The sequence below is a fragment of the Amycolatopsis sp. 505 genome (genome assembly GCF_031625235.1).
Taxonomy (GTDB): Bacteria; Actinomycetota; Actinomycetes; order Mycobacteriales; family Pseudonocardiaceae; genus Amycolatopsis.
Map to the genome: position 1 here is coordinate 55364 of NZ_JACKQP010000018.1, position 57317 is coordinate 112680.

A 57317-nucleotide genomic window follows, 5' to 3' on the forward strand; every position below is an offset into this window, starting at 1 on the left:
GCCCGCCGGTTTTGTCGTACCCCGGTGCGAGGATGAGGTCATGACTTCTTCAGTGGGGAAGACGGCCGGTGCCGGGTGGAACATCGGCGTTTCGCGCACCCTGCCGTACCCGGCCGGGGCGGTGTGGGACTTCCTGGTCAGCCGGGACGGGGTCGCGATCTGGCTCGGCCCGGGGGTCGAGCTGCCCACGGAAGCGGGCGCGGAGTACGAAACGGCGAACGGCACGGTGGGCGAGATCCGCAGCTTCGTCGACGGCGACCGGGTGCGGCTGACGTGGCGGCCGAGCGACTGGGACCACGACTCGACCGTGCAGGTGCGGCTGAGCGGCTCGGGGGCGAAGACGACGCTGCGGTTCCACCAGGAATGGCTTGCGGGCGCGGAAGAGCGCGACGAACAGCGGGCATACTGGCAGGACGTGACCGAGCGCGTCGTGACGGCACTCGCCGAACGCTGACGCCGTGGAGCATGGGGGCTGACATGACGAGCGACGAGATCCTCGAGGTGCCGCAGGACTTCGCCCAGGACGCGCACGTGTTCTCGGAGCTGCTGCGCGGAGGCGGCCCGGTGCGCCACGTGCGGCTGCCACCGCGGGGGCTGCCGTGCTACCTGGTCACCGGGTTCGCGGAGGCGCGGGCGCTGCTGGCCGATCCGCGGCTGCAGAAGAACAGCCAGGGCATCCGCCGGGTGTCCGAAGCGAAGCTGCCGCCGGAGGCCCTGCTGAACGGGCTGGGGCAGGACCTGAACTGGCACATGCTGAACTCGGACCCGCCGGACCACACCCGGCTGCGGAAGCTGGTGAACAAGGCGTTCACCGCGCGCACGGTGGCCCGGCTGCGGCCGCGGGTGGAGGAGATCACCGCGGAGCTGCTCGACGCGCTGGCCGGGCAGGAGCGGGCGGACCTGGTGGCGTCGTTCGCCGCGCCGCTGCCGATCACGGTGATCTGCGAGCTGCTCGGCGTGCGCGAGGAGGACCGCTCGGAGTTTTCGGGCTGGTCCAAGACCCTGCTGGGCGCGGCGGTGCACCCGCAACAGGTCCAGGCCGCGGCGGCGAGCATGTTCGGGTACTTGACGGACCTGATCGCGCAGAAGCGCGCCGAGCCGGCCGAGGACCTGCTGTCGGACCTGGTCCACGCCAGCGACGACGGCGATTCGCTGTCGGAGCCCGAGCTGGTGTCGATGGCCTTCCTGCTGCTGGTGGCGGGCCACGAGACAACGGTCAACCTGATCGCGAACGGCGTGCTGGCGTTGCTGCGCGAGCCGGAGCAGCTGGCCCGCCTGCGCGCGGAGCCGGAGCTGCTGCCGGGAGCGGTGGAGGAGTTCCTGCGCTTCGACGGCCCGATCCACCTGGCCACGCTGAGGTTCACGGCGGAGCCGGTGGAGGTGGCCGGGGTGACGATCCCGGAGGGCGAGTTCGTGCTGGTGTCCTTGCTGGGCGCGAACCGCGACGCGGAGCGGTACCCGGAGCCGGACAAGCTGGACATCACCCGAGCGGCGGGCGGCCACTTGGCGTTCGGCCACGGAATTCACTACTGCGTCGGGGCACCGCTGGCCCGCTTGGAGGCCGAGATCGCGCTGGGTGGCTTGCTGGACAGGTTCCCGAACATCGCCCTGGACGCCAAGCCGGACGAGCTGCTGTACCGCACCAGCTCACTGGTCCACGGACTGGAGACCCTGCCGGTCCGCCTCTGAGGACCGCTCCCGCAACGGCGCCCCGAACACCTCGGCGACGCAGACGGCCTGACCGGCACCCCACCCAGCCCTCCCCCCGCAACCCCGATCCGAAGCCAGAACACGGCCGGGATCACCGGGTCAAGGCACGCTTTCCCGCCTTGACGCGGTGGTTCCGGCCGTAGTCACGATCGAGCTTCGGGGTGGTGGGCACAACAAGCGCCACCGAAACTCGAAGCGATGTCGCCAGGACTGGAAACCGAGCCGAACCAGTGTCGTAGGGTCGCCGAATGGACTCCGCCGACCTGCTCGCCCTGGACGCCCAGCACGTCTGGCACCCGTACGCGCCGATGCCGGCCAAGGTGCCGTCCCTGCTGGTCACCGAAGCGAGCGGCGTCCGGCTCACCCTCGCCGACGGCCGCGAGCTGGTCGACGGCATGTCCTCGTGGTGGTCGGCCGTCCACGGCTACCGGCACCCCGTGCTGGACGCCGCCCTCGCCGCCCAGGCCGGGCGGATGAGCCACGTCATGTTCGGCGGCCTCACCCACGAACCCGCCATCACCCTCGCCAAGACCCTCGCCGACCTCAGCCCCGACGGGCTCGAGCACGTCTTCCTCTGCGACTCCGGTTCCGTCTCCGTCGAAGTCGCCGTCAAGATGTGCCTGCAGTACCAGCGCTCCCGCGGCCGCACCGGCAAGCACAAGCTGCTCACCTGGCGCGGCGGCTACCACGGCGACACCTTCACGCCGATGAGCGTCTGCGACCCCGAAGGCGGCATGCACTCGCTCTGGCGCGGCGTCCTGCCCGAACAGATCTTCGTGCCCACGCCACCGTCCGGTTTCGACACCCCGCCCGATCCGTCCTATGTGGACGTCCTGGCCGTCGCGATCGAGCGGTACCAAGGCGAACTCGCCGCGGTGATCGTCGAACCCGTCGTGCAGGGCGCCGGCGGGATGCGGTTCCACCACCCCGCCTACCTGCGCGCCCTCCGGGAAATCACCGAAGCGCACGACGTCCTTCTCATCTTCGACGAGATCGCGACCGGCTTCGGCCGCACCGGTGCGCTGTTCGCCGCCGAGCACGCCGGTGTCACGCCCGACGTCATGTGCGTCGGCAAGGCGCTCACCGGTGGCTACCTGAGCATGGCCGCCGCCCTGTGCACCCCGGAAGTCGCCGCCGGGATCGCGCAAGGCGAACTGCCCGTCCTCGCGCACGGGCCCACCTTCATGGGCAACCCGCTCGGGTCCGCCGTCGCCAACGCCTCCCTCGGCCTGCTCGCCGACGGCCGCTGGCGCAGCGACGTCACCCGGATCGAAAAGGCCCTGCTCGACGGCCTCGCCCCGGCGCGCGACCTGCCCGCCGTCACCGACGTGCGGGTGCTGGGCGGGATCGGGGTGCTGCAGCTCAACCACGCCGTCGACATGGCCGTCGCCACCGACGTCGTCACCGCGAACGGGGCTTGGCTGCGGCCGTTCCGGGACCTCGTCTACGCCATGCCGCCCTACGTTTCGACTGACGACGACCTCGCCGTGATCACCCGGGCGATGCTCGCGGTCGCCGAAAAGGCCTGAATTCAGCACATCGGGTGTGACCACCGGCACACCGAGACCCGAAGGTCCCTCATCGTCGCGCTGCGTGGCAGACCAAGATCGAAACCACGCGAACGGTCGAGGCGGTAAGTGTGAAACAGCCGCCGAACCCGGTCCGTCCTGTGCCCGGACGAACGCGAGAAATGCTTGCGTAGCGGACTTTTCGCGCGGTTTCGGCGATCCTGCCCCCATGATCGAGATCGTTCGTGGCGAACACGACACCGGACCCCCGAAGCCTTTCGCCCACCTGGAGAACCTCAAGCACGACGTCCTCGCGTCGATCGTCGTCTTCCTCGTCGCCGTCCCCCTGTCCCTCGGCGTGGCCTTCGCCGCCGGGGCGCCGCTGCTCTCCGGCCTGATCTCCGCCGTCGTCGGCGGGCTGGTCGCGAGCCTCTTCGGCGGATCGCCGCTGCAGGTCAGCGGCCCCTCCGCCGCCCTCACCGTGGTGCTGGCCGACACGATCGCCACCCACGGCTGGCCCGTCACCTGCGCGATCACCGTCGCCGCGGGCCTGCTCCAGATCCTCTTCGGCCTCACCCGGGCCGCCCGCGCCGCGCTCGCCGTCTCGCCGGCGATCGTGCACGGCCTGCTCGCCGGCATCGGCGTCACGCTGGTCCTCGGCCAGCTGCACGTCGTCCTCGGCGGCTCGGCACAGGGTTCCGCGCTCGCCAACGTCCTGGCGCTGCCGGGACAGGTCGCCGCGCACCACGACCAGGCCGTGCTGATCGGCGTCGTCACCCTCGGCGTCCTGCTGGCCTGGCCGCGACTGCCGAAGGCCGTCCGCCGCGTGCCCGCGCCGCTGGCCGCCGTCACGCTGGCCACCGGCCTGTCCGTCTTGACCGGGATGACCCTGCCGCGCGTCGACCTCCCGGCCGGGCTGCCCACGCTGCACGTCGTGCCGCGGCTGCCGGACGGCGGCTGGGGCGGCTTCGCCGTCGCCGCGGTCACCATCGCGCTCATCGCCGGCCTGGAGAGCCTGCTGTCCGCCGTCTCGGTGGACAAGCTCCGCGGCGGCCCGCGCACCGACCTCGACCGCGAACTCGTCGGGCAGGGCGCGGCGAACGTCGCCGCCGGCGCGCTCGGCGGGTTCCCCGTCACCGGCGTCATCGTGCGCAGCATGACCAACTACGAGGCCGGCGCGCGCACCCGGGCGTCGTCGATCCTGCACTGCGTCTGGATCCTCGCCGCCTGCCTCCTGCTCACCGGCGTGCTGCGGCTGATCCCCCTCGCCGCGCTGGCCGCGCTGTTGGTCTACGTCGGCTTGAAACTCGTGAACCTCAACGGGCTCAAGGAGGTCCGCCGCCACGGCGACCTGCCGGTGTACGTCGTGACGCTGGCCGGTGCGGTGGCCGTCAACCTGCTCACCGGGGTCGCGGCGGGGATCCTGCTCGCGCTCGCGATGATGCTGCGGCGGATGATCTTCTCCGGCATCCACGTCGAAACCGACGGCGAGCGCCACCGCGTCGTCATCGAAGGGGCGCTGACCTTCCTGTCCGTGCCCCGGCTGACCCGCGTGCTCGCCGAGCTGCCCCCGCACGCCGACGTCACCCTCGAACTGCTCGTCGACTACCTCGACCACGCCGCGTTCGACTGCCTGCGCGGCTGGCAGCAGGCCCACCCGGGGCGGGTCACCGTCGACGAGATCGGGCACCCGTGGTTCGAGCGCGGCCGCGCGGGGGAGCCGACCGTGCGCCGCAGCGTCGCCGCGCGGGTCGTGCCGCGGTGGCTGGCGCCGTGGTCGCAGTGGCAGGCCGAGCACGTCGTGCTGCCCGCCCAGCGCACGGCCAGCTCCCTGCTGTGCCGCGGCGCCTCGGAGTTCCAGCGCCGCACCGCGCCCCTGCTGCGCGAGACGTGGGACGGCCTGGCGCACGGCCAGCAGCCGCACACGCTGTTCATCACCTGCGGCGACGCGCGGATCGTGCCCAACCTGATCACCACCAGCGGGCCGGGCGACCTGTTCACCGTGCGGAACATCGGCAACCTGGTGCCGCCGGCCGACGGCACCGACTCGTCGGTCGGCGCGGCGATCGAGTACGCCGTCGGCGTCCTGGAGGTCGCCGAGATCGTGGTCTGCGGGCATTCCTCCTGCGGCGCGATGAAGGCGCTGCTCGGCCGGGCCCCGGACGGCCTCGACCAGCTCGGCAGCTGGCTGCGCCACGGTCAGGCGACGCTCCGGCGCCGCAGCCGCGAGGCACCGCTCCTGCTCGGCGGCGAACGGCCGGCGGCCGAGGCCGACCAGCTGGCGCTGCAGAACGTCGTGCAGCAGCTGGAAACCCTGCGTGGCTACCCGGTGGTCGCGGCCGCCCTGGAGCGGGGCGCGCTGCGGCTGACCGGGATGTACTTCGACGTCGGCGCCGCGCAAGTGTCCCTTTTGGACGATGCCGCCCGCGGGTTCGTCCCGGCGGGGGCACTGGAGCACTGACCGCGAAGGCCGCTTCCGGGCACCCAGTGCTCCGGAGGCGGCCTTCGCCGTGCCCGCTCTCGGATCGGCGTGAAACCGTTGTGTGGTACGGGATTCAACTGTCGCCCGACAGGTTGATCTTGTTACGACCGCGTTAACGAAATGTCCGATTTGTGACAAAAGGGTGAAATATCGCCAATCCTTCACTCGATCGGGTGGTGCATAGCGGACATTTCACTCGATTTCCGGTTGCATGGCGATCATGAGACCCCTCGCCGTGCTCCGACACGACCTGCCGGCCTCACTGGTCGTCTTCCTCGTAGCTGTTCCCCTGTCCCTCGGCATCGCCCTCGCTTCCGGCGCCCCCGTCGCGGCCGGGCTGGTCGCCGCCGTCGTCGGTGGCATCGTCGCCGGCGCGCTCGGCGGCTCGGCCCTGCAGGTGAGCGGGCCCGCTGCCGGCCTGACCGTGGTCATGGCCGAAACCATCCAGACCTTCGGGTGGGTCGTCACCTGCGCGATCACCGTCGCCGCCGGCGCGTGCCAGATCCTGCTGGGGCTGAGCCGGATCGCGCGTGCCGCGCTGGCCATCTCGCCGGCGATCGTGCACGGCATGCTGGCCGGCATCGGCGTCACGATCGTGCTCGGCCAGCTGCACGTCATCCTCGGCGGCAAGGCCCAGAGCTCCGCGATCGAGAACATCGCCGAGCTGCCCGCCCAGATCGTCGCCCACCACGACTCGGCCACCATCGTCGGCCTGATCACCATCGGGCTGCTGCTGATCTGGCCGAAGCTGCCGGAAGCCGTCCGCAAGGTGCCGGGCCCGCTCGCCGCGATCGCGGTGGCCACCGTGGTGTCCGTCGGGTTCGGGATGACGCTCCCGCGCGTCGAACTGCCCGGTGACCTGCTGAACATCCACCTCGTCCCGCAGCTGCCGGACGGCGGCTGGGGCGGGTTCGCCCTCGCCGTCGTCACGATCGCGCTGATCGCCAGCGTGGAGAGCCTGCTCTCGGCGGTCGCGGTCGACAAGATGCACACCGGGCCGCGCGCCAACCTCGACCGCGAGCTGGTCGGGCAGGGCACGGCCAACATGATCTCCGGAGCGCTGGGCGGCCTGCCCGTCACCGGCGTCATCGTCCGCAGCTCCACCAACGTCACCGCCGGGGCGAAGTCGCGGGCGTCGGCGGTGCTGCACGGCGCCTGGGTGCTGCTGTTCGTCGTCCTGCTCGCCGGGCTGATCCAGAGCATCCCGCTGGCCGCCTTGGCCGGCCTGCTGGTGCACGTCGGCGCCAAGCTGGTCAACCCCGGGCACATGAAAACCGTGCTGGCCCACGGTGATCTGCCCGTCTACCTGCTCACCCTCGGCGGGGTCGTGGTGTTCGACCTGCTGACCGGCGTGCTGGCGGGCATCGGGCTGGCGCTGGTGCTGACGCTGCGTCGCACGGTGTGGTCGGGCATTCACGTCGAGCGCGAAGGCGACGACTGGCGCGTCGTCGTCGAAGGCGTCCTGACGTTCCTGTCGGTGCCTCGGCTGTCGAAGGTGCTCGGGACCGTCCCGGCCGGGGTCACCGTCCGGCTGGAGCTGGTCGTCGACTACCTGGACCACGCGGCGTTCGAAAGCCTGCACACCTGGCAGACGGCGCACGAGCGCGCCGGCGGCACGGTGGAGGTCGACGAGGTCGGCCACCCGTGGTTCGGCGAAGGCAAGGCGGGCCGCCCGACGCGGTCCCGGATCGCCGCGAGCCGGGCGGTGCCGCGCTGGCTGGCACCGTGGTCGGAGTGGCAGGCGGCGGAAGGGGTCGAGATCCCGGCCCAGCAGACCCGCCGCGGCGCCACGGAGTTCCACCGCCGCGCGGCCCCGCTGCTGCGCGACACGCTGTCGGGCCTGGCCGACGGCCAGCGGCCGCGCACGCTGTTCATCACCTGCGGCGACTCGCGGATCGTGCCGAACCTGATCACGACGAGCGGGCCGGGCGACCTGTTCACCATCCGCAACATCGGCAACCTGGTCCCGCCCGGGCAGGCCGACGCGTCGATGAACGCGTCGATCGAGTACGCGGTGGGCGTCCTCGGGGTGGCGGAGATCGTCGTCTGCGGCCATTCCTCCTGCGGTGCGATGGCGGCGCTGGCCGACGGTCCACCGCCGGGGCCGCTGTCGGCCTGGCTGCGCCACGCGGAGCCGAGCGCGCACCGGCTGGGCTCGGCCACGCTGGACGGCGGGGTCCCGGACCGCGAGGGTGACCGCCTGGCGCTGCACAACGTGCTCCAGCAGCTGGAACACCTGCGCGAGTACCCGTCCGTGGCGGCGGCGGAGTCGGCCGGGAAGCTGCAGCTGACCGGCATGTACTTCCACGTCGGCGACGCCCAGGTGTACCTGTTCGACGCGGCCGGGCGGACGTTCCGCCCGGCCGGGGCCCCGGTGGCGGTGCCGGGCGCCTGACCCGCCGTTGCCCGAGTCCGAGCCGGGTCCGCAGCCCGCGGGCCCGGCTCGCGGCGACCCGCTGACCACGGCCCGCGTGCGCGACCGGGCACGGAGTCACTATGTTGATGGTCCGTGACCATGCTGGTGATGACGGGGACCGGGACCGGGGTCGGCAAGACGATCACCACGGCGGCGATCGCGGCCCTGGCGGCGGCCGGGGGACAGCGGGTGGCCGTGCTGAAGCCGGCCCAGACCGGGGTGCGGCCCGACGAGCCCGGAGACCTCCAGGACGTCCGGCGCCTCGCCGGGCCGGACGTCACCACGCGCGAGCTGCGCCGCTACCCGGATCCGCTCTCACCCGAGGCCGCCGCCCGGCGCAGCGGCCTGCCCACGCTCGACCCCGGTGAGATCGCCCAGGCCGCGTCCGACCTCGACACCGCGCACGACCTCACCCTCATCGAGGGCGCCGGCGGGCTGCTGGTGCGCTTCGACGGCACGGGCGCGAGCCTCGCCGACGTCGCCTGGTCGCTCGGGTCGCTGGTGATCATCGTGGCCGAAGCCGGCCTCGGGACCCTGAACGCCACCGCGCTCACCGCCGAGGTGGCCACCAAGCGCGGGCTGACCGTCGCCGGCGTCATCATCGGCGCCTGGCCGGCCGAACCGGATCTGGCGGCGCTGTCCAACCTCGAAGACCTGCCGGTCGCGGCGGGGGCGCCGCTGCTCGGCGTGCTGCCCGCCGGCATCGGCCAGGCGTCCCGCGAGGACTTCCTGGCCGCGGCCCGGGCCGGCCTGTCGCCGTGGTTCGGCGGCGAATTCGACCCGGAGCTCTTCGCGGGCTGCGCTTCCGCCGGGAAGTGACCTGCATCGCTGTCCCCTCGCGGCCCCTTCGTGCACGATGAGGGACGCTTTCCCGCACCACCTCGATCAAGGAGCCGCCGTGACCGCAGTCCCGGACACCGATGTCCTCGCCCTCGCGCGGGAGCAGGTCCTCGAAAACGGCGTCGGCCTCGGCGAACAGCAGGTCCTGGACGTGCTCCGGCTGCCTGACGAGCGGCTGCCCGACCTCCTCGCCCTCGCACACGAGGTGCGGATGCGCTGGTGCGGGCCGGAGGTCGAGGTCGAGGGCATCATCAGCCTCAAGACCGGCGGCTGCCCCGAGGACTGCCACTTCTGCTCCCAGTCCGGCCGCTTCCCGACGCCGGTGCGTTCGGCGTGGCTCGACATCCCCAACCTGGTCAAGGCCGCCCGGCAGACCGCCGAGACCGGCGCGACGGAGTTCTGCATCGTCGCCGCCGTCCGCGGCCCGGACAAGCGGCTGCTCTCGCAAGTCCGCGAAGGCGTCCGCGCCATCCGCGAGGACGGCAACGACATCCAGATCGCCTGCTCGCTGGGCATGCTGACGCAGGAGCAGGTCGACGAGCTCGTCGACATGGGCGTCCACCGCTACAACCACAACCTCGAGACGGCGCGCTCGCACTTCCCCTCGGTGGTCACGACGCACACCTGGGAAGAGCGCTGGGACACCCTGCGGATGGTCGCCGAGGCGGGCATGGAGGTCTGCTGCGGCGGCATCATCGGCATGGGGGAGACGGTCGAGCAGCGCGCGGAGTTCGCCGTGCAGCTGGCCGAGCTGAACCCGCACGAAGTGCCGATGAACTTCCTCATCCCGCAGCCGGGAACCCCGTACGAGCACTACGAAATCGTCGAGGGCCGCGACGCGCTCCGGACGGTGGCGGCGTTCCGCCTCGCGATGCCGCGCACGATGCTCCGCTTCGCGGGCGGCCGCGAGCTGACGCTCGGTGACCTGGGCGCGGAGCAGGGCATGCTGGGCGGGATCAACGCGATCATCGTCGGCAACTACCTGACCAACCTGGGCCGGCCGGCTTCGGCGGACCTGGAGATGCTGGACGAGCTCAAGATGCCGATCAAGGCCCTCAGTGACAGCCTCTGACGCGCTGTTTTGTGTCCACTGTGGACAGGAGTCGCCGGGTGGGGCGGACCACCCGGCGTGCCACAACCCGCGGACGGCGCTGGAGCCACCGCGGTACTGCACGTTCTGCGCGCGCCGGCTGGTGGTCCAGGTGAGCCCGCTCGGCTGGACGGCCCGCTGCAGCCGCCACGGCGAGACAGCGAGCGGCTGACGCGGCCCGGGTGACGAACCGGTTCGTTCATCGGCTCGCGGGTGGGCTGCAGGTAACTAACCAGATCGTTCATTGTCCCCGCAGCGGGCGACATGCGTAACTAACCGGTTCGTTCATTGCCTTCGGGGGTGCGGCCTGCGTAACTAACCAGATCGTTCATTGTGCCCGCGGGCGGGGCCTTCGTAACTAACCAGGTCGTTCATTGTGCCCGGGCGGCGCACGGTGACGAACCAGGTCGTTCACGGCTCCGCGGCCGTCGGGGGTAACTAACCAGATCGTTCACAACACCCCGCCCCGACACGGGCGAGCGGCTCACGGCGCTCACGCATCGACCGGTTACGCTCGGTGGCACTGTCGCAGGAAGGAGTCCGGGTGAGTGAGTCGTCGGGGCCCGCGCACCGGCCGTCGGCCGTGCCCGGCCCGTGGTCGGTGCCCGTGCTCTTCCGGGAGCGGCGGCCCCGGGTCGTGGTCAAGGCGGACCTGCTGCCCGCACTGAGCGTCCTGCTCGCGCTGACCGTGTTCAGCTTCCCGATCGGCTTCCTGTGGTCCCGGCTCGCGCCGCCCGAGCGCGTCCGGATCATCTCGGCCGACGGCGCCCAGGGCGCGCTCGAACTCGAGAGCTGGCACCGCTTCGACGACCTGGCGATTTTCGGGTTCCTCACGCTCGGCTTCGGGATCGTCGCCGGCGTCGTCGTCTGGCTGCTGCGCGAGCGGCGCGGGCCGGTGGTGTTCCTCGCCGCGGTGCTCGGCGTCGCGGTCACGAGCGCGCTGGCGATGTGGATCGGCCTCCGGATGGCCAACGGCCACTACACGATCACCACCCCGCCCGCGCTGGGCGCGGTGATCGAGCTGGCGCCGCGCCTGGAGTCGTGGTGGGTGTTGCTGACCGGCCCGCTCGGGGTGTCGATCGCCTACACCCTGCTCGCCACCTGGAACGGGCGCGACGACCTGGGTCGCCGCCTCGGCTGACCGGGTTCCCCTAAGGTGGTGTCCGTCACCTACAGGGGGGAACCAACAGTGACCGAGGACATCGAGGTTTCGCGGCACAACGCCGTCCGTTTTCCCGGCATCAGCCCGCGCGCGTACGAGCACCCGGTGGACCGCGGCGCGCTCGCCACGTTGCGCGCGGTGCCGGGCTTCGCCCAGGTCGTCAAGGCGGTTTCGGGCTTCTACAACGAGCGCGGCGAGCGGCTGATGGCGCTGGCGTCGTCGATCCGCGTCGGGCCGAAGCAATACCCGGAGCTCGACCGGCTGCGCCACGAATGCGCCGAGACGCTGGACCTGCCCGCGGTGCCGAACCTGTTCGTCTTCCAGGATCCGCGGATCCGCGCGGAGACGGTCGGCATGGACGAGCCGTTCCTCCGCGTCAGCACCGGGCTCGTCGAGCTGATGAACCAGGAGTCGCTGCGGTTCGTGATCGGCCACGAGATGGGGCACGTGCTGTCCGGGCACGCGGTCTACCGCACGATCATGGTGCGCCTGATCGGGCTGCAGCTGGCGATGTCGTGGACGCCGGTCAGTGCGATCGGCATCCGCGCGATCATCGCGGCGCTGCGCGAGTGGTTCCGCAAGGCGGAGCTGTCGTGCGACCGGGCGGGGTTGCTGTGCAGCCAGAACCCGACGGCGGCGCTGCGCGCCCAGATCCAGGTGGCGGGCGGCATCGACCCGGCCCGCATCGACGTCCCGTCGTTCCTGCAGCAGGCGGCGGAGTACGAGTCGGTCGAGGACATCCGCGACAGTTTCCTCAAGCTCAAGTCGGTCGAGACGGAGTCGCACCCGTTCGCGGTGGTCCGCGCGGCGCAGCTGCAGAAGTGGGCGGCCTCGGAGGACTACCGGGCAATCCTGGCGGGCGACTACGCACGGCGGGACGCCGACGCCCCGTCATCGGACTGGAAGGACGACTTGAAGTCGGCGGCCCAGTCGTACAAGGAATCGTGGAACTCGTCGACGGACCCCCTGACGAAGGTGTTCAGCGACGTCGGCGAAGCGGTTTCGGGCGCGGCGGGCAAGGTGTGGAACAAGTTCGGCAACGGCTCCGGCTCCTGACCACCGCTTCCGGCACGGTTGTCCTCAATTCCGCTCGCGTGTGGACAACTGCGCCGGTCTACCGCAATTCCGCCGGTTTCGTGGGTGGGGGCCGATAGACTGGACCGGGGTCAGCCCCCAGGGACGGGTGGGGCGTGTCAGGCGGGCGCTCTGTCAGATGCCTCATCGGCCTGGAAGGCATGGTGACGTACGGACTTGCACCCCGCCCAGACTTCCCCCGCCACCCCGATCCGAAGCCAGCACGCGGACGGTGGTGCCGGGTCAAGGCACGCTTTCCCGCCTTGACGCGGTACCACCGTCCGTAGTGACAATCCCGGCTTCGGGGTGGCGGGCACCGCGCAGACAGCTACAGCTCCGGGCAGAGACCAGCAAACCGCTTCGACCGCAGCAGCACCGACCGAACTTGCCGGAACCCTGCGCAAGAACGAGAGCCGGCTCAGTTCAAACTGGCCGGTCGGCTCAAATCCGTCAGCTCCCCGGGCGGCAGCGGCACCGCGCCCAGTGTGTTCAAGAACCCGGCCTCCCGCGTCAGAAGCCGGCACGCGATCCGCAGCCGGCGCAGCGGGTGGCGTTCCTCCAGCAGCCTCTGGCGGTCCTCCAGCGGCAGCAGGCAGTCCGCCGCCAGCACGTACGCCAGCTCGGCGATCGTCGTTTCCGGTTCCGGGGCGTGCCAGTCGTCGCTGCGCCAGGCCGTTTCGCAATACCTCTGGTGGGCCGCGCGGGCGACCGTCGCCAAACGGTCCGCCATGTCTCCGGACGGGGCGACCGGGTCGTCGTCGAGCCACTCCACCGAGGCGATCAGGTACGGGGCCGACACGCAGTCCAGCTCGCGCAGGCGGAAGCGGCGCTGGGCCTGCGTCACCACGTCGAACCGGCCGTCCGGGAGGCGCTTGGCCTCGCGCAGGATCGTGCTGCAGCCGACCTCGTGCAACTGGTCCAGACCACGGACTTCGCGGGTCAACGACGAGCGCAGGGCGACCACGCCGAACTCGCGGCCCGGCACCGTTCCGCTCATCAGGTCCGCCGTGAGCTGCCGGTACCGCGGTTCGAAGATGTGCAGCGGAAGCTTGGTGCCGGGCAGCAGCACGGTCTGTAGCGGGAACAACGGCAGGATCGTCGTCGTCGCGTCACTTTCCGATTCCGGCTCGGTCACGCGTCCACCGTAAGGGCAGAACGCTTCCGGCGCAGGATGGTCACCGGTTCGGCGGCTTGAACACCGCGAACGGATCCGTGATCTGCATGCCCTTGCCGGCGAAGGAGAACAGCGCCGCCGGACGTCCGCCCGAGCGGCCCGGTGGCGCCGTGTGGCCCGTCGGGACCAGCAGGCCGCGGCGGGACAGCACCCGCTGCAGGTTGGTCGCCGAGACGCGGTAACCCAGCGCCGCCGAATACAGGCCGCGCAACGCCGAAATCGTGAACTCGTCGGGCGCCAGCGCGAAGCCGAGGTTGGTGTACGACAGCTTCGAACGCAGCCGGTCGCGGGCGCGCAGCACGATCGCCTCGTGGTCGAACGCCGTCCGCGGCAGCGAAGCGACGTCGTGCCATTCCGTGTCCTCCGGCACCTCCGGGTCGACGTCGGACGGGACCAGGCCGAGGAACGCCGTCGCCACCACGCGCGGCCCCGGGACGCGGTCCGGTGCGCTGAACACCGCGAGCTGCTCGACGTGCTTGAGCTGGCGGACGTCCACCTTCTCGGCGAGCTGGCGCCGGATCGACGTCTCGACGTCCTCGTCCGGCCGCAGCCGGCCGCCCGGCAGCGACCAGCGGCCGAGGTGCGGGTCCAGCGCCCGGCGCCACAGCAGCACCCGCAGTGTGTCCGAGCGCACTTGAAGGACCGCGCCCAAAACCTCGTGGGCCAGGGGGGCCTGGGTGTTAAGATGACTTCGCACGGTTTTCGATTGTAAGGCGAAAACCGGAGACAGGTCCAGGAGGGCCAACCATGACTTCGACGCTCGAACAGGACCTCACCCCCTACGGCGGGGTCGAGGCGAACGCGGCCTGGGCGGAGGAGGTGCGGCGCCTGGCGAAGCAGCGTGACGCGGTCCTGCTCGCGCACAACTACCAGGTCCCGGAGATCCAGGACATCGCCGACCACACCGGCGACTCCCTCGCCCTCAGCCGCATCGCGGCGAGCAGCGACGCCTCCACCATCGTCTTCTGCGGCGTGCACTTCATGGCCGAGACCGCGAAGATCCTCTCGCCGGAAAAGACCGTCCTGATCCCGGACGCGCGGGCCGGCTGCTCGCTGGCCGATTCCATCACCGGCGCCGAGCTGCGGGCCTGGAAGGCCGAGCACCCGGGCGCGGTGGTCGTCTCCTACGTCAACACCACGGCCGAGGTCAAGGCCGAGACCGACATCTGCTGCACGTCCTCGAACGCGGTCGACGTCGTCGCCTCCATCCCCGCTGACCAGGAAGTTCTCTTCCTGCCGGACCAGTTCCTCGGCGCGCACGTCAAGCGCGTCACCGGCCGGGAGAACATGCACGTCTGGGCCGGGGAGTGCCACGTCCACGCCGGCATCAACGGCGCCGAGCTGGCCGAGCGCGCGGCCGAGGAGCCGGACGCCGACCTGTTCATCCACCCCGAGTGCGGCTGCGCGACCTCGGCGCTCTACCTGGCCGGCGAGGGCGCCGTGGCGCCGGACCGGGTCAAGATCCTCTCCACCGGCGACATGGTCCACGAGGCCCGCGACACCAAGGCCAAGACCGTCCTGGTGGCCACCGAGATCGGCATGATCCACCAGCTCCGCAAGGCCGCGCCGGACATCGACTTCCGCGCGGTGAACGACCGCGCGTCCTGCCGGTACATGAAGATGATCACGCCCGCCGCGCTGCTGCGGTGCCTGCGTGACGGCCTCGACGAGGTGCACGTCGACGTCGAAACCGCCGCCAAGGCCCGCGCTTCGGTGCAGCGGATGATCGAGATCGGGCAGCCCGGCGGCGGCGAATGACCACGCCGGTTAATGACCCACGGGCGAAAACCCCGGTTTGGGAAGCTCGTGCCGACCTGGTCGTGATCGGCAGCGGTGTCGCGGGGCTGACCGCGGCGCTGCGCGCGCAGGCCCTCGGGCTGCACGTCCTGGTGATCACCAAGGCCGCCGTCGCGGACGGCAACACGCGCTGGGCCCAGGGAGGCGTCGCCGTCGTCCTGGAAGACCAGCACGACCTCGACGACTCGGCCGCCAAGCACGCCGAGGACACGCTGACCGCGGGCGCCGGCCTGTGCGACGAGCCGGCGGTGCGCTCGATCATCGACGGCGGCCCGGCCGCGGTCGCCCGGCTGCGGGCGGACGGCGCGCGGTTCGACGTCGCGGCCTCCGGGCTGCTCGCGCGGGGCCGCGAAGGCGGGCACAGCGCGTTCCGCGTGATCCACGCGGGCGGCGACGCGACCGGCGCCGAGGTCGAACGCGCGCTGGTCGCGCAGGCCGGGCAGGTCGGGGTGCCGGTGCTGGAGCACCACATCGCCGTCGACGCGCTGCGCACGCCCGGCGGCCGGGTCGCCGGGGTGACGGTGCTCGACCGCCACGGCGTGCCCGGCGTCGTCCGCGCCGCGGCCGTGCTCGTGGCCAGCGGCGGGCTCGGGCAGCTCTACCAGGCGACGTCGAACCCGGAGATCGCCACCGGCGACGGGCTCGCCCTCGCGCTGCGGGCCGGCGCGACCGTGGCGGACATCGAGTTCGTGCAGTTCCACCCGACGGTGCTCTACACCCCGGGCGCGCGCGGCCGCTGCCCGCTGGTCACCGAGGCCGTGCGCGGCGAGGGTGCGACGCTGGTCGACGGCGCCGGGCTGCCGGTCATGCGGGGCGTGCACCCGCTCGGCGACCTCGCGCCGCGGGACGTCGTCTCGGCGGCGATCACCCGGCGGATGGGGACCGCGCCCGGCGGCGTCGACGACCACGTCTTCCTCGACGCGACCGGCATCGCGGGCTTCGCGCAGCGGTTCCCGACCGTCTTCGCGGCGTGCGCGGCGCTGGGTCTCGACCCGGCCGTGGACCCGATCCCGGTCACCCCGGCGGCGCACTTCTCCTGTGGCGGCATCGTGACCACTGTGGACGGACGCTCTTCGGTGGCCGGGCTCTACGCGGCCGGCGAGGTCGCGCGAACGGGTCTGCACGGCGCGAACCGGTTGGCGTCCAACAGCTTGCTCGAAGGCCTGGTCGTCGGGCAGCGGGTCGCCGAGGCCGTCGCGGCGGACCTCGCGGCCGGGCTGCTGGCCGATCCTTCGCGGGGGCGGCTGCCTTCGTGGACTACCGCGCCGGCCGCGGACCGCGACTCCCTGCAGCGCGTGATGAGCCGGTACGCGGCGATCGGCCGGGACGCCGACGGCTTGGCGGCCGCCGGCTCGGTGCTCGATCTGTCGATTTCGGACACTCCGTTGTGGACGCACGCGGCGGTCGAGGACGCGGCGCTGACCGTGGTGGCGCAGGCGCTGCTCGCCGCGGCCGTCCGGCGCACCGAGTCGCGGGGCTGTCACGTGCGCACCGACTTCCCGGCGCGCGACGACGGCCGTCGACGCAGCCAGCTCATCCGGCTCAGCCCGTCCGGCCAGCCCGTGCTGGCCGACCCGATCCCCCTGGAAGGCGTGGCATGACGTTCCCGATCTCCGAACCCGTCCGCCGCCTGATCGCGGCCGCGGGGCTCGACGTCGACGACGTCGAGCGCGTGGTTTCCACGGCGCTGGGCGAAGACCTGCGGTACGGGCCGGACGCGACGACGGCGTCGACGGTGCCGGCCGACGCGACCGCGGTCGCCGAGCTGACCCCGCGCGTCGACGGCGTCGTGGCCGGGCTGCCGGTCGCGCTCGCCGTGTTCGACATGGTCCTGGGCGACGGGTACGAGGTGCTCGCTCGGCGCGAAGACGGCGACCGGCTGGTCGCGGGGGAGCCGGCGCTCGTGCTGGCCGGGCCGGTGCGCGGGCTGCTCACCGCCGAGCGCACGGCGCTGAACCTGCTGTGCCACCTCTCCGGCGTCGCCACCGCGACCGCCGCCTGGGTGTCCGAAGTGGACGGTACGGCGTGCGCGATCCGGGACTCCCGCAAGACGTTGCCGGGACTGCGGCTGCTGCAGAAGTACGCCGTCCGCTGCGGCGGCGGGGTCAACCACCGGCTGGGCCTCGGCGACGCGGTGCTGATCAAGGACAACCACGTCGTCGCCGCGGGTTCGGTGACGGCGGCGCTGGCCGCGGCCCGGGCGCACGCCCCGGAACTGGCCTGCGAGGTCGAGGTCGACACCCTCGCGCAGCTGGAGGAAGCGCTGGCCGCCGGGGCGGACGAGGTGCTGCTGGACAACTTCACACCCGAGCAGTGCCGCCGGGCGGTCGCGCGCCGCGACGAAGTCTCGCCGAAGACGCGGCTGGAATCCTCTGGTGGACTGACCCTCGACCGTGGTAAGGCCTACGCACTGTCCGGTGTGGACTATCTGTCGGTGGGCGGGCTGACCCATTCCTCGCCGGCACTGGATCTCGGCATGGACCTTCGCTGAGGCGGTCGTCCGGGCTAGACTGGCGGTGGCGGAATCCCTTTTCCGCCACCGTCTTTCGGTTCGGGGGTGCGGGTGCGGTTACCGGCGGTGCTTGCGGTGGCGGGCCTTGTGGCGGCGTCGGGCGTCTTCGGTGCGCCGGCCGCCTCGGCGCAGGGGTGTGCGAACCCGTCCGGCACCTACGCCGGTGACGTCCCGTGGGGCCAGCGCCTGGTCGACCCGGCGCGGCTGTGGCCGCTGACGCGCGGCGACGGCCAGCTGGTGGCCGTGATCGGCACCGGCGTCGACGGGCAGAACACGCAGTTCGCGCCCGGCCAGCTCGAAGGCGGCCCCGGCACCGAGCGCACGGACTGCGACGGCCGCGGCACGATCGCGGCCGGGATCGTCGGCGCCCAGCCCGATCCGGCGACGACGTTCGCGGGGGTCGCCCCCGGCGTGCGGCTGCTGCCGATCCGCTACACCACCGGCGACGGCGGTGACCCGGCCGAGCTGGCCGACGGGATCGACCGGGCCGTGGACCGGCGCGCGAGCGTGATCCTGGTCGCGGTGCCCGCGGCGGTCGACAGCCCGGCGTTGTCGGGGGCGGTCGCGCGGGCGCGTGCGGAAGGCGCGGTGGTCGTCTCGGCGGCGTCGGCGACCCAGCAGGGCGCGCGGACGTACCCGACGGCGACGTCCGGAGTCCTGGCGGTCGGCTCGGTGAACCCCGCGGGGGAGCCGGTGCAGACGGAAGCGGGGGACTACGTCGGCGTCGCGGCGCCGGGAGCGGAGCTGGTGAGCACGTCGGCGGGGGCGGGCGGCGCGGTGGCGCACCGCTGGCCGGTGACCGACCCGGGCCTCGCGGCGGCGTACGTCGCCGGGGTCGCGGCCCTGGTGCGGGCGTACCACCCGGCGCTGTCGGGCGACCAGGTCGTGACCCGGCTGACGCTGACGGCCCACCGGCCGCCGTCCGGTGGCCACGACCCGCGGCTGGGCTGGGGAGTCATGGACGCCTACGCGGCGGTGTCCTCGACCCTGCCGGCCGACGTCCCGCCGCCGGGCTCGGTTCTTCCGTCCGCTTCCTCGCCGATGGTGGTCCCGGCCGCGGCCCCCGCGCCCCGCCGCTCCGACGTCCCGGCGGGCACGATCGCCCTGGCCGGGGTCGCCTTCGCCGCGGCCGCCGGCGTGACGGTGGCGGCGGTCCGCCGAGCCCGCCGCCGAGGCTGGCGCCCCACCCGCTTCACCCCGTAGGCCGTGTCGACCCCCCAATCACACGTGTCGACTGTTCAATCACGCGTGTCGACCCTCGGATCACGGGCTTGGCCGGTCGGCTGGCGTGATCCGCGGCCGGGATTCGCGTGATTGGAGGGTCAACTCGCGTGATTGGGGGGTCGACACGCGTGATTGAAGGGACGACACGGCGTCAGGCGGGGACTGGGCGGGTGGAGCCGATGATCGTCACCGGGCCGGCGATGTGGATGGTGAAGTCGGCGCCGTCGCGGGTGAAGCGGGTGATCTGCTCGCGGGGGGTGCTGCGGTCGTGGGATTCCCAGCCGTCGCGGCGCAACGCCGGGAGGAGCGTCGTCAGGGTGGTTTCCGGGGCGGCCGGGTGGTCGACGCGGACGCCGTACTGCCAGCACAGCAGGTGGCCCGGGGTGGTGGGGTCGCAGTCGAGCTCGCCCGAGAGCGTCGGGTCCGCGGGGCCGCCGAAGGCCGCCGCGACGTCGTCGATCACCGTGGTCAGCTCGGCCGCCAGGCGGGTCAGTTCCGGCGTCATCGGACGTCACCGCCCGAGGTGAGCACGCGGTACATGTTCGTCCACGAATCGGAACCCGGCTTCAGCACGTCGTTGTGGGATGACACGCCCCAGAGTGCCGCACCGGACGCGTCGTTGCCGGTCGGCAGCTCCGTCACGCCGGGGAAGACGTCGGGGTCCGCGCCGTGGCCGATGCCGGTCCACTCCAGGCCCCACGCGTTGCCCTGCGCCACCACGATCGGGTCGAGCGGGGCCGTCATCGAGAACCGCTGGACGCCCGCCTGGCTCGCCGGCAGGTCGGCCGGCGACCACACGCCGTGGCCCATGCCCGCCGACTCGACGTGCAGGACGCGGTCGACGTCGAGGCCGTGCGTCTCCGCCAGCCCGACCGTCGCGCCGCCGTAGCTGTGCCCGATCGCGGTCAGCGTGACGCCGGAACCCGCGTGGCTCGCGATCTCGCCGCGCAGGTCGTCGGCGAAACCCTTCAGGTCCGGCGCCATCGCCTGGGCGTACGCCGCGTCCGGTCCCTGCGCCACCGGGCCCTGCGGAAACACCCCGTCGGCCCAGACGACGACCGCCGTGCGCCCGGACGGGTCCGCGGCCACCAGGCTCCGGCCGAGACCGGCGTAGGCGTCGAAGTTCGCCATCTGCGTGTTGACGCCGGGGACGAACAGCCCGACGTTCCGCGTCCCCGGCTCGATGTGCCCGACGAGCTCGGCGATCCGGCCGTTGCCCGAGGGGTCGAACCGGAGGATCTGCCGGTTGTTCGCCAGGATGTCCTCGTACAGCTTGATCCGCGCCTGCGACCGCGCGATGTCCCCGGCGTCGGTCGACGCGGCCAGCCGCAACCGCTCGGCCGTCAGCGCGTCGGTGACCTTGACGCGGTTGTCCGCGATCGCGTGCGCCCACGTCCCGGTGTCCGCCGAGCCGCCGATGCCGGCGGGATTTCCCGCGCGGGGCAACGGATCCTCCGGCATGAGCGCCCGGTACATCGCGGCGACCTGCGCGTCGGTGCGCCGGTAGCCGGCGGCACACGCGGTGAGTCCACTTTGGATCGTCCGCAGCCGGGACACGCTCGACTCGAGCTTCGCGCCCAGCTCGGTCATGGTCTTCTCGAACGTCTTGGCCGCGGCGGCCGACTCGCTGACCTGGCCGAACGCGGCGGCGGGCAGCTTCTCGCCCGCCACCGCCGCCTGCGCCGCACCCAACGCGTCCGCACGCGAGCCGGACTCGCCCGCCTCGGTGTCGAGGCGCGCCGGGGCGACGCGGTAGCCCGCCGCCGCCATCAGACGCTGTCTTCGCCGATGACCGGCGGCGCGACCGGGGCCGACTGGCCCCAGACGTTCTCCGTCTCCACCAGCCATGCCGGGATCCGGCGCCCGGAGCCCATGTCCCCGCCGCCGCCCATGCCCATCGGCATCATGGGCATCATCGGCATCGCGCCCTTGGCCGCCGACGCCGCCGCGGCCCCGGCCGCGCCACCCGCGAGGCCGCTCAGCGCGTTGCCCGCGCCGCCGTCGCCGGCCAGGCCGGAGTGCGCCGCCGGGACTTCGCCGGGACCGGTGAGCCCGCCGCCGACCGGGACCCCGCCGCCGCCGAGCGAAGGCGCGTCCCCGCCGCCGATCGGGATGCCGCCCCCGGCACCGCCTTCGACGCCGGCCCCGCCCCCGCCGAGCTTCGTGCCCGGTGGTTCCTCCTTGCCGTCCTTGGGGTCCTTGCCGCTCGCCCACGACGGCACCTTCGGCATGATCGACCCGAACCGGCCGAACGCGGCCGCCGAAGCGGCGGCGAGCCCGGCGGTGAACATGTCGCCGAACAGCGGGTTCGACGTCGGCACGGTCGTCCCCGGCTGGGTCGTCGTCCCGCCACCGGGCAGCGGGTGCCCGTCGGTGGGGGTCACGACGACGCCGCCCCCGGTCATGCCGTTGCCGACGAGCCCCGGCGAACCGGCACTGCCCGCACTCCCGCCGGCCGGCGGCACCGGCGGCGTCTGGACGGCGTTCGGCGACGCCGGGATCGACTCCTCCGCGGCGGTGTACTCGCCGGCGAGCTGGGTCATCACGACGATCGCCCGGCCGTGGGCCGAGCCCGCGGCGTTCGCGGCGGCCTGCTGCGCTTCGACGTTGGCGATGGCCTGCTGACGCTGCTGCGCCGCGGCCTGCACGACCGCGGGGGAGGCGTCCGGCGGCAGCAGCGGCGGGTTCACCGCGAGCGCGACGTCGGCCGGGGCGACGTCCGGCACCGAAACCGGCGGCGGCATCTCCTTCTTGGCCTTGACCAGCGCGTCGGCGGCGTCCCCGAGCGTCACGTTCATCGCCTCCGCGGTCTGCGCCACCTTCGAGATGCCGTTCGCGAGGTCGATGATCATCCGCTGGTACTGGTCGGCCGCGCCACCGGTCCACTGGTCCTTGAACTCGGTGAGCTCCGCGTTGAGGTTGTGGGCCTGCTCGTGCAGGTGCAGCGCGGCGGACTTCCACTTGTCGGCGGCGTGCCGCGCGCTGTTGGGGTCGCCGGCCTGCAGCATCGCGTACAGCTGCTGGTGGCTGTACGCGGCGAAGTTCGTGTGCGCGGTGTTCGTCATCCCTTGCGGCTCCCGTCCGTGTCTCCGCCGCCCAGCAGGCCCAGGACCGGGTCGAGCAGGCCGGTGACGGCACCCGAAGCGTGCAGGTCCCCGGCGACCGACTGGTCGGCGTGCTGGTACCCGTCGGCGACCGTGGTGGTGACGTCCTGGGCGAACCCGATCGCGCTGCGGACCTGGTCGAGCAGGCCCTGCATCTCCGAGACGGCGGCGCGGTGGGCGTCGGCCAGCGACCCCGCCTCGCCGAACTCGCCGAACAGCAGCGGTTCCTCGCCGAGGGTCAGCAGGAAGTCGTTCGGTTTCGACATCGCGTGGATCTGGGTCTCCAGCTCCCGCACGAAGTCCTTCAGCGATTCCAGGTGGACGTAGTACGACTGGTCTGGCATCGGTCCCGGCTCTCTGGCGCGATGGGGCTGACATGGGGAAAGCCGGTCGGCCGGTGCGAGCGGGGGGTTTCCCGCACCGGCCGACCGACGTCTGGGGCGCGGGTCAGCCCGCGAACAGTCCCTGGTTGCGGTTTTCCAGCGACTGCTGGAGGTCGTGCGCCTCGCCGACCTTCCCGCCGAACTGCGCGATGATCGCGACGATGTCCGCGGTGGCCTGGCGCAGGCGGGTCTCCGCCTGGCGGGCGGCGTCACCGGCGGAGCTGCCGGAGGCGTACCAGGTCGCGGTGATCGGCTGCAGGTTCTGGTGCAGCTGCTCCAGCTGCGAGGTGAGCGCCTTGGCCTTGGCGGCCAGGGATGCCGAGCTGTGCTGCAGCGCGGCGAAGTTGATTTCGACGACGTCGGCCATGGTGGGCGTCCTCTCGGTCAGGGGTTGAGGCGGGGGAGCACGCCCGAGCCCTCGAGGGTGTTGCCGACCCCCTGGAAGCTCTGGTGGACGTCGGCGTCGCCGCGGCCGTAGTTCGCGTGGCTGGTGTGCACGAGCTGCGACATCGTGTCGAGCTCCTTCACCGCGGCGGACATCTTTTCCTGCAGCCGGCGCTGGAGGTCCCAGAAGGCCACGGCCTGGTCACCCTTGTAGTTGCGCAGCGCCTCGGTCAGCTCGGACTCCAAGCTGGCCATCGTGGACTTGGCGTTCGTCGCGGTTTCCTCGAAACCCTGGACGGCGCGCGTCATGGCAGCGGAATCTGCCTGGAATCCCGGACTGGACATCGACGGGCCACCTCCTTCCTGAAGCGAATACCCCTGGCGCGGTGGTCCGCGCGGTGTGAAAGTCACGCTAGAAAAGAGGCCAGTGTGGTCAAACGGCACAACTGCCGGTCGCGGTGACGGCACTATTACCCACGCGAGTGGGGGTAGGGCGCTCCCCACCCCGGTCCGGTGGTGCGCTCCAGTGTTTCCCCACCGCTTCCGCGGCACGCTCGAGACCATGGCAGACAAGGGAAATCCGCTGGTCACGCTCCGCTCGTGGCACCGCCCGCTGGTGGTGCTCGCCGGGGCGATGGGGGTGCTGTGCGCGGTCTCGCTGCTCGGGCTCCTCTTCGATGATCGCACGCTGGTCAACGCGCCGATCTGGCTCAAGCCCTTCAAGTTCTCCGTGTCGATCGGGCTGTACGCGCTGACGCTGGCCTGGCTGCTGACGCACGTGCGCCGCGCCCGCCGGACCGGCTGGTGGTTCGGCACGCTGTTCGCCGTCGGCATCGGCCTCGACTTCGTGCTGCTGGTGTGGCAGATCGTCGTCCGCGGCCGGACGCTGCACTTCAACCAGTCCACGCCGATGGACGCCGCGATCAACAACGTCGTCGCGGGCGGCGCCTACACGGCGTGGTCGATGACCGCCGCCGTCGCCGTCGTGCTGCTGTTCCAGCGCATCCCGGACCGCGCGCTGCGCTCGGCGCTGCGCTGGGGCACCGGCCTGGCGGTGGTCGGGATGTACGTCGCGACGCTGATGTTCTCGCCGACGCCGGCGCAGCAGGCGACGCTCGAGGCGACCGGCAGGTACTCGACGTTCGGCGCCCACTCGGTCGGTGTCGACGACGGCGGCCCCGGGCTGCCGGTGGTCGGCTGGAGCACGGTCGGCGGGGACCTGCGGATCCCGCACTTCGTCGGCATCCACGCGCTGCAGGTGCTGCCGCTGGCCGCGTTCGGGCTGCTCCTGCTGGCCCGCCGGTACCGGGTGCTCGAATCCGACGTCGTCCGCCGCCGGCTGGTCCGGACCGCGGGCGCGGGCTACCTGGGGCTGATCGGGCTGCTCACCTGGCAGGCCGAGCGCGGCCAGTCGATCGTCCACCCGGACTTCTGGACGCTGGCCGCGGCCACCGGCCTGATCGCGGCGGTCGCCGTCGCGGGCACGCTGTCGCTGCGGTCGCTCCCGCGGGAGGCGGTCGTCTCTGCCGAAATTCTGAGATCCGCCCGGTAGACCGGGACACCCGGGCGAGAGGCGGTTCGCGATGGTCCACCCGCAGGCACTGCTGGACGAGCTGGAGCGTGCTCCGGAGGTCCCCGCGTTCGAACACGGGCCGCGGGTGACCACCCGGGGCGAGCTGCGGGACCTGATCGGCCGGTGCACCGCGGGCCTGCGGGCGGCCGGGCTCGGGCCGGGCGACGGCGTCGGGCTGGCCACCGCCGTCACCCCGGAGGGGTTCGCGGCCCTGGTCGCGGTGCACGTCCTCGGCGCCCGCGCGGTCGCCGTGCGGGCCGGGCTGCCGGAGGCGCAGCTGCGGCACATCCTCGGGGACGTCGCCGCGGTGGTCGCCGACGATCCGTGGGAGGCCGGGGTTCCGATGCTGCCGGTGGCATCGCTGCTGCGGACGTCCCCGGTCGAGCCGGTGCCGCAGGGGCGGCCGGACGACATCGCGACGGTCGTGTTCACCAGCGGCAGCACCGGCCTCCCGAAGGGGGTGGCCTACAGCTACCGCGCCCTGACCGAAGGCCGCGTGTGGCAGCCGCCGGTGCCCGGCTCGGCGCACGAGCGGCTGGGGACGGGGTTCGCCCGGTACCTGCTGTTCGGATCCCTCGCCAGCGCGGTGATGGTCGAACAGCTGGGGGTCTGCCTGTTCGCGGGCGGCACGGCGGTGATCCCCGAGGCGCTGCCCGACTTCCCGGGGGTGCTCCCGCGGCTGGGCATCACGGCGGCGCTGACGACCGTGCCGCGGCTGCACCGGATGCTGGACGTGCTGCGGACCGAAGACGTCGACCTGAGCGCGCTGCGGACGCTGATCGTGGCCGGGTCGCCGGTGCCGCCGCACACGCTCGCCGAGGCGGCCGAGCGGATCGGGCCCGCGATGCACCACGCCTACGGCCAGACCGAGACCGGGATGCTGACCATCTGCCGGGCGGACGAGGGGGCCGGTTCGGTCGGGAAGGCCTGCGACACGGTCGAAATCGCGGTCCGGGAGGGTGAGGTGTGGGTGCGGACGCCGTCGGCCTTCTCGGGGTACTGGCGTGACGACGTGACCACCGCCGAGGTGCTGAGCGACGGCTGGGTGCGCACCCAGGACCTGGGGTTCGTGGACGCCGAGGGCTACCTGCACCTGTCCGGCCGCGCGCGGGACGTGGTGATCGTGAACGCGATCATCCACTACACCGGCCCGATCGAGCGGGCGATCGCGGCGTGCCCGGACGTCGATCAGGCGTACGTGGTCGCGGTCCCGGACGCGCTGACCGGGGAGGCGGCGCACGCGTTCGTGGTCCCGGCGCCGGGCCGCACGCCGGACCTGGACGAGGTGCGAAAGGCGGTGGCGGCCGAGCTGGGGGAGGCGGCGGTGCCGGCGCGGTTCAGCTTCGTGGGGAAAGTTCCCGTGGCACCGTCCGGGAAGCCGGACAAGGCGGCGCTGCGGGCGTCCATTGCGGACTGACTACTTCCCGGCGCGCAGGTCCGTGATGACCTTGGCGACCCGCCGCTGCCGGGTCTCCTCGGTCTTCGCCTGGCCGATCGGCAGCACGAACCGCTGTTTCGCGCTGTAGGACAGGCTCTCGAACCGGGTCCGGGCGGCCTCGTCGGCGGCGAGCGCCTCCGCCAGGTCGGCGGGGATCTCGAGTTCGCGGGGCGCGGTGTCGAGGGCGATTTCGACCTCGACGTCGTCCCCGGCGGCGACCCCGGCCTGCCCCCGGTTCTCCGCGCTCAGCGGCACCAGGAACTGCCCGCCGCGGCTGGCGACGGTGGTGCGGTACGTGTGGCCGCCGAGCGTCACGGTGACCGCGGGCTTCTTGCCGGCGCCGAGCGCCTCGACGACGTCGGCGGGAACGGGCAGGCCGGTCGCGGTCTTGCCGCCGAGCAGGACCCGGGTGCGGAACTTCATGCCCCGAGTATGCCGTGGGCCGGCCGCCCGGGCGGGACGGCCGGCCCACGGTCCGCCGGCTCAGACGCCGGTCGTCGTGCGGATCCAGCTGCGGCTGGAGGCGATGCTCGCGTAGTTCTGCGTGCCCTGGGTGTTGGAACCGGAGTTGCTGCCCGTCGAGCACACGCCGACCTGGAGGCCGTTGTAGAGCTGCGGGCCGCCCGAGTCGCCGTGCCACGCCGAGCCGGTGACGCCCTGGCTCGCGATCGCCGTGCCGCCGTAGGCGTCCGAGCTCAGGCCGGTCACGCGCACGTTGGCCGTCTTCAGGGTGCTCGACGGCGGGCTGCTGCCCTGCGTGCGGCCCCAGCCGTAGATCTGGTTGGTCGACCCGGTCGGCGGATTGCCGGTGCCGAGCTTCATGTACGTCGTGCTGACCGCGGTCGACAGGTGCAGCAGCGCGACGTCCCCGTTCGGGGAGGCCTTCTGCTGGTCGACGGCGGCGTTCGTGCCCTGCTGGAGGGCCACGTTGCCGACCTTGACGTGCATGCCGGGCGAGTTGAGGCAGTGCCGGGCGGTGAGCACCCACTGCGGGGCGATGATCGTCCCCGAGCACTCGAACCCGCCGTAGGTGGTGACGTTGTTCCAGTAGATCTGGGCGCCCCACGGCGCGGAGGAGACCGTGGTCCCGCCGATGATGTCCTGCTGTGCGTCCGCGACTCCCGCCGAGACCACGCCCAGCGCCGCGGCGGCCGCGCCGACCGCGGCCAAAGCCCTCGACATTCGCATGAAAATGCCCTTCGGCCCAGGTGATCCGGATATCCGCCCCGAACGGGACGACCGGCCCAACGTAAGAGCCGTGAAGGATTTTCGGAACCTACCGAAGTCGGTAACCCGCCCCCGGGACGCCGGGGGCGGGTCCGCCGCCTACAGGATGGTGATCGCCCGTGGCACGGGCACTTCGCTGTTGTAGGCGAAGTTGTCGTGCCACTTGATGCTGTTGCCGGTGAACTTGGTGCCGTCCGAAAGGGAGACGTACACGTCGGCGCTGCTCGCGCGGGTGAAGACCACGATGTCGGCTTTGCCGTCACCGTTGAAGTCGCCGACGCCGGGGATCTCGTCGTTGTAGCCGAAGTTGTCGTGCCAGCGGACGCCGTTGCCGGTGAACTTCGTGCCGTCCGACAACGCCACGTAGACGTCGGCGATGCTGCCGCGGGTGAACACCGCGAGGTCGTCCTTGCCGTCGCCGTCGAAGTCGCCGATCGCCGGGACCTCGCTGTTGTAGGCGAAGTTGTCGTGCCACTTGACGCTGTTGCCGACGAACTTGGTGCCGTCCGAGAGCGCGACGTAGACGTCGCCGGTCGTGCCGCGGGTGAAGACGGCGAGGTCGTCCTTGCCGTCGCCGTTGAAGTCCCCGACGGCGGGCAGTTCGCTGTCGATGCCGAAGTGGTCGTGCCACTTGACCCCGTCGCCGACGAACTTGGTGCCGTCCGACAACGCGACGTAGACGTCCGCGGGGCCGCCGAGGGTGAACACGGCGATGTCGTCCTTGCCGTCACCGTTGAAGTCGCCGACCGCGGGAACTTCGTTGTTGTAGGCGAAGTTGTCGTGCCACTTGACGCCGTTGCCGGTGAACTTGGTGCCGTCCGACAGCGCGACGTAGACGTCGCCGAGCGAGCCGCGGGTGAACGTGGCGACGTCGACCTTGCCGTCCCCGTTGAAGTCCCCGCTCAGCGGGATCTCCGAGCCGATGCCGAACGAGTCGTGCCACAGCTGCGACGTGCCGGTGAACCTGGTGCCGTCCGACGCCGACACGAAGACGTCCGCGCCGTTCGCCCGGGTGAAGGTGGCGATGTCGTCCTTGCCGTCGCCGGTGAAGTCACCGGCCGAGCGCCCGCGGGTGGTGGCGGTGAACTGCGGGCTCGCGGCGCCGTTCGCGACGACCAGGTAGTTCCACGTCTTGCGGGCCGTGGCCGAGTGGAGGAACGTGCTCGCCTTGGTGGTGCCGACGAGCTGTTCGGCGCTGATCACGACGGGACCGTTCGAACTGGCGTAGATCGAGTACGTCACGTCGTCGGAAGCGGTGAGCGGGGTCCAGGACAGTGTCACGCCGTGGCCGACCGCCTTGGCCGTGGCGATGATGGCCTGGCCACGGATCCAGTCGCGCAGGTCGTCGGCCCGGGCGGCGGTCGTGCCCTGGCGGGTTTCCGTCTCGCCGAAGCAGCCGTGCTGCCAGGACGTCCCGGCCACCCCGGCGAGGGTGCCGTCCGCGCGGAAGACCGGCGCACCGGCGTCGCCCTTGCAGGCGTCGGCGGCTCCGGTCAGCGACAGGGTCGTCGCGGTGGACGCCGAGACGGTGAACTTGCCGACGTGGGCCTCGTTCGGCACCCACTCGGTGTCCGTCCGGCCCCAGCCGAGCAGCGAGAGCTCGTCCGACGCACCGGGCACGCCGGCCGTCGCGGCGAGCTTGAGCGTCGGGACGTCGGTGATCGTGGTGTCGATCCGGGCGAGTGCGACGTCGCGGTCGGTGCGCGGGAGCACCGTGAGCACCTTGGCGGTGTGCGTCCCGACGGTGACGCTGACGGGCGTCGCCGGCGGGTTCTCGGGGAAGCAGCTCGCCGCGGTGAGGACGAGCGTGGGTTCGACGAGCGCGCCGCTGCAGGCGCGGCCCTCGGCGGTGAGCTTGGCCGCGAAGCCGAAGTTCACCGCCGTGGGGCCGGGAACCGCGGCCGCGGGGACGATGCCGGCCGCGGTCGCGGCGAGCAGGGCGGCCGAAACCGCTGTCATCCTCTTCATCGGCTCTTCTCCTCGGTCAGCCGGCGAGCTTGCAGGAGTCGGGGGCGGCGGTCACGTGGATCTCGGTGTTCCAGCCCGAGCCGATCGTCACGCCCATGTGGTCGGGGCCGGAGGGCGCCCACGTGTCGGTGTTGGCCGAGTACCGGTACCAGCGCAGGACCGGGCCGGTCCGGCCGTCGAACGGGCTGGTGCCGGTGCTGCCGCGGCCGTACAGGATGTCGCCGCCCGGCGAGAAGACCTCGCTGAACATCTGCCAGCCGACGCCGACCGCGCGGTCCTTGTCCGCCCACGCCGAGGCCGTGAAGTCGTACTCGAAGCGGAACATCTCGCCGCTCGGCTTGCGCGCGTACAGCACGCCGTCGCCGGCCGCGGTGATCGAGTCGAAGCGGGACCAGCCGGTGTCCAGGACGTCGCCGGCGCCGTTGACCCACGAGCCCGTCGTGTCGTTCCAGAGGTAGTACTTCAGCCGGCCCTGGTCGTCGATCATGAAGATGCGGTTCTTCTCGTCGACGGTGATCCGGCGCTGGTACTCGTCGGTGAGGTAGCGGTCCCAGCCGTTGCCGACCTGGCCGCCGCCGCTCCAGCCGGTGACCGTCGAGTACGTCCAGCGCTTCAGGGCACCGGAGGCGAACTGGTCGCCCGAGCCGTGGTTGCGGTGGATGTCCCAGATGACGCCGCCCTTGCCGGCCAGGGTGCGGCCGTCCCAGCCCCAGCCGATCGCGCTGCTCGGCTGCGACCAGCTGACCGCGCCGTCGGCCGGGCCGAGGTGGACGTAGCGCCAGAGGCTGCCGTCGGCGCGGGCGGTCCAGATCGCCGCACCCTCCGGGCACGAAACCGGCGTCGGCACGGTGGTGTCGCGGATCCACCCGGCGAGGTCGTCGACGCGGGTTTCGGTGCCGCCGGAGCGGGTCTCGGTGACGTCCAGGCAGCCGTGCTGCCACGACGTGCTGCTCAGCGCCACCAGCTGGGCGGTGCCGCCCGCCAGGCGGAACGCGGGACCGCCGGCGTCGCCCTTGCAGGTGTCGGTGCCGTCGGCCGACGACACCGTCACGGTGGCGCCGTTGACGCCCGACACGGTGAACGGCGCGACACGCGGCCGCGCGGGCACCCACTCGGTGGCGGTCCGGCCGAACCCGGCCACCTGCAGGGTGTCCCCGGCCTGCGGCGCGGTGGTGCCCAGGGCGATCGGCTGGACGCCGGTCGCCGGCTTCTCCAGCTTCGCCAGCACGACGTCCCGGTCGGTGCGGCGCACGACCTTCGTCAGCTTCGCGGTGAACCCGGCGCCGGTGCCCAGGTCGACGTCGCCGACCACGACGGTCGCGGCTTCGGTCGGGGCGCCCGCGCTGCCCGCGGTCAGGCAGGTCGCGGAAGTGAGGATCCAGGACGGGTCGATCAGCGCGCCCGAGCAGGCCTTCGCCGGGGTGGCGATCCGGGCGAGGAACGGGTGGGTGCCGACGGGCACCACCGTGCCGCCGGACAGCGCCTCGGCGGGGGTCGCGGTCAGCAGACCGCCGGCGAGCAGGGTGACGGACAGCGCGGTGAGCCGGGTCCGGCCGCGTGGGTGCATCGGTTTCCCCTCGGTGGGTGCGGTGGCGGCGCCCCGGCGGGACGCCGCCACCGGTGGCACGGTCAGAACAAGGTCGACTGGGCGGCGTTGAACGTGCCGTTGCTGCTCCACTTGACGCCTTCGGAGTCGAACCCGCCGGAGGCGTTGGCGTGCCAGCGGAACAGGTTCGTGTTCGAGCCGCCGTAGTCGTAGGAGGCGACCAGGTCCGTGCGGCCGTCCCCGTCGTGGTCGGCGGTGGTCCACTGCGACTGGGCGAGGTTCCAGACCCCGGTCCCGGTCGTCCACTGCGTGACCGGCGCGTCGACGCCGGTGGCGGTGCCGTGCCAGGTGCGGAACGTCAGGTTCGCGCCGCCGAGGTCGATCGCGGCGCCGAGGTCCGTGCGCCCGTCACCGTCGAAGTCGCCGGAGACGAACTTCGCCTTGCCGGACGGGATGCCGCCGTTCCACTTGACGTTCTGCGCGTCGAACCCGCCGGAAGCGTTGCCGTACCAGAGGAACAGGTTCGCGGAGTTGTCGCGGTAGTCGTAGAAGGCGGCCAGGTCGGCCCGGCCGTCACCGTTGAAGTCGCCGCCCCGCCAGCTCGACTGGGCGAGGTTCCAGTTGCCCGGCCCGGTGCGCCACTGCGTGACCGGGGCGTCGAAGCCGGACGCCGTCGCGTGCCAGGTCAGCATGCTCAGGTCGGCGCTGCCGTTGTCGTAGGCGGCCGCGATGTCCGTGCGGCCGTCGCCGTCGAAGTCGCCCGTGGTGAACCGGGCGTTGAGCGGCCGGAAGGCGCCGCTCCACTTGATGCCCTGGCTGTCGAACCCGCCGGAAGCGTTGGCGTACCAGAGGAACAGGTTCGAGCCGCCGTCGAGGTAGTCGTAGAAGGCGCCGAAGTCGGTGCGGCCGTCGCCGTTGAAGTCGCCGGTGACCCAGCGGGCCTTGGCGGCCTCCCAGCCGTCGGCGTTCCACTTCAGCTGCGGGGCACCCACGCCGCCGTCCGCGCTCGTCGGCCAGACGTACACGCCGGTACGCGCGTTCTTGAGGTCGTAGCCCGCGCCGGTGTCGTCCTTGCCGTCGCCGGTGAAGTCGTTGCCCGCCGAGACCGGGGTGGTCGCCGAGACGACGTCGGTCGGCGTGCTCGTCCAGCCGTCGGCCGTCGCGACGACGACCCGGTAGTAGCGGGTCTGCTTGGCGGGCAGGCCGGTGTGCGTGTACGACGTGCCGCCGACGCTGCCGAGCAGGTGCGCGCTGTCCACGGGCACGTCCGGGGTGGCCGCGGCGTAGACGCGGTAGCCGATGCTGCCGGCCACCGCGTGCCAGGTCAGCGTGATCGAGTGGCCGACGGCCTTGGCGACCGGGGCCAGCGCCTGCTGGCGGATCCAGCCGGCGATGTCGTCGATGCGGGCGGCCACGGTGCCCTGGCGGGTGGTGGTTTCCCCGAAGCAGCCGTGCTGCCACGAGGTGCTGGTCACCGCGAGGACGTCGGTGCGGCCGCCGGCGTCGCGGAAGACGGGCGCGCCGGCGTCGCCCTTGCAGGCGTCGGTGCCGTTCGTGCCGGTCAGCGTCAGGGTGGTCGCCGTCGAGGACGCGGCCTTGAACGTGCCGACGTGCAGCGTGTCGGGCACCCATTCGCTTTCGGTGCGGCCGTAGCCGGCCAGGCTGAACGTTTCGTCGCCGCCGCCGGAGCCGGCCGGGATGGTGCTGAGCGGCAGGGGAGCGATGTCGGTGAGGGGCGTGGCGAGCCGGGCGAGCGCGACGTCCCGGTCGGCCCGGACGACGACGTTCGTGACTCCCACGACGTGCCCGCCGGTGCCGCTCAGGCTGGTCCGCCCGATGGTGGCGGTGGTCGCCTTGGCGGGTACCCCGCCCTGCGGGTTCTCGGGGAAGCAGCCGGCGGCGGTGAGGACGAGGTCGGGCGCGACGAGTGCCCCACCGCAGGCGCGCCCGTCGGCGGTCAGTTTCGCGGCGTACGGATAGGCCCCCGGCGCGGCGGCGGTCCCGCCGGAAACGGCTTCGGCGGGACCGGTGGTCAGCAGCCCGGCGGCCAGCAAGGCCGTGGTGATGGCCACGGCCCTGGGACGGATGGACATGCGGGTGTTCTCCCCTCGTGTGCGGAACAGATCAGGGCGGCTTTCTCCCCGGTGGGTGCGCCCTCGATGAATGGGTTCGCGGAATGGCGAATCGGTGGTTTCAGACGTGTCCCGCTCAGCGGAAAAACGGCGCATCATGGGGAATGGATTTCCCCGCGCGCCAGCCGGCCCCCCGACCGGTGTTTCCTCCCCTAGTCGATCCCTCCCCGCCTGTCCAGACGCCGAACGTCGCAACCGCCGTGACGGTGGTCGCAGCCGCGCAGGTCAGGCCCCCATGGGGCGTTGATCCGCCCCGTGGTCCCATCGACAGCAAACTCCGGATATTACCGGTATGGGCCGTGATGTGCCTCACATTCCGGCTTGCCAGTGTGGTGGGTTAGTGTGTGAAAGCCTGTCGCTGCGGCGGCGGGGAAGAGGGGAGTTCGATTTCATTTCCGCACGCTTTTTCGGCGTGTCGCAATTCTTGCCCTTGCGGGCCCGGAGTGATGACAGCACCACAGCACGACCCCGAGCTCTTCGACGAGCTGTTGCGTGCCGAACTCCGGCAGCAGCCGATCAGCCGGTACGCCGTCGCCACGCTCGTCTCCGGGGCTCCTCGGCGGCCTCCTCGCGCCCGTCTTCGGCCTCATCGCCTTCACCGCCTGGACGGGCGTGCTCGCGTACCGGATCGGCACCGGGACGGCGTGATGGCAGCAGCGGACGGCCACCCAGGTGCGCGGAGAAGCACACCGGTGAGGCGTTCGAGGTGCTCCCGCTGGGCGAGGGCCCGATGCCCGACATCCTCGAGCTCTACCGGGACACCCTGGCCCGCTGCGAAGCCGACGCCCGCGCGGTCCCCGACGTCCGCGTGCAGGTCATGACGCCGACGTCGGCGAACTGGGCCGCGGGCGAGCACCGGGCGATCTGCTACTACCACTTCGCCGCCGAGACCACCGGGCCCGCGCGCTGGGCTCCACCCGGGTGCTCAGGACTCCGCCGGTTTCGTCCACGCCACCTGGACCAGCCCGGTCCCGTGCCGCCGCGATACCAGCGTTCCCCGGCCCGGCGGCTGGGGTGACGGCTTCACGTCCGCCAGCAACGCGCCTTCGTCCTTCGTCCCCGACATGATCAGCCCCGGCGAACCCAGCTCGCGCAGCCGTTGCAGCACCGGCTCGAACAACGCCCTGCCGGCCCCGCCCGACCCACGCACGATCACCAGGTGCAGGCCGATGTCGCGGGCCTGCGGCAGGAACTCCAGCAACGGCTGCAACGGGTTGCGGCCCACCGTCGCCACCAGCTCGTAGTCGTCCACCAGGACGAACAGCTCCGGCCCGCGCCACCACGAGCGGTTCCGCAGCTGCTCCGGCGTCACGGACGGCCCCGGCAGGCGGTTGCGCATCGCCTGCGCGCACTCCGCGATCAGGTCCGTGAGCTTGCCTTCCGCTCCCGCGTACCCCAGCAGGTGCGGCTCGGCCACCGCGCCGAGGAGACCGCGGCGGTAGTCCGCCACGATGATCGCCGCTTCCTCCGGCGTGTACGCCGACGTGATTCCGGTGGCGATCGCTCGCAGCAGTGACGACTTGCCCGACTCCACATCGCCGAACGCGACGAAGTGCGGGTCCGCCGCGAAGTCCAGGTACACCGGGCGCAACGTCGATTCCGCGATCCCCAGCGTGACCTGGCGCGACGGAGCCGCGGGCAACTCGTCCAGGGGCACCTCCGGCGGCAGCAGCCGGACCTGCGGCGCGCGCGGCCCCTGCCACGCCTCGGAAATCCGCCGCACCAGGTCGACGCCGCCGGCGCCGATCGTGTCCGGGCGCTGGTCGGAGTCGATGCGGGGCAACGCCGCCAGGAAGTGGAGCTTCTCCGCCGTGATGCCGCGGCCCGGGCGGTCCGCGGGGACGTTGGCCGCCACCTTGCGGTCGATCGAGGAGTCCATCGGGTCGCCCAGGCGCAGCTCGAAACGGGTGCCGATGGCGTCGCGCAGCTGGGCGCGGACGCCGATCCACTGGTTGAGCGAGACGATCACGTGGATGCCGAAGCCGAGCCCGCGCGCGGCCAGGCCGGTGATCTGCTCCTCCAGCTGCTCGTACTCCTGGCGGATCGTGGTCCAGTTGTCCACGAACAGGAAGACGTCGCCGAACTCGCGCTCGTCCGTGCTCTCGGTGAACTCGGACCGGCGGGCGCGGAACGCCGCCATCGACTCGATCCCCTGCGCCGCGAAGAACTCCTCGCGCTGCTCCAGCAACGTCGTCAGCTCGGCCACCACCCGGCGGCAGCGCTGCGCGTCCCGGCGGGTCGCGTACCCCGACACGTGCGGCAGCCCGGCGATCGGCGCCAGCGCGCCACCGCCCATGTCCAGCACGAACAGCTGCACCTCGGCCGGGGTGTGCGTCAGCGCGAGCATGCCCGCGATGTCCTTCATCAGCGTCGACTTCCCGCTCTGCGGCGCGCCGACGATCAGCGCGTGCCCGGCCGCGCCGGAGAAGTCGGCCCAGTGCAGGTCGCGGCGCTGCTCGAACGGCTTGTCCACCAGCGCCACCGGGATCGTCAGCTTGCCGTTGCCGCCCCAGCCGAGCGGGCACAGGCCGCGCGCCGCGTCTTCGCCGAGCGGCGGCAGCAGCTGGTCCAGCGTCGGGGGTTCGGCCAGCGGCGGCAGCCAGATCTGGTGCGCCGCCGGGCCGCGGCCCTCCAGGCGCGACAGCATCGCGCCGATGATCGTCTCGCCGGTACCGCCCTCCGCAGGAGCCGCGGACACCTCGGTCGTCACCGGGATTTCCACCGGCGCCAGGGAAAACGGCAGCACGCCGAGCTCTTGACCGTCCTCGCGCACGACCGTGCTGCGCGGCGGCAGTTCCCCGGAGACGTAGGCCGCCTTGAGCCGGATCAGCGTTTCGGTGTCGGACTTCAGGTACGCCGACCCGGGCACCGGCGGCAGGTGGTAGGCGTCCGCGACGCCCAGCACCGCGCGGCTTTCCGCGGCGGAGAACGTCCGCAGGCCGATCCGGTAGGACAGGTGCGAGTCGAGCCCGCGCAGGCGACCCTCCTCCAGCCGTTGCGAAGCCAGCAGCAGGTGAATCCCGAGCGACCGCCCGAGCCGGCCGATCGCGACGAACAGGTCGATGAACTCCGGCCGGGAGGACAGCAGCTCGCTGAACTCGTCGATGATCACCAGCAGCGACGGCAGCGGGTCCAGGGGCGCGCCGTCCGCGCGGGCCTTCTCGTAGTCGCGCACCGACGCGTAGTTCCCGGCCGCGTGCAGCAGTTCCTGCCGCCGCAGCAGCTCGCCGTTCAACGCGTCCGCCATCCGGTCGACCAGCGCGAGGTCGTCGGAGAGGTTGGTGATGACGGCGCACGTGTGCGGCAGCCCGGTCATCCCGGCGAAGGTCGCGCCGCCCTTGAAGTCGATGAGCGCCAGGTTGAGCGTCTCCGACGAGTGCATCACGGCCAGCGCCGTCACCAGCGTCCGCAGCAGCTCGCTCTTGCCCGACCCGGTCGCGCCGATGACCAGGCCGTGCGGGCCCATGCCGCCCTCGGCCGACTCCTTGAGGTCCAGCTCGACCGGACGGCCCTCGGGGTTCACGCCCAGCGGGATCCGCAGCCGGTCGCGGGCCGCCCGCGGGGCCCACGTCACGGCCGTGTCGGTGTCGCGCGGGTCGCCGATGCCGAGCAGCCCGGCCAGCCCGAACGTCGCGGACATCGGTTTCTCGCCGACGACCGCGGCGGGCGTGTGCAACGGCGTCAGCATCCGCGCGAGGGCTTCCGCGGCGCCGCGGTCGAGGACGTCCGGGCGGCCGAGGAAGCCGAGCCGCTGCTCGCCGCCTTCGCCGACGACCATGCCGAGGGACTCCGGTGCGGTGTGCAGGCTCAGCAGCTTCTCGGACGACGACGTCCGCGGGTGCTCCTGCCCGACTTCGAGCACCGTGACGCCGAGCCGCCCGTCCGAGCCGATCAGCCGGGGCTCGCCGTGGGCGTTGCCGCCGTCGACCAGGACGATGAGGTGGGGCAGGTCGAGCTCGGCCGCCGCGCGCCGGCTGAACGCGGGCCGTTCGCCCAGGTCGGCGCCCAGCAGCTCGGCCAGCCCGGCCGCGGTGTCGGCGGCCAGCCGCCGCGAGCCGACGGCGTCGGCCGCCCCGGCCGCCGTCGCGTGCGGCAGCCACTTCGCCCATTCCCAGTCGTGCTGCCGGTCCGGCGACACGCAGAGCGCGACCCGCAGGTCCGCGGGGGAGTGGAAGGTGACGAGCTGGCACAGCAGCGCCCGCACCAAGCCGAGCACGGCCGGCCGCCGCCCGGCCACGGTGACCGCGGCGAACGACCGCAGCGACAGGGCGACCGGCAGGCCGTCCACCGTCGAGTAGGTGCGGATGAAGTGCTTGAGGCTGGTGGAGGACACCGGGTCCAGGTCTTCCAGCGGCACGGTCTGCGGCGCCTTCAGCGGCGTCGCGAGCCGCTGCGGCCCGGTGCCCGCGCGCACCTGCGCGAACTGCGGCTCGGTGCGGCGCCGGTCCCACAGCTTCCCGGTCTCGACGTAGGCCCACAGGTCGGCCGGGTCGGGCTGGACGGCGACCATGGCCGCGCGCTGGCCGTCGGCGATCTCGCGGACCTGGGCGCGCAGCCCGGAGAGGTACCGCTGGTAGTCCCGGCGCTCGTCGTTGATCTGCGCCTTCTTCGCCATTCCGCCGCGGCCCAGCGACATCACCACCATGCCGCCCATGGCGCAGATGAAGAGAGCGCCGAAGATCCAGGTCATCACGCCGCCGTCGCGTCCGATGTAGACGAACGACATCGCGCCCATGCCGAGCATCATCGGCAGGAACATCATCAGCTGGACCATGCCGCCGGACGAGCTCTTCGGGAGCATCGGCGGCGACTGCAGCACGATCTCGGACGGGCGCTCGGGGATGAGGCTCATGCAGCAATGCTCCAGCGGATCGGGGCGGCTCTGACCGGTATTTTGGCCACTTGCCGACACACCGCGGTGGGTACTTTTGCCGTCCGCCCGCTTCCGGGGCCGAACTTACGCTCAGCCGAGCACACACCCCGGAAGGAGACCCATGGCCGGCGAGTACCGGGCTGAGCCCGAGGCGATGCGCTCCGCCGTGGGCAACGTCGGGGGCATCATCGCGCACGGCATCAACGCCGTTGCCGACCTCGAACGGCTCGTCGTGCAGCCGATGTCGTTCGCGACCTTCGGCAGCGCGGTCGCCGCCGCGAACGCGGCCCTGCACTCCGGCCAGATCACCGCCGTCCGCACGCTGCTGCAGCTGCTGCAGCAGATCAACGGGCTGGTCAAGGCCAGCGCCGACGCCTACCAGGCGGCCGACCAGGACGTCGCGTCCGGCTACGGCGGCGGGCACGCCCCGGCGAGCACCGCGTCGTCGATCTGGGGCAGCTCGCACGCTTCCGAGCTCGCCACCCTGGCCATCAACGACAGCGCGGGCGCCCACGGCGAGCCGTCGTCGGTCGGGAACGTGCTGCGCTACCTGGGGGACGCGCGGCTGGGCCGGCTCGGCGACCACCCGATCACCGACACGCGCTTCCACGGTGTCGCCGACTTCAACGACTGGCTGGCCGGCGACGCCGACAACCAGGCGCGGGTCGGGCTGATCGAGGTCTACGCCGGCACCGCGCGGACGTTCTCCGACGTGCCCGGCGGGGTGCACAGCGGCGACGTCGTGGTGGTGGAGCCGCTGCTGTTCTCCGACCGCCAGCCGGTCATCGGCGTCGCCGGCGACGGCGGCCGCCTCTACAACCACGGGCTGCTCGACGCCCGCACCGGCGGGCTGGCGAAGGTCAGCGTCTACCGGCCCGCCTCCGTCGTCTGATCGTCCGCCCCTCGAACCTGATGTGAGGACCGATGCTGACTTTCCCGAACTCCAGCGCGATGGACGCGACCGCGTCTTCGGGCGGCCCGATCACGATCCTGCCGCAGATCGTCACCGGGCAGCCGGAGCAGATCGCGAAGCACGTGGTGGACCTGGTCCGCAAGGCCGAGCAGTTCATCAGCATGTACAACGAGCTGACGAAGGCCGCCGACCAGCTGGGCAAGATCTGGTCGGGGGCGGCGAGCGAGTCGGCGCTGAAGAAGATCAGCGACTCGCTCGACCAGCTGACGAAGATCATCAACGTCGTCCAGAAGGGCGCCGAGCTGCTCGGCGTCTCCGGCACGCTGATCAAGACCGCGCAGGAGGCCTACCGCGCGGTCGTCTCCGCGGTGAACCCCACGGTCGCCGCGCTGATGTCGAACTGGTGGACCTACGGGGCGGCGGTCGCTTTGTCGACCGCGACGAGTGCGTCGCTGCGGGCGTTCATCACCGCGATCGGCGCGCTGCTCAAGGCGCTCGGCGCGGTGGACCTCGCCCAGCAGGTCACCACGCTCGCGCAGGTCATCGGCGAGATCGAGAAGCTCTTCCACCACTCCTCCGGCAGCTCGGGTGCGACGGCGCCGTCGATCGGGAGCACCCCGGTCACCGCGCCGCAGACCCCGCCGCCGGTGGCGAGCCCGTCGGGGCAGCAGGCGGTGGCGGGCGGGAGCGGCGGGGGGATCCCGCAGCAGCCTTCGTTCACCGACTACACCCCGCCCGCGCTCGCCACCGGCGGCGGTTCCAGCGGCGCCGGTGCCACCGGTGCCACGCCCGCGAACAGCTGGATCCCCGTCGACCACCCGGCGACGACGCCTTCGGTGCCCGCGCCCGCGCCCGCGCCGTCGATCCCCGCCCCGGCGGCCGGGCACGCCGACGAGGTCGTCATCCACACCAACCTGACCACCGGTGAGTCCACTGTGGAGGCTCCGGGCGGCCAGGACTTCGACCTCGACATCGACCTGGACTTCAACGGCAAGCACTTCAGCCAGCACGTCGGCTACGACGCGGCCGGGAACTAGCCGGTGGCGGGCTCGGGGGTGGTCGACGCGTCCGGGGTGGTCAGCTCCGTGCTGTCCGGCTACCGGCGCGTGCTCGTCGAATGCCGCCGGCGCGTCACCGGGGACCCCGGGGCGCTGAGCGCGGCCTCGCAGCGAGTCGCGACCCGCGCGTCGGCGGTTTCCGGCCAGGCGAAGGAAATCGACGAGTCCGCGAAGGCCCTGCACGCGGACTGGGACGGCGACGCCTACACGGCTTTCGCGACGGCCGCGGGCGAGCTCGGCAAGGAGCTCGCCGACACGGCCGCGAAACTCGGCGACCAGGCGAACCGGCTCGCCACCGCGGCCCGGCTCGTGCAGTCCGCGGAAGCCGCCATCGACTCGGTGCTCGCGCAGTTCGATCAGTACGCCGCCCAGCTGACGGCGCAGGCCCGCGCGGTGAACTCCGCCTCGGTCGGCGCGTTCATCCAGGCCGCGCGGCAGCTGGGGGAACAGAGCGTCGCCGCGGCCCGCGAGGTCGTCGAGGAGTTCTCCGACGCGCTCGCCGAGCTGTTCCCGCCCGAAGGCGTCGGCCGGCTGGAGCACGAGCTCGGCAAGTGGGCCCGCGGGCCGCTGCACTGGCTCAACGGTGAGCCCCTCGACGGCCGGAAGCGGCCGCGGACCGTGCCGTCGTGGTTCGGCAACTCCGGCTGGAAGAAGCTCACCTGGGACGGCCTCGAAGGCACCCGGGCGCCGAAGAAGGCGGACACGCCGTTCGGGCAGCCGGAAGCCTCCGGGCTGAAGGAGAAGATCGGCCGCAACACCGAGATCACCTACTACAAGTTCCAGCACGAGCAGGACGGCTGGTCCCCGGAGTACGACGGGAAGATCACGTCGAAGGGCTGGGACGCCTCGGCGTCCGGGCACGCGGAACTCGCGGCGCTGCACGGGGAAGCCGAGGCCAAGAAGGCGTGGGGTGTCGCCGAAGCCCACGCCAAGGGCACGGTGTTCGCCGGCGGCGAGGCGAGCGCGTCCGGCACGATCGGCGCCCACGGCGTCGGCGCGCACGCGAACGCTTTCGTGGGCGGGAAGGTCGAAGGCGAAGTCGCCGCGGACGTCGCGGGCATCGGCGTCGGCGCGAACGGCACGCTGCAGTACGGCCTCGGCGCGCAGCTCGACGCCCAGGCCGTCTACGACGCCGGGCACCTCAAGGTGAACTTCAAGGCGGGCGCGGCGCTCGGCCTCGGCCTGGGGGTCGGCGCGAAGATCGACATCGACCTGCCGAAACTCGGCCACACGATCGGCGAATACGGCGGCGCGGCGGTCGACGCCGTCAGCCACGCGGCTTCGGACGCGGCCGACGCCGTCGGTGCCGCTTGGGACGACGCGGTCGCGTACGTGGGGCTGTGATGACCCTTCCCCTCGACTTCGTCATCCCCGACGGCTGGACCGCCGTCGACCCGGGCGACTCCGGCGCGGTGTTCGTCGCCGTGCACGACGCCGCACCGGGCGAGTTCGTCCCGAACATCACGGTGAGCGTGCAGCAGCGGCCGGACGACACGACGATCGACGCGATCGCGGACGAAGCCGTCGAACGCCTTTCGCGGACGCTGGCCGGGCTCGAGGTGCTGAGCCGCCGCGACGTCGGCGATCCGGCCGCTCCCGCCGTCATGCAGCTGCTGCGGCTGCGCACCGGCGAAGGCACCGAGCTGATCCAGACCCAGGTGCACCTGACGGTCCCCGGCGCCACGCCGGCGGAGCGGCTCGTGCTCGAGCTCGCCTGCACGGCCGCGCCCGCGACCGCCCGGCGGCTCTCACCCGGTTTCCAGCGGTTCGTGGCCAGCGTCCACGTCCGCCAGCACGAAGGGAAGCAACAGTGACCGATCCGTACGCGGTGCCCGACATGGACGAGCTCCTCTCCCAGGTGCGCAAGCAGACCGAGGAAGTCCAGCGGATCCAGCGCACGGTCGAGGCGATGGAGATCAAGGCGCACTCGCGGCAGAACGAGGTCACCGTCACCCTCCGCGGCGACGGCCGCTTCACCTCGATCGACATCGACCCGCGCGCGATCCGCGAGTACGACGCCCGCAACCTCTCGGAGATCGTCCTGGAAGCGGTGAACGCCGGGCTGCAGAAACTGGCCGAGGCGTCGAGCGCCAAGTTCGCGCCGGTCATCGCGGCCGCGAAAGACGTGTGATGACCGCATCTCTCACCGGCACCACCCGGCGGGTCACGGTGGTCACGCCGCGGGCCCGCGTCGACGTCGCCCTGCCGCAGCAGTCGACGTTCGCCGAGCTGGTGCCGCAGCTGGTCCGGCTCGCCGGCGCGTCCGGGCAGGCGTCGGCCGAACACCCCGGCTGGGTGCTTTCCCGGCTCGGCGGCGCACCACTGGCGCTGGGCCTGAGCGTCGCCGCGGCCCAGATCCGGGACGGCGAAGTGCTGCACCTGACCCCGCGGGAGCGCCCGCGGGGTCCGCTGCTGTTCGACGACGTCGTCGACTCGATCGCCAGCGTCGCCGACACGTCCGGGGGCTGGGGGCCGTCGGTGGCCCGGCGGTCCGGGCTGGTCGCCGCCGTGGTCCTCTTGCTGGCGGGCGGCCTGCTGGTCCAGGCGGCGGCGTCCGGCAGCGTCCTGGCCCCGATCGGGACCGGGCTGCTGGCTTTGGTGCTGCTGCTCGGCGGCGGCGCACTGAGCCGCGCGTACGGCGACGCCGAAGCGGGCGCGGCCGGGTCGCTGGCCGGCGTCGGCGTGGCGCTGCTGGCGGGGATGTCGGTGCTGCCACCGCATCCGTTGTTCTCGCTCTCGGCGGGCCCCCTGGCCGCGGGTTTCGCGGCCGTGACGGTGTACGGCGTGCTGGCGGCGGTCTCGGTGGCGGACCGCCTGCCGTGGTTCGTGGCGATCACGGGCGCGGCGGGCTTCGGCGCGGTGACGTCCGGGGTCGTGCTGCTGGCCGGCGTCTCCGCGGGTTCGGCCGCCGCCGTGGTCGCGGTGCTGTGCACGGCCTTGGCGGCGGTGGCCCCGATGCTGGCGCTGCGCTTGGCGCGGCTGCCGCTGCCGCGCGTCCCGGACGACATGGAGGCGTTCCGGGCGGACGAACAGCCGTCGCTGGGCACGGAGATGATCGGCCGGACGTCCCGGGCCCAGGCGGTGCTGACCGGGTTGCTGGTGGCCCTCGGGCTGGTGGTGCTGGCGGCGTCGGTGGTGCTTTCTTCGGGCGGGCCGTGGGACGCGGGCCTGGCCGCCTTGCTGGGCGTGGCCTGGATCCTGCGGTCGCGGTCGTACGCGGGCCGCGCGCAGCGGCTGGTGCTGGTCGGCTTCGGCGTGCCCACGCTGGTGTGCGCCGGGGTGTGGCTGGTGGCTTCGGGCGACCGCACGGCGATCTTCGCGGCGGGCTGCGCGGTCGTCCTGGCCGCGGTGCTCTGCCTGGTGTACGCCACCCGGGTGGCGCGCGGGCTGCGTTCGCCGTACTGGTCACGGCTGCTGGACGTGACGGAGTTCCTGGTTCTGCTGTCGCTCGTGCCGGTGGTGGCGATGATCGCGGGGGTGTACGAAGCCGTCCGGGGTTGACGCCGGCGCGTGAACGCTGTTAATACTGATCGGTGGGAGCGCTCCCAGACTGTTGGCGCAGTCGACTCAGGGAGATGCTCATGACTTCACGTCGAGACCGGTCCGGGATCGAGGGGTCGCCGCTGCGGCGGCGGACGGTGCTGGCGGCGGGGGCCGCGTTGCCGGTGCTGGCGGGCCGGACACCGGCCGCGGCGGCCAGTGCGGTGGTCGTCGAGCCCGCGAACGTGCAGCAGACGATCCTGGGCTTCGGCGGGATGAACCACACCCTCTGGATCAGTGATCTCAGCGCCGCTCAGCGGGAGACCGCGTTCGGGAACGGGACCGGGCAGCTGGGGTTCACCGTGCTGCGCATCCCGGTGCACGAGGATCGGAACAACTGGAGTCGCGAGGTCGCCACGGCCAAGCGGGCCAGTCAGCTCGGGGCCAAAGTGATCGCCTCGCCGTGGAACCCGCCCGCCTCCATGACCGAGAGCTTCTCCGGGGGGAAGCGGTTGCGGTACAACGCTTATGCGTCTTATGCGCAGCACCTCAACGACTTCACGGCGTTCATGGCGAACAACGGGGTGCCCCTGTACGGGATTTCGGTGCAGAACGAGCCGGATTATGCGCACGACTGGACGGCTTGGACCGCCGCGGAGATCGTGCGGTTCCTGCGGGAGAATGCCGGGTCCTTGAGCACCCGGGTCATCGCGCCCGAGTCGTTCCAGTATCGGAAGGCCATGTCCGATCCTGTTTTGAATGATGCTTCCGCTCTGGCGAATGTGGACATCATCGGTGCGCACCTCTACGGGACCCGGTTCGCCGACCTGCCCTATCCGCTTTTTCAGCAGAAGGGCGGCGGTAAGGAGCTGTGGATGACGGAGGTCTACTACCCGAACAGCACCGACTCCGCCGATCTGTGGCCGCAGGCTCTCGATGTGGGTGAGCACCTGCATCGGGCGCTGGTCGATGGGCGGTTCCAGACCTATGTTTGGTGGTACATCCGGCGGTCGTACGGGCCGATGCGGGAGGATGGGCAGATCAGCAAGCGGGGTGCCTGCATGGCGCACTTCTCGAAGTGGGTCCGGCCCGGGTACTCGCGGGTCACGGCTACCGCCAATCCGCAGGCGAATGTCTATGTTTCCGCGTTCAAGAGCGGGTCTCGGGTTGTCATCGTGGCGATCAACAAGAACACCACTGCGGTGGATCTTGCGTTCACGGTGCGGGATATCGGTTCCGGGACCGCGCAGAGCTGGGTGACCAGTGGCAGCGCGACCCTGGCGCGGTCCACCGACGTGACCCTGTCGAACGGGGCGTTCACCGCTCAGCTGCCTGATCGGAGTATCAGGACGTTCGTGGTGAACTGAGTCAGCTGTCCAGCGCGAGGGGCAGCGTCTTCCGGACCCCGGCCCCGTGCCGCCCGTGCAGCGGGACCACCGAGGGCGGCACGGGAACCGGAGCACCCGGGCGCGCGCCCACTCGGATCGTCACCTCCGCCTTTTCCTTGCCTCCCGCCGTCCGGGTCAGCGTGTACGACGTTGCCGTGAAGGCCGCCCCCGGTACCGCCAGGTCCAGTGCCCTCGGTGACCTCCGGGTGAAGCACACCTGGGTGGAATCGCCCCACACCCAGGACTTCCAGCGGTCCGGCGCTGCCGTCGCCGCTCCCTGGACGCCCAAGGCCACCCGGAGCTCCTTCGCCAGCTCTCCTGCCTCGAGCACTGTGCTCTGGTACCCGGCCTCGGCCAGCGTTCCCATCAAGCTCAACGCCGCCGATGCGGTGCTTCGCAGTGCTCCCAGCTCGCCGCCTCCGCGGGCCAGGGCCGCTATCGGGGCCTGGTCCGGGCGATAGCGGACCGCCAGCCAGCGGACCCTCAGCACCTGGTCTCCCCGGGGGATCGCCCACGTCAGCAGCTGGGCCGACGCCAGGGGGATGTCCGCTCGCCGGTAGGCCGCACGCAGGGCCTCGACCAGCGGGCCCGGCGCTCCCGGGCCCGGCGTCAACCGGACCAGGGCACTCCAGCCGCCGTCGATCTCCGCTACGCCGAACCGGTTGCCCGCCCGGTCCACGTGCTGGCGGACCTTCACCGGGCCGGCCACGTTCAACAGCGGGTCCGGGCCTTCGCGGCGGGTGTCGTGGCGGCGCAACCGGAACGCCGTCCACGTTGCCGCCCAGCCCGCCAGGTGCCGCCCCGCGAAGCGGACCGACGTCAGCAGCACCAGCAATCCCGCGCCGATGCTCACCCCGAGCTTGACCGGCTGGGCGACGCCGTCGACCAGCCAGGCGAGCAGTACGGCGATCGCCGCGAGCTCCCACAGCGCCGCCTGGAGCGGGCGGATGGGCAGCAGCCACGGCAGCGGTGTCGCCGCGGGCCGGGACGGTGCCAGGTGGACGGCGGTATCGACGGACACGGGCTCCCCTTTCCCCGGCCCCGACGCTACTGCCTGCCCGGATAGCGCGTGGGCGTAAAAATTACCCTCGCCGCACCCCGGTCCGGTGCCTAGCATCGGCTGCTCGGGAGGATGACGCACACATCCGGGGGCACAACAGCGTGTGGACGCAGCGGGACCAGATCCAGGCGTACCAGTTCCTCCGCCGCAGGCTCGTTTCCGCGCTCGTCGCCGCCGACGCCAACCACCCCGTCTCGCCCAGCCGACGGCTCGTGCTGGGCACCGTGCTCGGGGTCGTGGCCGCCCTCCTCGTCACCGCCGTCTTCGGCATCATCGGGCTGCTGAACCCCTCCGGCGGCAAGGACTGGCTGGCCGGCGGCAAGGTGATCGTCGAGGAAGGCACCGGCGCGCGGTTCGTGCTCGGCGCCGACGGCGTCCTGCACCCGGTGCTCAACTACGCCTCCGCGCGGCTGCTGGCCGGCGGCAACGGCGACACCACCGTGTCCGTCTCGCCGGAGAACCTCGGCAAGGCCGGCCGCGGCACCCAGATCGGCATCCCCGGCGCGCCCGACTCGCTGCCGTCGTCGAACGCGCTCGTGACCGTCCCCTGGACGAGCTGCAGCCGGACCACCCAGGACGCGCCCGCGTCGGCCGAGCCGCGCACCGCCGTCCTGCTCGCCGCACCCGCCTCCGGTGTCGAGCTGCCGCGGGACCAGGGCGTCATCGTGCGGCTGCCGCAGGGGGAGCGCTTCCTGCTCGCCGGCGGGCGGCGCTACCACCTGAGCGACGAGGCCGCGACCGCGCTGCAGTTCGACAGCTACCCGACGATCGCGGTGTCGTCGCGGTGGATCGACACCGTCCCGGCCGGGCGCGACCTGACGGCGTTGCCCGTCGACGGCGCCGGCGACCGGGGGCCGCGGGTCGGCGGCCGGGACACCCGGGTCGGCCAGGTCCTCGCCGTCGTGGACGCGATGGCCGCGCCCGGCGCCGCCACTTCGTACTACCTCGTGCGCCGGGACGGGCTCGAGCCGGTCGGGCAGACCGAGGCGAGCCTGCTGGTCACCACCGAGGCGAACGCGTCCGCCTACGAAGGGACGCCGAAGCCGGTCGACGTGCGCGCGTCCGACGTCGCCGCGGTCGCGAAGGCCGGCGCGCCGCGGGCCGGCGGGGCCGATCCGGCCGCCTACCCCGACCGCATCCCCGGCAAGGCGCCGATCACCGGGAACTCCGTGGCGCTGTGCGTTCAGGGCAGCCGGTTGCTCGTTTCGGCCGAATTCCCGCTTCCTGTTGGGGCCAAAGCCATCCAGGTCGCCACCCGGACCGAAGCAAGGGTGGCGGACGAGGTTTTCGTACCTCCTTCGGGGGGAGCCGTCGTCGTCGAAGCCGGTTCGGCCACCGCGTACCTGGTGACCGACACGGGCCGGAAGTACCCGGTGGTGAATGCGCAGGCCTTGGCCTCGCTCGGCTACGGAGGCGTCGCCAAACCGCCGGTCACAGGTAGTTTGCTGGCATTGGTGCCGACGGGCCCCGCGCTGGACCCGGCCACGGCCGGGCGGCCGGCTCCGTCGGGTGGAACGGGGTGAAAGTCGTGCACATGACAGAAGAGCGTCCGACCGAGGGTGAGCTGGACCAGGGGCGGGTCCGGGTCGCGGTCATCGAAGACCACCCGTTGTACCGCGTCTCCGTCGAACGCGTGCTGGCCGAAGCCGACTTCGTCGAGCTCGGCGCGGTCGTCGATTCGGTCGCCCGGTTCCACGTGCACCGGCAGCCGCCGGGCAGCGTGGTCCTGCTCGACCTGGGCCTGCCGGGCGTCGCGGGGGCGGCGGCCGTGCTGGAGGTGTGCGAGCTCGGGCACCACGTGCTCGTCGTCTCCGCGCAGGCGGAACCGGAGGTCGTGCTCGGCGCGATCGCGGCGGGGGCGCGCGGGTTCCTGTCGAAGGACGTCGACGCCGACGAGCTGCTGATCGCGATCAAGACGGTCGCCGGCGGCGGCGCGTACGTCTCGGCGGTGGTCGCCGGGATGATCATGAAGGACAACGCCGACCGGCCCGCCGTGTCGGCCGAAGCCGAGCTGTCCCCGCGCGAGGAGCAGGTGCTGCGGCTGGTGGCGGCCGGGGAGCGGGACGTCGACATCGCGCTGATCCTCGGCATCGGCGTCCGGACGGTCCGCGGCTACCTCGACCGCATCCGCGACAAGACCGGCGAGCGGCGGCGGCCGGGCCTGGTCAAGGAGGCCATCCGGCGCGGCCTGATCGGCGAGGCCGGCCCCCGGCGCGGCGGCCGCAAATGAGCGGGCGCATCCCGGTCGGGGTGATCGAGGACCACCCGCTCTACCGGTACGCGCTGAGCCGCGTGCTCACCGAAGCGCCCGACATCGAGCTCGGCGCGGTCGCCGACTCGGTGGCCCGGTTCGCGGTCCAGGACCAGCCGGCGGGCAGCGTCGTCGTCCTCGACCTCAAGCTCCGGGGCGTCCAGGACGCGGCCGCGGTCCTGGAAGTGGGGCAGATGGGGCACAAGGTGCTGGTGGTGTCCGCGCACGCGGAACAGCCGGAGGTGCTCGGCGCGATGCAGGCGGGGGCGAAGGGCTTCCTGTCCAAGGACGTCGACGGCGACGAGCTCCTGCGGGCGATCCGCACGATCGCCGACGACAACGCGTACGTGTCCCCGACGCTGGCCGGGATGATCATCCAGGACAGCGAAGAGCGGCACGCGGGCCCGAAGATCGTGCTGTCGGAACGGGAAAAGCAGGTCCTCCGCCTGGTGGCGGCGGGGGAGCGGGACGTCGACGTGGCGGAGATCCTCAACATCAGCGTCCGCACGGTCCGGTCCTACCTGGACCGCATCCGCGACAAGACCGGCGAACGGCGGCGCGCGGGCTTCGTGCGCGTCGCCATCCGCGAAGGCCTCTTGCGCTAGAGGCGCCGGTTGGCCAAGGCTCCCGTGGCGGCGCGGGCCTTGGCCGACACCGCCGGATCGACGTCCACGAGCAGCGTCTCCGGCGCCGCCCCGGCCTGGGCGACCACCCGGCCGAAGCCGTCCGCGACCAGCGAGTACCCGATCCCCGTCGGCGCCTTCGGGTTGACCGTGACGCCCGTCGCCGCGGGGTCGGCCTGGCCGCACGCCAGCACCCAGCAACCCGAGTCCAGGGCCCGCGCCCGCACCAGCACCTCCCACTGCTCGCGCTTGCCCTCGCCCGCGCCCCACGACGCCGGCAGCAGCACGACGTCGGCGCCGTCGTCGGCCAGCGCGCGGAACAGCTCCGGGAACCGCACGTCGTAGCAGGTCGCGACGCCGTAGACGACGCCGTCCAGCTCGAACGTGGTCGCCGTGGACCCGGGCGCCACCGTGTCGGACTCGGCGAACCCGAAGGCGTCGTAGAGGTGGATCTTGTCGTAGCCGCGGTGGTGCCCGCCGCCGGTGACCAGGAGCGTGTTGCGGACCCGCCCGTCGTCGGCCGGGGTGAACATGCCGGCGACGACGACCACGTCGTACTCGGCGGCGATCGCGGCCACGGCCGACGCCCACGGGCCGTCGAGCGCTTCCGCGACCGGCTCGAGGGGCCGTCCGAAGCGCGCCATGGTCGCTTCGGGGAACACGACGATCCGCGCGCCGTCCGCCACCGCGGCCTCGACGCCTTCGCGAACGAGCTTCAGGTTCGCCTCCGGATCGTCACCCGAGTTGACCTGGCACAACGCGATTCGCGCCACCGCTGCCTCCTGCATGCTGGGATCGGCCGTCACCGGGGAGTATCGCTGAAAAGCCGCTGGGTGTGACCTCGTACCCTGGGGGCATGTTGAACCGCACCGACCTGCGCGGGCAGGTCCCGACCGCCGCCGAACTGCGCGCCACGCTCCCCCGCGCCGAATACGACGTGGACGCGGCGCTGCATCACGTGCGCCCGGTGGTCGAGGCGGTCCGTGACCGCGGTGTCGAAGCCGTCCTCGAATACACCGAGAAGTTCGACAAGGTGCGCCCGGCGTCCGTGCGCGTGCCGCGGGCGGCGCTGACCCGCGCTCTGGAGGAGCTCGACCCCGCGGTGCGGGCCGCGCTGGAGGAGTCGATCGCCCGGGCCCGGAAGGTGCACGCCGAGCAGCGCCGCACCGACGTCACGACCACCGTCGTCGAGGGCGGCACGGTCACCGAGAAGTGGGTGCCGGTCGAGCGCGTCGGGCTGTACGCCCCGGGCGGGCTGGCCGTGTACCCCTCGACCGTGGTGATGAACGTCGTCCCGGCGCAGATCGCCGGGGTCGGCTCGCTGGTCGTCTGCTCGCCGCCGCAGGCCGCGTTCGACGGTCTGCCGCACCCGACCATCCTCGCCGCGGCCGAGCTCCTCGGCGTCGACGAGGTGTGGGCGGCCGGCGGCGCGCAGGCCGTCGCGCTGCTGGCGTACGGCGGCACGGACACCGACGGCGCCGAGCTGGCGCCGGTCGACGTCGTCACCGGCCCCGGCAACATCTACCTCACCGCGGCCAAGCGGCTCCTGCGCGGCCTGATCGGCATCGACGCCGAGGCGGGGCCCACCGAGATCGCCATCCTCGCCGACGAGACGGCCGACCCGGTGCACGTCGCCGCCGACCTGATCAGCCAGGCCGAGCACGACCCCCTGGCGGCGAGCGTCCTGGTGACGACGTCGGCCGAGCTGGCCGACGCCGTCGACCAGGAGCTGGTCGATCGCGTCGCCGCGACGAAGCACAGTTCGCGGGTCGCCGAAGCCCTGGCCGGCAAGCAGTCCGGCGTCATCCTGGTGTCCACAGTGGAGGACGGGCTCCGGGTCGTCGACGCCTACGCCGCCGAGCACCTGGAGATCCAGACGGCGGACGCGCGTGCGGTCGCCGCCCGGGTCCGCAACGCGGGCGCGATCTTCGTCGGCGCGTACGCCCCGGTGTCGCTCGGCGACTACTGCGCCGGGTCCAACCACGTGCTGCCCACCGGCGGGTTCGCCCGGCACTCCTCGGGCCTGTCCGTGCAGAGCTTCCTCAAGGGCATCCACGTCGTGGACTACTCCGAGGAGGCGCTGCGCGAGGTCGCCGGCCGCGTCGTCGCGCTGGCCGACGCCGAGGACCTGCCCGCGCACGGCGAGGCCGTCGCCGCCCGCTTCGGAGGTGCGGTCCGATGACGATCGGCGAAGAGGTCACGCTGGACCAGCTGCCGCTGCGCGACGACCTGCGCGGCAAGTCGCCCTACGGGGCGCCGCAGCTGGACGTCCCGGTCCGGCTGAACACGAACGAGAACCCGTACCCGCCGCCGCCCGCGCTGGTCGCGGACGTGGCGGAGGCCGTTCGAGCGGAGGCGGCCGAGCTGCACCGCTACCCGGATCGCAATGCGCTGGCGCTGCGACAGGACCTGGCGGACTACCTGAGCGTGTCGACGCGGGTGGTGCTGTCGGAGGCGAACGTCTGGGCGGCGAACGGGTCCAACGAGGTGCTGCAGCAGATCCTGCAGGCGTTCGGTGGTCCCGGGCGCAGCGCGCTGGGCTTCGAGCCGTCGTACTCGATGCACCCGATCATCGCGTCCGGCACCCGCACCGAGTGGGTTCCGGCGCCCCGCCGCGACGACTTTTCGCTGGACACGGCCGCGGCGGCCGCTGTCGTTCGCTCGAAGCGGCCGGACATCGTGTTCGTGACCAGCCCGAACAACCCGACGGGCGGCTCGATCCCGCTCGACGAGCTGCGCGCGTTGCTCGACGCGGCCACCGGAATGGTGGTCGTCGACGAGGCGTACGCGGAGTTCTCGTCCCAGCCGAGCGCGGTCTCGCTGCTGGCGGACTACCCGTCGTCGTTGATCGTGTCGCGGACGATGAGCAAGGCGTTCGCCTTCGCGGGCGGCCGCCTCGGCTACCTGGCGGCGGCGCCGGCGGTGGTCGACGCCCTGCAGCTGGTGCGCCTGCCCTACCACCTCTCGCGGCTGACGCAGGCGGCGGCCCGGGCGGCGCTGCGGCACGCGGACGCCACTTTGGACAGCGTGCACAAGCTGGCGGCGGAGCGCGACCGCGTCGTGGAGGCGTTGGCGGGACTGGGGTACGACCCGGTGCCGAGCGACTCGAACTTCGTCCTCTTCGGACGGTTCGCGTCCCCGGCGGCGGCTTGGCAGTCCTATTTGGAGCGCGGGGTGCTGATCCGCGACCCGGGCATCCCCGGTCACCTGCGCGTGAGCATCGGCACCCCGGAAGAGAACGACGCCTTCCTCGAGGCGAGTAAGGAAGTTTCCCGATGACCCGCATCGGCAAGGTCGAACGGACCACCAAGGAGTCCTCGATCTCCGTGCAGCTGGACCTCGACGGGACGGGCGAGGTCGAGATCTCGACCGGCGTCCCGTTCTACGACCACATGCTGACGGCGTTCGGCGTCCACGGCTCGCTCGACCTGAAGGTGGAAGCCACCGGCGACGTCCACATCGACGCCCACCACACGGTCGAGGACACGGCGATCGTGCTGGGCCAGGCGATCCGCCAGGCCCTGGGCGACAAGAGCGGAATCCGCCGCTTCGGCGACGCCTGGATCCCGATGGACGAAACCCTGGCCCACGCGGCGATCGACGTCTCGGGTCGGCCGTACTGCGTGCACGTGGGCGAGCCGGAGCAGTTCAACACGTTCACGATCGGCGGAAACTACCCGTTCGTGCTGACCCGCCACGTGTTCGACTCGCTGGCGTTCCACGCCCAGATCGCGTTGCACGTCCGAGTGATCCACGGCCGCGACCCGCACCACATAGCGGAGGCGGAGTACAAGGCGGTGGCCCGCGCGCTGCGCGCGGCAACGGAGCCGGACCCGCGCGCGGGCGGCATCCCCTCGACGAAGGGCGTCCTGTGAGCAACGGCGTGGTCGGGGTGCTGTTGCTCGCCCTTGGAGGTTTTCTGGTGGGCGGGGTCTGGTCGACCTGGAAGTCGTCGAAGTTCATGGCGGCGGTCCTGGGCATCGCGGCCCTGCTGGCCATCGGCGGCGCGATCTTCTGGCTCTCGAGCTGACGCCGAGCGCCCCGGCGGTACGATGACCGACCGTGGGCAGAGCCGGACTTCTCGTGATCATCCTGGGTATCGCCGGGCTTTTCGCGCATCGCGTCATCACCGTTCCCCCGAAGGGCACCGATTTCGTCGCGGGCGGCTCGTGGGTCGCGGTCGGCATCGGCGTCGTGCTGCTGCTGACCGCGATCGCTCAGCACGGTTACGGCTACGGGGTGTTCCCGCTGACCCTCGGGGTCGGGATACTCGTCGCCGACTGGGTGACGCACTTTTCCCGCGCCATGCACGATCCGCAGCCATTGCTCGGCCTTCTGGTTACGCTGCTGATCGGCGCCGGGGCGGTCTCCGTGTGCTACGCCGGGGGCGGGGAAAACGCGGTCGTCAGGTTGCCCTTGTTCGCCGTGGCCTCCCTGGTGAGCGACATCTTCGTCGACTTCGGTGCCGGCTGGGACGACCTGGTGAACCTGAGCACGGCGGCGTTCGCCGCCGCCTTCGTCATCACCGCGGCGGTTGTGGTCTTCGTGGACGACACCCTGCCGGGCTCCGGGGTCGCGACGGATTACTACGGGAGCTTGCTGCTGCTGGCGGCGGGCATCGGGACCGGCGTGGCCGTTGTGCTGGTCACCACCGTGGCGACCTTCGACTTGCCGGGTTTCGTCGACTTCCTGCTGACGGCGGCCGCGGTGGTCGGCGGGTACCTGGTCGTGCCGTTGCTCGCGTTCTTGCTGCTCTGCGCGCTGGCCGACGACCTGCTCGACAACGAGTCCAGCGACGTGGTCGGGGATGCCATCGACAACATGGAGCACGACCTCGCCGCGCTGAGCTCGCTGGTCACCGGTTTCGCCTTCGTGGCGGCGCTGGCCGCACTGATCTTCGGGGAGCCGCCGGACTGGCTGGTGGCCGTCCTCGTGGTGGTGGCGGTCGCCGCGGCCGCGGCCGCGACGCGGACCGGGTACCTGGCGTTCACCGAACTGGCGCGGCTGATCAAGGCGCGGGCCGTGCCCGGCCGGATCGCCGAGGCGCTCAGCGATCTGCGCCGGTCCGACCCGGTGTTCCGCCTTCTTCCTCATGCAGGAACGCCGTGACCTCACTGATGAGGTCCGGGTCGGGCCACCGATCGCGCAGCATGCCCCGCGCGATCCACGCCGCCTCGTCGCGGTGGCCGAGGTCGGCGAGTTCCCTGATCGCTTGAATGCGCAGGGGAGTGGGCAGCCTGGCGGCGGTGAGCAGCATCGCCATGGCGGTTCCCCAGAGTTGCCTGGCTTCGAAGTCGCTGACCGGCTCGGTGCCCGCGATCAGTTCGCCGACGTCCCAGTCGCCGCTTTCCCACGCCCGGCCGGTGGCCAGGTCGTAGCGCAATTGCTTGACGGCGCCGAGCGCCTGCGCCAGTTCGGCCACTCGGAGTTTCCGCAGGGCTTCCACCGCGGAGACCGTCTGGCCGGCGTGCGCCAGTTCCGAGACGAACCGCAGCCGGGCGAGCACGGGCCAGATCGACTGTTTCGCGGCCGAGGCGAGCGCGGTGTTCGTCGTGCCGCCACGCGGGAAGCCGCTCACGAGCGCGTCGGCCTCGGCGATGGTGTGCAGCCGCAGGCGGCCGGACCCGTTCCGGAGTGGTGGTCGCGGCTTCGGCCTGACCGGCCGGGCCTTGGCCCGCGGAACCGGCTTTTCCGTCGGGCGGTGGGCGCGGTTGCGGACCAGTGCGAACTCGCCGATCGAGTCGCTATGCATGATCTTCGGTTCGGGATGATCGCGCTCGCGCATCCGGCGGCACAGCTGCCGGTAGATCGTGAACAGCGGGAGCACCGGCCCCTCACCGGGCAGCCCGTCCCGCAGCACCGTGATCAGCTCACCCGAGAACACCGTGTGGCGCTCGCCCTCGACGAACAGCGCCGCCAGGTGCCGGGGCGCCGACGCCAGGCCGCACGTACCCTTCGCCTCGATTTGTTCGAGGACGCCGGAAGTCTCGTCCGCCATCGGGGTGCCGAACGCACGACCGGAGTAGCAGCAGTCCACGATGAAGATCTTGACCTCGGCTTCGCTGTCCCGGACGGCCCGGCGCAGGATGTCGGCACGCAGCGAGCGGAATTCCTTTTCGGCTTTGATCGTGTCACTCGTGGCGAGCAGCAGCTCGCCGTCGACGTCGACGAGGCCATGGCCGGCGTAGTAGACGACCAAGGTGTCGGTGGCCGTGCGGCACCAGCGCGCGATTTCCACCTCCGCGTCGTCCTTGTGCCGCGGGTTGACCATCGTGCGGACGTTCTCCGGGAGAAAACCGCCGAGCCCGGGATCGACGAGGATGTCGGCGAGGTCCTCCACGTTGGCTCTTGCTTGAGCGATGTCGTGCAGCTCCGGGTCGTCGTATCGGGCGGCGCCGATCAGGATCGCTTTGGCCCCTTGGGGGTCGGCCAGGCGCATTCATTCCTCGCCGAGTTGCTTGGCCAGCGTGACCGCGGCGTCGTTGAGGTCCTTGACGGCGGTCCGGTGAATGCGTTCGCCCTTGAGGGAAACGGTTTTGTCACCCGCCTTGACCGTGATGTCGACCTTCATGCCCCGCGTCCTGAGGTAAGCCACGAGAGCGGTGGTCAGTGCGGTGAAACCGCTGGTGGCCACCAAGGAGACCGTATCGAGCGCCGGGCCCATCGTGCCTTCGGCCGCGGAATGGTCGTCCAGGCGCACTTTCCCCGGAAAATCTTCCTCGAGCCAACGCAGCAGTCCGAGCGCGTCGTCTTCACCCTCGACCTTGATCAGAACTGTCGTCCTCGTCACACGTCGTAGTGTAATTCGTGGCCCGCGGAGAACGGAAAAAGCCCGGCCGTGACGTGGTTGTCCACATCACCGCCGGGCCGGTGGGAAATTGTCGTCAGCGATTCGCGCCGACCAGTTCCCGCTCCTCGGGCTCGTCCAGGTGCTTCGTGAGCTTCTCGCCCTCGACGTCGACGTCCGGCAGGATGCGGTCCAGCCACTTCGGCAGCCACCACGCGCTGCGGCCCAGCAGCGACATCACGGCCGGGACCAGGGTCATCCGGACCACGAACGCGTCCACCAGCACGCCGAACGCCAGCGCGAAGCCGATCGACTGGATCAGCGACGATTCGGCGAGGACGAAGCCGGCGAACACGCTGATCATGATCAGCGCCGCCGCGACGACCACCCGGGCGCCGTGGCGGAAGCCGGTGACCATCGCTTCCTGCGGCTCCGCGCCGTGGACGTGCTCCTCGCGCATCCGCGTCACCAGGAACACCTGGTAGTCCATCGCCAGCCCGAACAGCACGCCGATCAGCAGGATCGGCAGCATGCTCATGATCGGGCCGGTCGACTCGACGCCGAGCAGGTCCGTCAGCCAGCCCCACTGGAACACCGCGACCACCGCGCCGAACGTCGCCGCGACCGAGCCGAGGAAGCCGATCGTCGCCTTCAGCGGCACCACCACCGAGCGGAACACCAGCATCAGCAGCACGAACGCCAGCCCGACGATCAGCGCCAGGTACGGCAGCATCGCGTCCGACAGCTTCTCCGAGACGTCGATGTTCGCCGCGGTCTGGCCGGTGACGGCCAGCTTCGCGTCCAGGTTGCCGGATTCCGCGCGGATCGCGGCCACCAGGTCCTCGGTCTGCGTGCTGCTCGGGCCGCTCTTCGGGATCACCGTGAGCAACGCCGTGTCGCCGGCCTGGTTGAGCCGCGGCGGCGTGACGGCGGCGACGTCCGGCAGCTTCTGGATGTCGGCCGCGGCCTGGCCGAGCGCGGCCTGGCGGTTGCCGCTCGCGGAGACGTCGACGACGACCAGCAGCGGGCCGTTCGAGCCTTCGCCGAAGCTGCGGCTCGCGATCTCGTACGCCTTGCGCTGCGTCGACTCCGGCGCCGCGGTGCTGTCGTTGGGCAGGCCGAGCTGCATGCTCAGCGCGGGCAGCGCGACGACGGCCATCCCGGCCAGCGCGACCAGCAGCACCGGGATGCGGTGGCGGCCGACGAACCGCGCCCAACGCTCGCCGTGCGTCGTTTCGACCGGCTTGCGGCGCAGCCGGATGCGGCCGCCGGCGACCCGGGACCCGGCAAAGCCGAGGATCGCGGGCAGCAGCGTCAGGGCGATGAGCACGGCGATCGCGACGGTGGCGGCCGCGGCGACACCCATCTGGCCGAGGAACGGGATGCCGATCACGGTGAGACCGGCCAGCGCGATGATGACGGTGAGCCCGGCGAAGACGACGGCGGACCCGGCGGTGCCCGCGGCGCGGCCGGCGGCTTCTTCGGGGTCGCGGCCGATGCCGAGTTCGTGGCGGTAGCGCGAGACGATGAACAGCGCGTAGTCGATGCCGACGGCCAGGCCGATCATCAGCGCCAGCACCGGCGTGTTCGAGTTCAGCTCGAGGAAGCCGGACGCGAGGAAGATGCCCGCCATCCCGGTGCCGACGCCGATCAGCGCGGTGAGCAGCGGGATGCCGGCCGCGAGCAGCGAGCCGAAGGTGATGATCAGCACGACGGCGGCGACGGCCACGCCCAGGCCTTCGGTGGCACCGGTCGCGGGCACACCCTGCACGGCGTCACCGCCGAACTCGATCGTGAACCCGGCGGCGCGTCCGGCGTTCGCGGTGTCCAGCAGGGCCTGACGGTCCTCGTCGGTCAGTTCGTACGCTTTTGCTCCGTAACTGACCTGGGCGAGCGCGACTCGCCGATCGGGTGAGATCGACTGCGCCTGGAACGGGTCGACCACCGCGGCGACCTTGGGCGCCGTCTTCAGCTGGCCGACGAGGGCTTCGACGGCGGCCTTGCCCTTCGCGTCGGTCACCGTGGTGCCCGCCGGGGCCTCGATGACCACGCGCGCGGTGGCGCCACCGGCGTTGGCCTGCGGGAACTTCTCGGTGAGCTGGTCGATCGCCCGCTGTGACTCGGTACCGGGGATCGTCAC

51 protein-coding genes (1 of these 51 cut by a window edge) are annotated in these 57317 nt (G+C 72.1%); 32 read left to right on the top strand and 19 right to left on the bottom strand.

Annotated elements, in window-relative coordinates; translation table 11 throughout:
- Positions 1–40 precede the first annotated feature (40 nt).
- From H5965_RS43475 to H5965_RS43520, 10 genes are all read left to right on the top strand, one after another.
- Positions 41–454 (top strand): SRPBCC domain-containing protein, encoded by a 414-nt coding sequence (locus H5965_RS43475; protein WP_310977151.1) that lies wholly within the window; start codon positions 41–43, stop codon positions 452–454.
- Between the two features lie 23 nt (positions 455–477).
- Positions 478–1689 carry a cytochrome P450 gene (locus H5965_RS43480; RefSeq protein ID WP_310977152.1) on the top strand — a complete coding sequence of 404 codons (1212 nt, stop codon included), beginning with the start codon at positions 478–480 and terminating at the stop codon, positions 1687–1689.
- Positions 1690–1958: 269 nt separating this feature from the next.
- Positions 1959–3239: an adenosylmethionine--8-amino-7-oxononanoate transaminase gene (locus H5965_RS43485; RefSeq protein WP_310977153.1), complete on the top strand. Its 1281-nt coding sequence runs from the start codon at positions 1959–1961 to the stop codon at positions 3237–3239.
- Positions 3240–3447: 208 nt separating this feature from the next.
- Positions 3448–5679: a bifunctional SulP family inorganic anion transporter/carbonic anhydrase gene (locus tag H5965_RS43490; RefSeq protein WP_310977154.1), complete on the top strand. Its 2232-nt coding sequence runs from the start codon at positions 3448–3450 to the stop codon at positions 5677–5679.
- Between the two features lie 232 nt (positions 5680–5911).
- Complete coding sequence (locus H5965_RS43495; RefSeq protein WP_310977155.1) at positions 5912–8095, top strand: bifunctional SulP family inorganic anion transporter/carbonic anhydrase; 2184 nt, start codon at positions 5912–5914, stop codon at positions 8093–8095.
- Between the two features lie 120 nt (positions 8096–8215).
- Positions 8216–8935: a dethiobiotin synthase gene (bioD, locus tag H5965_RS43500; protein WP_310977207.1), complete on the top strand. Its 720-nt coding sequence runs from the start codon at positions 8216–8218 to the stop codon at positions 8933–8935.
- Positions 8936–9014: 79 nt separating this feature from the next.
- Positions 9015–10028: a biotin synthase BioB gene (gene bioB / locus H5965_RS43505; protein WP_396137000.1), complete on the top strand. Its 1014-nt coding sequence runs from the start codon at positions 9015–9017 to the stop codon at positions 10026–10028.
- Entirely contained in the window at positions 10015–10218 is a 204-nt protein-coding gene (locus H5965_RS43510; RefSeq protein WP_396137001.1) for a hypothetical protein, read from the top strand. The genes bioB and H5965_RS43510 overlap by 14 nt, the downstream gene beginning before the upstream one ends.
- 372 nt (positions 10219–10590) lie before the next feature.
- On the top strand, positions 10591–11187 hold the full coding sequence (locus tag H5965_RS43515; protein WP_310977157.1) for a DUF2567 domain-containing protein: 597 nt from the start codon (positions 10591–10593) through the stop codon (positions 11185–11187).
- Between the two features lie 48 nt (positions 11188–11235).
- Entirely contained in the window at positions 11236–12264 is a 1029-nt protein-coding gene (locus tag H5965_RS43520; protein WP_310977158.1) for a M48 family metallopeptidase, read from the top strand.
- 436 nt (positions 12265–12700) lie between these two features.
- Here the strand turns inward: H5965_RS43520 and H5965_RS43525 are convergent, their stop codons facing one another.
- On the bottom strand, positions 12701–13417 hold the full coding sequence (locus H5965_RS43525) for an LON peptidase substrate-binding domain-containing protein (RefSeq protein WP_310977159.1): 717 nt from the start codon (positions 13415–13417) through the stop codon (positions 12701–12703).
- A 40-nt stretch (positions 13418–13457) separates the two neighbouring features.
- Entirely contained in the window at positions 13458–14090 is a 633-nt protein-coding gene (locus H5965_RS43530; RefSeq protein WP_310977160.1) for an NUDIX domain-containing protein, read from the bottom strand.
- A 113-nt stretch (positions 14091–14203) separates the two neighbouring features.
- Here H5965_RS43530 and nadA point away from each other — a divergent pair, with 113 nt between their 5' ends.
- The 4 genes from nadA to H5965_RS43550 all read left to right on the top strand — a co-directional run bounded on the left by nadA (position 14204) and on the right by H5965_RS43550 (position 18968).
- On the top strand, positions 14204–15214 hold the full coding sequence (gene nadA / locus H5965_RS43535) for a quinolinate synthase NadA (protein ID WP_310977161.1): 1011 nt from the start codon (positions 14204–14206) through the stop codon (positions 15212–15214).
- Positions 15211–16854 carry an L-aspartate oxidase gene (locus H5965_RS43540; RefSeq protein WP_310977162.1) on the top strand — a complete coding sequence of 548 codons (1644 nt, stop codon included), beginning with the start codon at positions 15211–15213 and terminating at the stop codon, positions 16852–16854. The genes nadA and H5965_RS43540 overlap by 4 nt, the downstream gene beginning before the upstream one ends.
- Positions 16851–17744, top strand: coding sequence for a carboxylating nicotinate-nucleotide diphosphorylase (nadC, locus tag H5965_RS43545; RefSeq protein ID WP_310977163.1), 894 nt, complete (start codon positions 16851–16853; stop codon positions 17742–17744). Before H5965_RS43540 ends, nadC begins: the two co-directional genes overlap by 4 nt.
- 87 nt (positions 17745–17831) lie before the next feature.
- A complete protein-coding gene (locus H5965_RS43550) occupies positions 17832–18968 on the top strand; it encodes a S8 family serine peptidase (RefSeq protein ID WP_310977209.1) in 1137 nt (378 codons plus the stop codon).
- A gap of 172 nt (positions 18969–19140) precedes the next feature.
- On the opposite strand, the gene H5965_RS43555 is transcribed toward H5965_RS43550, so the two are convergent.
- The 6 genes from H5965_RS43555 to H5965_RS43580 form a co-directional block, all read right to left on the bottom strand.
- Positions 19141–19494 (bottom strand): hypothetical protein, encoded by a 354-nt coding sequence (locus H5965_RS43555; protein WP_310977164.1) that lies wholly within the window; start codon positions 19492–19494, stop codon positions 19141–19143.
- Entirely contained in the window at positions 19491–20759 is a 1269-nt protein-coding gene (locus H5965_RS43560) for an alpha/beta hydrolase (RefSeq protein ID WP_310977165.1), read from the bottom strand. Before H5965_RS43560 ends, H5965_RS43555 begins: the two co-directional genes overlap by 4 nt.
- A complete protein-coding gene (locus H5965_RS43565) occupies positions 20759–22054 on the bottom strand; it encodes a WXG100 family type VII secretion target (RefSeq protein WP_310977166.1) in 1296 nt (431 codons plus the stop codon). Before H5965_RS43565 ends, H5965_RS43560 begins: the two co-directional genes overlap by 1 nt.
- Complete coding sequence (locus H5965_RS43570; protein ID WP_086847144.1) at positions 22051–22437, bottom strand: hypothetical protein; 387 nt, start codon at positions 22435–22437, stop codon at positions 22051–22053. The genes H5965_RS43565 and H5965_RS43570 overlap by 4 nt, the downstream gene beginning before the upstream one ends.
- Before the next feature lie 103 nt (positions 22438–22540).
- Positions 22541–22843, bottom strand: coding sequence for a hypothetical protein (locus tag H5965_RS43575; RefSeq protein ID WP_003057455.1), 303 nt, complete (start codon positions 22841–22843; stop codon positions 22541–22543).
- Between the two features lie 17 nt (positions 22844–22860).
- The gene (locus H5965_RS43580) at positions 22861–23205 is read right to left on the bottom strand and encodes a WXG100 family type VII secretion target (protein WP_152603733.1); all 345 of its coding nucleotides are present in this window, start codon (positions 23203–23205) and stop codon (positions 22861–22863) included.
- A gap of 217 nt (positions 23206–23422) precedes the next feature.
- Here H5965_RS43580 and H5965_RS43585 point away from each other — a divergent pair, with 217 nt between their 5' ends.
- Positions 23423–24412 (top strand): hypothetical protein, encoded by a 990-nt coding sequence (locus tag H5965_RS43585; protein WP_310977167.1) that lies wholly within the window; start codon positions 23423–23425, stop codon positions 24410–24412.
- Positions 24413–24443: 31 nt separating this feature from the next.
- The gene (locus H5965_RS43590; protein WP_310977168.1) at positions 24444–25850 is read left to right on the top strand and encodes an AMP-binding protein; all 1407 of its coding nucleotides are present in this window, start codon (positions 24444–24446) and stop codon (positions 25848–25850) included.
- Here the strand turns inward: H5965_RS43590 and H5965_RS43595 are convergent, their stop codons facing one another.
- The 5 genes from H5965_RS43595 to H5965_RS43615 all read right to left on the bottom strand — a co-directional run bounded on the left by H5965_RS43595 (position 25851) and on the right by H5965_RS43615 (position 32705).
- A complete protein-coding gene (locus H5965_RS43595) occupies positions 25851–26294 on the bottom strand; it encodes a YdeI/OmpD-associated family protein (protein ID WP_310977169.1) in 444 nt (147 codons plus the stop codon).
- A gap of 60 nt (positions 26295–26354) precedes the next feature.
- A complete protein-coding gene (locus tag H5965_RS43600; protein ID WP_396137002.1) occupies positions 26355–27059 on the bottom strand; it encodes a S1 family peptidase in 705 nt (234 codons plus the stop codon).
- A gap of 138 nt (positions 27060–27197) precedes the next feature.
- On the bottom strand, positions 27198–29066 hold the full coding sequence (locus H5965_RS43605; RefSeq protein WP_310977171.1) for an FG-GAP-like repeat-containing protein: 1869 nt from the start codon (positions 29064–29066) through the stop codon (positions 27198–27200).
- 16 nt (positions 29067–29082) lie between these two features.
- Positions 29083–30633, bottom strand: coding sequence for a tachylectin-related carbohydrate-binding protein (locus H5965_RS43610; protein WP_310977172.1), 1551 nt, complete (start codon positions 30631–30633; stop codon positions 29083–29085).
- Between the two features lie 62 nt (positions 30634–30695).
- Positions 30696–32705 carry a trypsin-like serine protease gene (locus H5965_RS43615; RefSeq protein WP_310977173.1) on the bottom strand — a complete coding sequence of 670 codons (2010 nt, stop codon included), beginning with the start codon at positions 32703–32705 and terminating at the stop codon, positions 30696–30698.
- Positions 32706–33236: 531 nt separating this feature from the next.
- Between H5965_RS43615 and H5965_RS43620 the strand changes: the two genes are divergently transcribed.
- Positions 33237–33392 carry a hypothetical protein gene (locus H5965_RS43620; protein ID WP_310977174.1) on the top strand — a complete coding sequence of 52 codons (156 nt, stop codon included), beginning with the start codon at positions 33237–33239 and terminating at the stop codon, positions 33390–33392.
- A 277-nt stretch (positions 33393–33669) separates the two neighbouring features.
- Here the strand turns inward: H5965_RS43620 and eccCa are convergent, their stop codons facing one another.
- Entirely contained in the window at positions 33670–37596 is a 3927-nt protein-coding gene (gene eccCa, locus H5965_RS43625; RefSeq protein ID WP_310977175.1) for a type VII secretion protein EccCa, read from the bottom strand.
- 142 nt (positions 37597–37738) lie between these two features.
- Here eccCa and H5965_RS43630 point away from each other — a divergent pair, with 142 nt between their 5' ends.
- From H5965_RS43630 to H5965_RS43660, 7 genes are all read left to right on the top strand, one after another.
- Positions 37739–38509, top strand: coding sequence for a WXG100 family type VII secretion target (locus H5965_RS43630; RefSeq protein WP_310977176.1), 771 nt, complete (start codon positions 37739–37741; stop codon positions 38507–38509).
- 32 nt (positions 38510–38541) lie between these two features.
- Entirely contained in the window at positions 38542–39567 is a 1026-nt protein-coding gene (locus H5965_RS43635; RefSeq protein ID WP_310977177.1) for a hypothetical protein, read from the top strand.
- Positions 39568–39570: 3 nt separating this feature from the next.
- The gene (locus H5965_RS43640; RefSeq protein ID WP_310977178.1) at positions 39571–40932 is read left to right on the top strand and encodes a WXG100 family type VII secretion target; all 1362 of its coding nucleotides are present in this window, start codon (positions 39571–39573) and stop codon (positions 40930–40932) included.
- Complete coding sequence (locus tag H5965_RS43645; protein ID WP_310977179.1) at positions 40932–41402, top strand: hypothetical protein; 471 nt, start codon at positions 40932–40934, stop codon at positions 41400–41402. The genes H5965_RS43640 and H5965_RS43645 overlap by 1 nt, the downstream gene beginning before the upstream one ends.
- Positions 41399–41719 (top strand): YbaB/EbfC family nucleoid-associated protein, encoded by a 321-nt coding sequence (locus H5965_RS43650; protein ID WP_310977180.1) that lies wholly within the window; start codon positions 41399–41401, stop codon positions 41717–41719. The genes H5965_RS43645 and H5965_RS43650 overlap by 4 nt, the downstream gene beginning before the upstream one ends.
- The gene (gene eccD, locus H5965_RS43655; RefSeq protein WP_310977181.1) at positions 41719–43089 is read left to right on the top strand and encodes a type VII secretion integral membrane protein EccD; all 1371 of its coding nucleotides are present in this window, start codon (positions 41719–41721) and stop codon (positions 43087–43089) included. Before H5965_RS43650 ends, eccD begins: the two co-directional genes overlap by 1 nt.
- 80 nt (positions 43090–43169) lie before the next feature.
- A complete protein-coding gene (locus tag H5965_RS43660; protein WP_310977182.1) occupies positions 43170–44435 on the top strand; it encodes a glucuronoxylanase in 1266 nt (421 codons plus the stop codon).
- 1 nt (position 44436) lies between these two features.
- Here the strand turns inward: H5965_RS43660 and H5965_RS43665 are convergent, their stop codons facing one another.
- A complete protein-coding gene (locus H5965_RS43665) occupies positions 44437–45477 on the bottom strand; it encodes a type VII secretion protein EccE (RefSeq protein WP_310977183.1) in 1041 nt (346 codons plus the stop codon).
- A gap of 140 nt (positions 45478–45617) precedes the next feature.
- On the opposite strand from H5965_RS43665, the gene eccB reads away from it, so the two are divergent.
- The 3 genes from eccB to H5965_RS43680 are packed head-to-tail and all read left to right on the top strand — an operon-like array spanning position 45618 to position 48372.
- Positions 45618–47039: a type VII secretion protein EccB gene (gene eccB / locus H5965_RS43670; protein ID WP_310977184.1), complete on the top strand. Its 1422-nt coding sequence runs from the start codon at positions 45618–45620 to the stop codon at positions 47037–47039.
- 11 nt (positions 47040–47050) lie between these two features.
- Positions 47051–47746 carry a response regulator transcription factor gene (locus tag H5965_RS43675; RefSeq protein ID WP_235190866.1) on the top strand — a complete coding sequence of 232 codons (696 nt, stop codon included), beginning with the start codon at positions 47051–47053 and terminating at the stop codon, positions 47744–47746.
- The gene (locus H5965_RS43680) at positions 47743–48372 is read left to right on the top strand and encodes a response regulator transcription factor (RefSeq protein WP_310977185.1); all 630 of its coding nucleotides are present in this window, start codon (positions 47743–47745) and stop codon (positions 48370–48372) included. The genes H5965_RS43675 and H5965_RS43680 overlap by 4 nt, the downstream gene beginning before the upstream one ends.
- Here the strand turns inward: H5965_RS43680 and H5965_RS43685 are convergent.
- The gene (locus H5965_RS43685; protein WP_310977186.1) at positions 48369–49163 is read right to left on the bottom strand and encodes a carbon-nitrogen hydrolase family protein; all 795 of its coding nucleotides are present in this window, start codon (positions 49161–49163) and stop codon (positions 48369–48371) included. The two genes, H5965_RS43680 and H5965_RS43685, sit on opposite strands and share 4 nt — an antisense overlap.
- Before the next feature lie 83 nt (positions 49164–49246).
- Here H5965_RS43685 and hisD point away from each other — a divergent pair, with 83 nt between their 5' ends.
- From hisD to H5965_RS43710, 5 genes are read left to right on the top strand one after another with little or no spacing between them, the layout of a single operon-like run.
- Positions 49247–50572 (top strand): histidinol dehydrogenase, encoded by a 1326-nt coding sequence (hisD, locus tag H5965_RS43690; protein WP_310977187.1) that lies wholly within the window; start codon positions 49247–49249, stop codon positions 50570–50572.
- On the top strand, positions 50569–51669 hold the full coding sequence (locus H5965_RS43695; protein WP_310977188.1) for a histidinol-phosphate transaminase: 1101 nt from the start codon (positions 50569–50571) through the stop codon (positions 51667–51669). Before hisD ends, H5965_RS43695 begins: the two co-directional genes overlap by 4 nt.
- Positions 51666–52265 (top strand): imidazoleglycerol-phosphate dehydratase HisB, encoded by a 600-nt coding sequence (gene hisB, locus H5965_RS43700; protein WP_308675145.1) that lies wholly within the window; start codon positions 51666–51668, stop codon positions 52263–52265. Before H5965_RS43695 ends, hisB begins: the two co-directional genes overlap by 4 nt.
- On the top strand, positions 52262–52420 hold the full coding sequence (locus H5965_RS43705; protein WP_310977189.1) for a hypothetical protein: 159 nt from the start codon (positions 52262–52264) through the stop codon (positions 52418–52420). The genes hisB and H5965_RS43705 overlap by 4 nt, the downstream gene beginning before the upstream one ends.
- Before the next feature lie 32 nt (positions 52421–52452).
- The gene (locus H5965_RS43710) at positions 52453–53499 is read left to right on the top strand and encodes a hypothetical protein (RefSeq protein ID WP_310977190.1); all 1047 of its coding nucleotides are present in this window, start codon (positions 52453–52455) and stop codon (positions 53497–53499) included.
- On the opposite strand, the gene H5965_RS43715 is transcribed toward H5965_RS43710, so the two are convergent.
- The 3 genes from H5965_RS43715 to H5965_RS43725 form a co-directional block, all read right to left on the bottom strand.
- Positions 53438–54829, bottom strand: coding sequence for a caspase, EACC1-associated type (locus H5965_RS43715; protein WP_310977191.1), 1392 nt, complete (start codon positions 54827–54829; stop codon positions 53438–53440). The genes H5965_RS43710 and H5965_RS43715 overlap by 62 nt on opposite strands.
- Complete coding sequence (locus tag H5965_RS43720; RefSeq protein WP_310977192.1) at positions 54830–55180, bottom strand: effector-associated constant component EACC1; 351 nt, start codon at positions 55178–55180, stop codon at positions 54830–54832.
- 94 nt (positions 55181–55274) lie between these two features.
- On the bottom strand, positions 55275–57317 hold the 3' portion of the coding sequence (locus H5965_RS43725; RefSeq protein ID WP_310977193.1) for an MMPL family transporter. The gene runs 132 nt beyond the window's last position; 2043 of the gene's 2175 nt are visible here — the last part of the coding sequence; its start codon lies off the right edge, out of view; it ends in the stop codon at positions 55275–55277.

What these genes read in the sequence shown, in the direction of transcription:
- H5965_RS43475 (WP_310977151.1), top strand. Translation starts at nt 41, where the DNA reads ATGACTTCTTCAGTGGGGAAGACGGCCGGTGCCGGGTGGAACATCGGC.
- H5965_RS43480 (WP_310977152.1), top strand. Translation starts at nt 478, where the DNA reads ATGACGAGCGACGAGATCCTCGAGGTGCCGCAGGACTTCGCCCAGGAC.
- H5965_RS43485 (WP_310977153.1), top strand. Translation starts at nt 1,959, where the DNA reads ATGGACTCCGCCGACCTGCTCGCCCTGGACGCCCAGCACGTCTGGCAC.
- H5965_RS43490 (WP_310977154.1), top strand. Translation starts at nt 3,448, where the DNA reads ATGATCGAGATCGTTCGTGGCGAACACGACACCGGACCCCCGAAGCCT.
- H5965_RS43495 (WP_310977155.1), top strand. Translation starts at nt 5,912, where the DNA reads ATGGCGATCATGAGACCCCTCGCCGTGCTCCGACACGACCTGCCGGCC.
- bioD (WP_310977207.1), top strand. Translation starts at nt 8,216, where the DNA reads ATGCTGGTGATGACGGGGACCGGGACCGGGGTCGGCAAGACGATCACC.
- nadA (WP_310977161.1), top strand. Translation starts at nt 14,204, where the DNA reads ATGACTTCGACGCTCGAACAGGACCTCACCCCCTACGGCGGGGTCGAG.
- H5965_RS43540 (WP_310977162.1), top strand. Translation starts at nt 15,211, where the DNA reads ATGACCACGCCGGTTAATGACCCACGGGCGAAAACCCCGGTTTGGGAA.
- nadC (WP_310977163.1), top strand. Translation starts at nt 16,851, where the DNA reads ATGACGTTCCCGATCTCCGAACCCGTCCGCCGCCTGATCGCGGCCGCG.
- H5965_RS43555 (WP_310977164.1), bottom strand. Translation starts at nt 19,494, where the DNA reads ATGACGCCGGAACTGACCCGCCTGGCGGCCGAGCTGACCACGGTGATC.
- H5965_RS43560 (WP_310977165.1), bottom strand. Translation starts at nt 20,759, where the DNA reads ATGGCGGCGGCGGGCTACCGCGTCGCCCCGGCGCGCCTCGACACCGAG.
- H5965_RS43565 (WP_310977166.1), bottom strand. Translation starts at nt 22,054, where the DNA reads ATGACGAACACCGCGCACACGAACTTCGCCGCGTACAGCCACCAGCAG.
- H5965_RS43570 (WP_086847144.1), bottom strand. Translation starts at nt 22,437, where the DNA reads ATGCCAGACCAGTCGTACTACGTCCACCTGGAATCGCTGAAGGACTTC.
- H5965_RS43575 (WP_003057455.1), bottom strand. Translation starts at nt 22,843, where the DNA reads ATGGCCGACGTCGTCGAAATCAACTTCGCCGCGCTGCAGCACAGCTCG.
- H5965_RS43580 (WP_152603733.1), bottom strand. Translation starts at nt 23,205, where the DNA reads ATGTCCAGTCCGGGATTCCAGGCAGATTCCGCTGCCATGACGCGCGCC.
- H5965_RS43585 (WP_310977167.1), top strand. Translation starts at nt 23,423, where the DNA reads ATGGCAGACAAGGGAAATCCGCTGGTCACGCTCCGCTCGTGGCACCGC.
- H5965_RS43590 (WP_310977168.1), top strand. Translation starts at nt 24,444, where the DNA reads ATGGTCCACCCGCAGGCACTGCTGGACGAGCTGGAGCGTGCTCCGGAG.
- H5965_RS43595 (WP_310977169.1), bottom strand. Translation starts at nt 26,294, where the DNA reads ATGAAGTTCCGCACCCGGGTCCTGCTCGGCGGCAAGACCGCGACCGGC.
- H5965_RS43600 (WP_396137002.1), bottom strand. Translation starts at nt 27,059, where the DNA reads ATGCGAATGTCGAGGGCTTTGGCCGCGGTCGGCGCGGCCGCCGCGGCG.
- H5965_RS43605 (WP_310977171.1), bottom strand. Translation starts at nt 29,066, where the DNA reads ATGAAGAGGATGACAGCGGTTTCGGCCGCCCTGCTCGCCGCGACCGCG.
- H5965_RS43610 (WP_310977172.1), bottom strand. Translation starts at nt 30,633, where the DNA reads ATGCACCCACGCGGCCGGACCCGGCTCACCGCGCTGTCCGTCACCCTG.
- H5965_RS43615 (WP_310977173.1), bottom strand. Translation starts at nt 32,705, where the DNA reads ATGTCCATCCGTCCCAGGGCCGTGGCCATCACCACGGCCTTGCTGGCC.
- eccCa (WP_310977175.1), bottom strand. Translation starts at nt 37,596, where the DNA reads ATGAGCCTCATCCCCGAGCGCCCGTCCGAGATCGTGCTGCAGTCGCCG.
- H5965_RS43630 (WP_310977176.1), top strand. Translation starts at nt 37,739, where the DNA reads ATGGCCGGCGAGTACCGGGCTGAGCCCGAGGCGATGCGCTCCGCCGTG.
- H5965_RS43635 (WP_310977177.1), top strand. Translation starts at nt 38,542, where the DNA reads ATGCTGACTTTCCCGAACTCCAGCGCGATGGACGCGACCGCGTCTTCG.
- H5965_RS43645 (WP_310977179.1), top strand. Translation starts at nt 40,932, where the DNA reads ATGACCCTTCCCCTCGACTTCGTCATCCCCGACGGCTGGACCGCCGTC.
- eccD (WP_310977181.1), top strand. Translation starts at nt 41,719, where the DNA reads ATGACCGCATCTCTCACCGGCACCACCCGGCGGGTCACGGTGGTCACG.
- H5965_RS43660 (WP_310977182.1), top strand. Translation starts at nt 43,170, where the DNA reads ATGACTTCACGTCGAGACCGGTCCGGGATCGAGGGGTCGCCGCTGCGG.
- H5965_RS43675 (WP_235190866.1), top strand. Translation starts at nt 47,051, where the DNA reads ATGACAGAAGAGCGTCCGACCGAGGGTGAGCTGGACCAGGGGCGGGTC.
- H5965_RS43680 (WP_310977185.1), top strand. Translation starts at nt 47,743, where the DNA reads ATGAGCGGGCGCATCCCGGTCGGGGTGATCGAGGACCACCCGCTCTAC.
- hisD (WP_310977187.1), top strand. Translation starts at nt 49,247, where the DNA reads ATGTTGAACCGCACCGACCTGCGCGGGCAGGTCCCGACCGCCGCCGAA.
- H5965_RS43695 (WP_310977188.1), top strand. Translation starts at nt 50,569, where the DNA reads ATGACGATCGGCGAAGAGGTCACGCTGGACCAGCTGCCGCTGCGCGAC.
- hisB (WP_308675145.1), top strand. Translation starts at nt 51,666, where the DNA reads ATGACCCGCATCGGCAAGGTCGAACGGACCACCAAGGAGTCCTCGATC.
- H5965_RS43715 (WP_310977191.1), bottom strand. Translation starts at nt 54,829, where the DNA reads ATGCGCCTGGCCGACCCCCAAGGGGCCAAAGCGATCCTGATCGGCGCC.